Origin of the sequence: Micromonospora sp. DT68 (assembly GCF_049847245.1) — a bacterium.
Classification (GTDB): domain Bacteria; phylum Actinomycetota; class Actinomycetes; order Mycobacteriales; family Micromonosporaceae; genus Micromonospora; species Micromonospora profundi.
Map to the genome: position 1 here is coordinate 224,228 of NZ_JBNCNZ010000001.1, position 55,104 is coordinate 279,331.

The 55,104-nt window shown below is 71.8% G+C and carries 60 protein-coding genes, 1 tRNA gene and 1 pseudogene (2 of these 62 only partly in view); 36 read left to right on the forward strand and 26 right to left on the reverse strand.

Features of this window, described 5'->3' with window-relative positions; all coding sequences use genetic code 11:
• From ACPXB1_RS01115 to ACPXB1_RS01125, 3 genes are all read right to left on the reverse strand, one after another.
• Positions 1-509, reverse strand: the beginning of a protein-coding gene (locus ACPXB1_RS01115; protein WP_053659160.1) for an Mrp/NBP35 family ATP-binding protein. It extends 640 nt beyond the left edge of the window; 509 of the gene's 1,149 nt are visible here — the first part of the coding sequence; it begins with the start codon at positions 507-509; its stop codon lies beyond the left edge, outside the window.
• 75 nt (positions 510-584) lie between these two features.
• Entirely contained in the window at positions 585-1,235 is a 651-nt protein-coding gene (locus ACPXB1_RS01120; RefSeq protein ID WP_053659162.1) for a DUF1003 domain-containing protein, read from the reverse strand.
• Positions 1,228-2,514, reverse strand: a complete 1,287-nt coding sequence (locus tag ACPXB1_RS01125) for a magnesium transporter MgtE N-terminal domain-containing protein (RefSeq protein WP_053659456.1) — start codon at positions 2,512-2,514, stop codon at positions 1,228-1,230. Before ACPXB1_RS01125 ends, ACPXB1_RS01120 begins: the two co-directional genes overlap by 8 nt.
• A gap of 33 nt (positions 2,515-2,547) precedes the next feature.
• Between ACPXB1_RS01125 and ACPXB1_RS01130 the strand changes: the two genes are divergently transcribed.
• Together ACPXB1_RS01130 and ACPXB1_RS01135 are read left to right on the forward strand one after the other, a co-directional pair.
• Positions 2,548-3,423 carry a PhzF family phenazine biosynthesis protein gene (locus ACPXB1_RS01130; RefSeq protein ID WP_425734682.1) on the forward strand — a complete coding sequence of 292 codons (876 nt, stop codon included), beginning with the start codon at positions 2,548-2,550 and terminating at the stop codon, positions 3,421-3,423.
• Positions 3,424-3,552: 129 nt separating this feature from the next.
• A complete protein-coding gene (locus tag ACPXB1_RS01135; protein ID WP_157552910.1) occupies positions 3,553-4,017 on the forward strand; it encodes a hypothetical protein in 465 nt (154 codons plus the stop codon).
• Positions 4,018-4,094: 77 nt separating this feature from the next.
• Here the strand turns inward: ACPXB1_RS01135 and ACPXB1_RS01140 are convergent, their stop codons facing one another.
• The gene (locus ACPXB1_RS01140; RefSeq protein ID WP_387156395.1) at positions 4,095-4,859 is read right to left on the reverse strand and encodes an HAD family hydrolase; all 765 of its coding nucleotides are present in this window, start codon (positions 4,857-4,859) and stop codon (positions 4,095-4,097) included.
• A gap of 104 nt (positions 4,860-4,963) precedes the next feature.
• Here ACPXB1_RS01140 and ACPXB1_RS01145 point away from each other — a divergent pair, with 104 nt between their 5' ends.
• Complete coding sequence (locus ACPXB1_RS01145) at positions 4,964-5,920, forward strand: DMT family transporter (protein ID WP_053659168.1); 957 nt, start codon at positions 4,964-4,966, stop codon at positions 5,918-5,920.
• Positions 5,921-5,923: 3 nt separating this feature from the next.
• Here the strand turns inward: ACPXB1_RS01145 and ACPXB1_RS01150 are convergent, their stop codons facing one another.
• The gene (locus ACPXB1_RS01150) at positions 5,924-6,199 is read right to left on the reverse strand and encodes a hypothetical protein (RefSeq protein WP_425734683.1); all 276 of its coding nucleotides are present in this window, start codon (positions 6,197-6,199) and stop codon (positions 5,924-5,926) included.
• 10 nt (positions 6,200-6,209) lie between these two features.
• The gene (locus tag ACPXB1_RS01155; RefSeq protein WP_053659172.1) at positions 6,210-7,034 is read right to left on the reverse strand and encodes an SDR family NAD(P)-dependent oxidoreductase; all 825 of its coding nucleotides are present in this window, start codon (positions 7,032-7,034) and stop codon (positions 6,210-6,212) included.
• Positions 7,035-7,165: 131 nt separating this feature from the next.
• Here ACPXB1_RS01155 and ACPXB1_RS01160 point away from each other — a divergent pair, with 131 nt between their 5' ends.
• The gene (locus tag ACPXB1_RS01160; RefSeq protein ID WP_425734684.1) at positions 7,166-8,122 is read left to right on the forward strand and encodes an HpcH/HpaI aldolase/citrate lyase family protein; all 957 of its coding nucleotides are present in this window, start codon (positions 7,166-7,168) and stop codon (positions 8,120-8,122) included.
• A gap of 228 nt (positions 8,123-8,350) precedes the next feature.
• Here the strand turns inward: ACPXB1_RS01160 and ACPXB1_RS01165 are convergent, their stop codons facing one another.
• A complete protein-coding gene (locus ACPXB1_RS01165) occupies positions 8,351-8,860 on the reverse strand; it encodes a DUF4190 domain-containing protein (protein ID WP_425734685.1) in 510 nt (169 codons plus the stop codon).
• Between the two features lie 118 nt (positions 8,861-8,978).
• Here ACPXB1_RS01165 and ACPXB1_RS01170 point away from each other — a divergent pair, with 118 nt between their 5' ends.
• Positions 8,979-9,884 (forward strand): SDR family NAD(P)-dependent oxidoreductase, encoded by a 906-nt coding sequence (locus tag ACPXB1_RS01170; protein WP_053659177.1) that lies wholly within the window; start codon positions 8,979-8,981, stop codon positions 9,882-9,884.
• Positions 9,885-9,899: 15 nt separating this feature from the next.
• Here ACPXB1_RS01170 and ACPXB1_RS01175 read toward each other — a convergent pair whose 3' ends face one another.
• Positions 9,900-10,436, reverse strand: a complete 537-nt coding sequence (locus ACPXB1_RS01175; protein WP_425734686.1) for a DUF4190 domain-containing protein — start codon at positions 10,434-10,436, stop codon at positions 9,900-9,902.
• Positions 10,437-10,612: 176 nt separating this feature from the next.
• On the opposite strand from ACPXB1_RS01175, the gene ACPXB1_RS01180 reads away from it, so the two are divergent.
• Entirely contained in the window at positions 10,613-11,809 is a 1,197-nt protein-coding gene (locus ACPXB1_RS01180; protein ID WP_306272842.1) for an acyl-CoA dehydrogenase family protein, read from the forward strand.
• A gap of 122 nt (positions 11,810-11,931) precedes the next feature.
• Here the strand turns inward: ACPXB1_RS01180 and ACPXB1_RS01185 are convergent, their stop codons facing one another.
• Both ACPXB1_RS01185 and ACPXB1_RS01190 read right to left on the reverse strand, forming a co-directional pair.
• Complete coding sequence (locus ACPXB1_RS01185; RefSeq protein WP_355592711.1) at positions 11,932-12,339, reverse strand: CoA-binding protein; 408 nt, start codon at positions 12,337-12,339, stop codon at positions 11,932-11,934.
• Between the two features lie 26 nt (positions 12,340-12,365).
• Entirely contained in the window at positions 12,366-14,432 is a 2,067-nt protein-coding gene (locus ACPXB1_RS01190; RefSeq protein ID WP_425734687.1) for an intein-containing Rv2578c family radical SAM protein, read from the reverse strand.
• A 91-nt stretch (positions 14,433-14,523) separates the two neighbouring features.
• Here ACPXB1_RS01190 and ACPXB1_RS01195 point away from each other — a divergent pair, with 91 nt between their 5' ends.
• Positions 14,524-14,943 (forward strand): thiol-disulfide oxidoreductase DCC family protein, encoded by a 420-nt coding sequence (locus ACPXB1_RS01195; protein WP_355592707.1) that lies wholly within the window; start codon positions 14,524-14,526, stop codon positions 14,941-14,943.
• Here the strand turns inward: ACPXB1_RS01195 and ACPXB1_RS01200 are convergent.
• The 3 genes from ACPXB1_RS01200 to trxA form a co-directional block, all read right to left on the reverse strand.
• A complete protein-coding gene (locus ACPXB1_RS01200; protein ID WP_355592705.1) occupies positions 14,907-15,878 on the reverse strand; it encodes an HTTM domain-containing protein in 972 nt (323 codons plus the stop codon). The two genes, ACPXB1_RS01195 and ACPXB1_RS01200, sit on opposite strands and share 37 nt — an antisense overlap.
• Positions 15,875-16,315, reverse strand: coding sequence for a hypothetical protein (locus ACPXB1_RS01205; RefSeq protein ID WP_425734688.1), 441 nt, complete (start codon positions 16,313-16,315; stop codon positions 15,875-15,877). The genes ACPXB1_RS01200 and ACPXB1_RS01205 overlap by 4 nt, the downstream gene beginning before the upstream one ends.
• Positions 16,316-16,466: 151 nt before the next feature.
• Positions 16,467-16,829 (reverse strand): thioredoxin, encoded by a 363-nt coding sequence (gene trxA / locus ACPXB1_RS01210; protein ID WP_030329190.1) that lies wholly within the window; start codon positions 16,827-16,829, stop codon positions 16,467-16,469.
• Between the two features lie 549 nt (positions 16,830-17,378).
• Here trxA and ACPXB1_RS01215 point away from each other — a divergent pair.
• The 11 genes from ACPXB1_RS01215 to ACPXB1_RS01265 all read left to right on the forward strand — a co-directional run bounded on the left by ACPXB1_RS01215 (position 17,379) and on the right by ACPXB1_RS01265 (position 25,933).
• The gene (locus ACPXB1_RS01215) at positions 17,379-17,894 is read left to right on the forward strand and encodes a MaoC family dehydratase (RefSeq protein ID WP_053659194.1); all 516 of its coding nucleotides are present in this window, start codon (positions 17,379-17,381) and stop codon (positions 17,892-17,894) included.
• A gap of 91 nt (positions 17,895-17,985) precedes the next feature.
• On the forward strand, positions 17,986-18,510 hold the full coding sequence (locus ACPXB1_RS01220) for a hypothetical protein (RefSeq protein ID WP_355592701.1): 525 nt from the start codon (positions 17,986-17,988) through the stop codon (positions 18,508-18,510).
• A 95-nt stretch (positions 18,511-18,605) separates the two neighbouring features.
• Positions 18,606-19,229 carry a TrmH family RNA methyltransferase gene (locus tag ACPXB1_RS01225; RefSeq protein WP_355592699.1) on the forward strand — a complete coding sequence of 208 codons (624 nt, stop codon included), beginning with the start codon at positions 18,606-18,608 and terminating at the stop codon, positions 19,227-19,229.
• 82 nt (positions 19,230-19,311) lie between these two features.
• A complete protein-coding gene (locus ACPXB1_RS01230) occupies positions 19,312-19,989 on the forward strand; it encodes a DUF6758 family protein (protein WP_355632728.1) in 678 nt (225 codons plus the stop codon).
• A gap of 116 nt (positions 19,990-20,105) precedes the next feature.
• Entirely contained in the window at positions 20,106-20,264 is a 159-nt protein-coding gene (locus ACPXB1_RS01235; RefSeq protein ID WP_007455302.1) for a hypothetical protein, read from the forward strand.
• 6 nt (positions 20,265-20,270) lie between these two features.
• Complete coding sequence (locus tag ACPXB1_RS01240; RefSeq protein WP_355592695.1) at positions 20,271-21,146, forward strand: PH domain-containing protein; 876 nt, start codon at positions 20,271-20,273, stop codon at positions 21,144-21,146.
• A gap of 106 nt (positions 21,147-21,252) precedes the next feature.
• The gene (locus ACPXB1_RS01245; RefSeq protein WP_425734689.1) at positions 21,253-22,029 is read left to right on the forward strand and encodes a SigE family RNA polymerase sigma factor; all 777 of its coding nucleotides are present in this window, start codon (positions 21,253-21,255) and stop codon (positions 22,027-22,029) included.
• On the forward strand, positions 22,026-23,282 hold the full coding sequence (locus ACPXB1_RS01250) for a hypothetical protein (protein WP_355632299.1): 1,257 nt from the start codon (positions 22,026-22,028) through the stop codon (positions 23,280-23,282). Before ACPXB1_RS01245 ends, ACPXB1_RS01250 begins: the two co-directional genes overlap by 4 nt.
• A gap of 159 nt (positions 23,283-23,441) precedes the next feature.
• Positions 23,442-24,314, forward strand: a complete 873-nt coding sequence (locus tag ACPXB1_RS01255; protein WP_355592689.1) for a PHP domain-containing protein — start codon at positions 23,442-23,444, stop codon at positions 24,312-24,314.
• A 40-nt stretch (positions 24,315-24,354) separates the two neighbouring features.
• Complete coding sequence (locus tag ACPXB1_RS01260) at positions 24,355-24,969, forward strand: MarC family protein (protein WP_355592687.1); 615 nt, start codon at positions 24,355-24,357, stop codon at positions 24,967-24,969.
• Between the two features lie 13 nt (positions 24,970-24,982).
• Positions 24,983-25,933: a RecB family exonuclease gene (locus tag ACPXB1_RS01265; protein WP_425734690.1), complete on the forward strand. Its 951-nt coding sequence runs from the start codon at positions 24,983-24,985 to the stop codon at positions 25,931-25,933.
• 13 nt (positions 25,934-25,946) lie between these two features.
• Here the strand turns inward: ACPXB1_RS01265 and ACPXB1_RS01270 are convergent, their stop codons facing one another.
• A complete protein-coding gene (locus tag ACPXB1_RS01270) occupies positions 25,947-26,804 on the reverse strand; it encodes an oxygenase MpaB family protein (protein WP_355632302.1) in 858 nt (285 codons plus the stop codon).
• A 67-nt stretch (positions 26,805-26,871) separates the two neighbouring features.
• The gene (locus tag ACPXB1_RS01275; protein ID WP_053659205.1) at positions 26,872-27,300 is read right to left on the reverse strand and encodes a Fur family transcriptional regulator; all 429 of its coding nucleotides are present in this window, start codon (positions 27,298-27,300) and stop codon (positions 26,872-26,874) included.
• A gap of 205 nt (positions 27,301-27,505) precedes the next feature.
• On the opposite strand from ACPXB1_RS01275, the gene ACPXB1_RS01280 reads away from it, so the two are divergent.
• Positions 27,506-27,988 (forward strand): DUF2231 domain-containing protein, encoded by a 483-nt coding sequence (locus ACPXB1_RS01280; protein WP_355592857.1) that lies wholly within the window; start codon positions 27,506-27,508, stop codon positions 27,986-27,988.
• A 27-nt stretch (positions 27,989-28,015) separates the two neighbouring features.
• Here ACPXB1_RS01280 and ACPXB1_RS01285 read toward each other — a convergent pair whose 3' ends face one another.
• Positions 28,016-28,348 carry a hypothetical protein gene (locus ACPXB1_RS01285; RefSeq protein WP_355592682.1) on the reverse strand — a complete coding sequence of 111 codons (333 nt, stop codon included), beginning with the start codon at positions 28,346-28,348 and terminating at the stop codon, positions 28,016-28,018.
• Positions 28,349-28,543: 195 nt separating this feature from the next.
• On the opposite strand from ACPXB1_RS01285, the gene ACPXB1_RS01290 reads away from it, so the two are divergent.
• On the forward strand, positions 28,544-28,726 hold the full coding sequence (locus tag ACPXB1_RS01290) for a hypothetical protein (RefSeq protein WP_355592680.1): 183 nt from the start codon (positions 28,544-28,546) through the stop codon (positions 28,724-28,726).
• Between the two features lie 170 nt (positions 28,727-28,896).
• Here the strand turns inward: ACPXB1_RS01290 and ACPXB1_RS01295 are convergent, their stop codons facing one another.
• Entirely contained in the window at positions 28,897-29,544 is a 648-nt protein-coding gene (locus tag ACPXB1_RS01295; RefSeq protein WP_355592678.1) for a flagellar biosynthesis protein FlgA, read from the reverse strand.
• Between the two features lie 226 nt (positions 29,545-29,770).
• On the opposite strand from ACPXB1_RS01295, the gene ACPXB1_RS01300 reads away from it, so the two are divergent.
• The gene (locus ACPXB1_RS01300; RefSeq protein ID WP_355592869.1) at positions 29,771-30,121 is read left to right on the forward strand and encodes a hypothetical protein; all 351 of its coding nucleotides are present in this window, start codon (positions 29,771-29,773) and stop codon (positions 30,119-30,121) included.
• A gap of 62 nt (positions 30,122-30,183) precedes the next feature.
• Here ACPXB1_RS01300 and ACPXB1_RS01305 read toward each other — a convergent pair.
• A pseudogene (locus ACPXB1_RS01305) lies at positions 30,184-30,360 on the reverse strand (FmdB family zinc ribbon protein); the annotation flags it as partial.
• Positions 30,357-31,034 carry a 5-formyltetrahydrofolate cyclo-ligase gene (locus tag ACPXB1_RS01310; RefSeq protein ID WP_355592676.1) on the reverse strand — a complete coding sequence of 226 codons (678 nt, stop codon included), beginning with the start codon at positions 31,032-31,034 and terminating at the stop codon, positions 30,357-30,359. The gene ACPXB1_RS01310 and the pseudogene ACPXB1_RS01305, both read right to left, overlap by 4 nt.
• Positions 31,035-31,119: 85 nt before the next feature.
• Here ACPXB1_RS01310 and ACPXB1_RS01315 point away from each other — a divergent pair, with 85 nt between their 5' ends.
• From ACPXB1_RS01315 to ACPXB1_RS01350, 8 genes are all read left to right on the forward strand, one after another.
• Positions 31,120-33,462, forward strand: coding sequence for a GGDEF domain-containing protein (locus ACPXB1_RS01315; protein WP_355592674.1), 2,343 nt, complete (start codon positions 31,120-31,122; stop codon positions 33,460-33,462).
• A 9-nt stretch (positions 33,463-33,471) separates the two neighbouring features.
• Complete coding sequence (locus ACPXB1_RS01320; RefSeq protein ID WP_355592672.1) at positions 33,472-34,434, forward strand: UTP--glucose-1-phosphate uridylyltransferase; 963 nt, start codon at positions 33,472-33,474, stop codon at positions 34,432-34,434.
• The gene (glp, locus tag ACPXB1_RS01325; RefSeq protein WP_425734691.1) at positions 34,431-35,744 is read left to right on the forward strand and encodes a gephyrin-like molybdotransferase Glp; all 1,314 of its coding nucleotides are present in this window, start codon (positions 34,431-34,433) and stop codon (positions 35,742-35,744) included. Before ACPXB1_RS01320 ends, glp begins: the two co-directional genes overlap by 4 nt.
• A 106-nt stretch (positions 35,745-35,850) precedes the next feature.
• Positions 35,851-36,501 (forward strand): GNAT family N-acetyltransferase, encoded by a 651-nt coding sequence (locus ACPXB1_RS01330; protein WP_355592668.1) that lies wholly within the window; start codon positions 35,851-35,853, stop codon positions 36,499-36,501.
• A gap of 176 nt (positions 36,502-36,677) precedes the next feature.
• The gene (locus ACPXB1_RS01335) at positions 36,678-37,460 is read left to right on the forward strand and encodes a divisome protein SepX/GlpR (RefSeq protein ID WP_197281626.1); all 783 of its coding nucleotides are present in this window, start codon (positions 36,678-36,680) and stop codon (positions 37,458-37,460) included.
• Between the two features lie 256 nt (positions 37,461-37,716).
• Positions 37,717-37,793: transfer RNA gene (locus ACPXB1_RS01340), tRNA-Ala, on the forward strand.
• A gap of 259 nt (positions 37,794-38,052) precedes the next feature.
• Complete coding sequence (locus ACPXB1_RS01345) at positions 38,053-38,373, forward strand: ArsR/SmtB family transcription factor (protein WP_355592666.1); 321 nt, start codon at positions 38,053-38,055, stop codon at positions 38,371-38,373.
• Positions 38,370-38,852, forward strand: coding sequence for an SRPBCC family protein (locus tag ACPXB1_RS01350; protein WP_355592665.1), 483 nt, complete (start codon positions 38,370-38,372; stop codon positions 38,850-38,852). The genes ACPXB1_RS01345 and ACPXB1_RS01350 overlap by 4 nt, the downstream gene beginning before the upstream one ends.
• Before the next feature lie 101 nt (positions 38,853-38,953).
• On the opposite strand, the gene ACPXB1_RS01355 is transcribed toward ACPXB1_RS01350, so the two are convergent.
• From ACPXB1_RS01355 to ACPXB1_RS01380, 6 genes are all read right to left on the reverse strand, one after another.
• On the reverse strand, positions 38,954-40,063 hold the full coding sequence (locus ACPXB1_RS01355) for a DUF4352 domain-containing protein (protein WP_425734692.1): 1,110 nt from the start codon (positions 40,061-40,063) through the stop codon (positions 38,954-38,956).
• A gap of 122 nt (positions 40,064-40,185) precedes the next feature.
• Positions 40,186-40,842, reverse strand: coding sequence for a 4'-phosphopantetheinyl transferase family protein (locus tag ACPXB1_RS01360; RefSeq protein ID WP_355592663.1), 657 nt, complete (start codon positions 40,840-40,842; stop codon positions 40,186-40,188).
• A 559-nt stretch (positions 40,843-41,401) separates the two neighbouring features.
• Entirely contained in the window at positions 41,402-42,187 is a 786-nt protein-coding gene (locus tag ACPXB1_RS01365; RefSeq protein WP_425734693.1) for a peptidase, read from the reverse strand.
• The gene (locus ACPXB1_RS01370) at positions 42,187-43,470 is read right to left on the reverse strand and encodes a VWA domain-containing protein (RefSeq protein WP_355592661.1); all 1,284 of its coding nucleotides are present in this window, start codon (positions 43,468-43,470) and stop codon (positions 42,187-42,189) included. The genes ACPXB1_RS01365 and ACPXB1_RS01370 overlap by 1 nt, the downstream gene beginning before the upstream one ends.
• A gap of 76 nt (positions 43,471-43,546) precedes the next feature.
• Positions 43,547-43,912 carry an MmcQ/YjbR family DNA-binding protein gene (locus tag ACPXB1_RS01375; RefSeq protein ID WP_425734694.1) on the reverse strand — a complete coding sequence of 122 codons (366 nt, stop codon included), beginning with the start codon at positions 43,910-43,912 and terminating at the stop codon, positions 43,547-43,549.
• Between the two features lie 371 nt (positions 43,913-44,283).
• A complete protein-coding gene (locus ACPXB1_RS01380; RefSeq protein ID WP_425734695.1) occupies positions 44,284-45,999 on the reverse strand; it encodes a dolichyl-phosphate-mannose--protein mannosyltransferase in 1,716 nt (571 codons plus the stop codon).
• 93 nt (positions 46,000-46,092) lie between these two features.
• Between ACPXB1_RS01380 and rsmI the strand changes: the two genes are divergently transcribed.
• Positions 46,093-46,932: a 16S rRNA (cytidine(1402)-2'-O)-methyltransferase gene (rsmI, locus tag ACPXB1_RS01385; RefSeq protein ID WP_425734767.1), complete on the forward strand. Its 840-nt coding sequence runs from the start codon at positions 46,093-46,095 to the stop codon at positions 46,930-46,932.
• 57 nt (positions 46,933-46,989) lie between these two features.
• Here rsmI and ACPXB1_RS01390 read toward each other — a convergent pair whose 3' ends face one another.
• On the reverse strand, positions 46,990-47,976 hold the full coding sequence (locus tag ACPXB1_RS01390) for a hypothetical protein (protein ID WP_425734696.1): 987 nt from the start codon (positions 47,974-47,976) through the stop codon (positions 46,990-46,992).
• A gap of 159 nt (positions 47,977-48,135) precedes the next feature.
• Between ACPXB1_RS01390 and metG the strand changes: the two genes are divergently transcribed.
• The 6 genes from metG to ACPXB1_RS01420 all read left to right on the forward strand — a co-directional run.
• Positions 48,136-49,938, forward strand: coding sequence for a methionine--tRNA ligase (gene metG / locus ACPXB1_RS01395; protein WP_355592654.1), 1,803 nt, complete (start codon positions 48,136-48,138; stop codon positions 49,936-49,938).
• A 107-nt stretch (positions 49,939-50,045) separates the two neighbouring features.
• Positions 50,046-50,945 carry a TatD family hydrolase gene (locus ACPXB1_RS01400; protein WP_355592652.1) on the forward strand — a complete coding sequence of 300 codons (900 nt, stop codon included), beginning with the start codon at positions 50,046-50,048 and terminating at the stop codon, positions 50,943-50,945.
• A 46-nt stretch (positions 50,946-50,991) separates the two neighbouring features.
• Entirely contained in the window at positions 50,992-51,861 is an 870-nt protein-coding gene (rsmA, locus tag ACPXB1_RS01405) for a 16S rRNA (adenine(1518)-N(6)/adenine(1519)-N(6))-dimethyltransferase RsmA (RefSeq protein ID WP_355592650.1), read from the forward strand.
• A 95-nt stretch (positions 51,862-51,956) separates the two neighbouring features.
• Positions 51,957-52,907: a 4-(cytidine 5'-diphospho)-2-C-methyl-D-erythritol kinase gene (locus ACPXB1_RS01410; protein WP_355592648.1), complete on the forward strand. Its 951-nt coding sequence runs from the start codon at positions 51,957-51,959 to the stop codon at positions 52,905-52,907.
• Between the two features lie 196 nt (positions 52,908-53,103).
• Positions 53,104-54,909, forward strand: coding sequence for an ABC-F family ATP-binding cassette domain-containing protein (locus tag ACPXB1_RS01415; RefSeq protein ID WP_355592646.1), 1,806 nt, complete (start codon positions 53,104-53,106; stop codon positions 54,907-54,909).
• 100 nt (positions 54,910-55,009) lie between these two features.
• A protein-coding gene (locus ACPXB1_RS01420) for a DUF4383 domain-containing protein (RefSeq protein ID WP_355592644.1) crosses the window boundary here: on the forward strand, positions 55,010-55,104 show its 5' portion. 361 nt of this gene lie beyond the right edge of the window; only the first 95 of its 456 coding nucleotides appear in the window; its start codon is at positions 55,010-55,012; its stop codon lies beyond the right edge, outside the window.

A 55,104-nucleotide genomic window follows, 5' to 3' on the forward strand; every position in this document is an offset into this window, starting at 1 on the left:
CCGTCCGCGCCGAGCATCCGGGGCACCGAGTGACCGTAGATGTCGGCGTCGACCACGCCGACGGAGAGCCCACGGGCGGCGAGCGCCGCCGCCAGGTTGACAGTCACGCTGGACTTGCCGACACCGCCCTTGCCGCTGGCCACCGCGTACACACGGGTGCGGGAGCCCGGCTGGGCGAACGGGATGACCGGCTCCTCGCTGGCGCCGCCGCCGCGCAGCTGCGCCTGCAACGACTGCCGCTGCTCGGGGCTCATCACACCGAAGTCGATCTCCACGCCGGTGACACCGGGCACCGCGGCCACGGCGGCGGTGATGTCCGTACGCAGCTTGTCCTTGAGCGGGCAGCCGGCGACGGTGAGCAGCAGCTCGACCCGTACGACGCCGTCGGCGCCGATCGTGGCGGAGCGGACCATGCCCAGATCGGTGATGGGCCGGCGGATCTCCGGGTCGTTGACGGTGGCCAGGGCGGCCTGGATCGCGTCCTCGACGGTGCTGACGGGTGCTGACATGCCCGCAATGCTACGTCGCGGGGCATCCGCTCCGACCGTTGACCGGGACCGGTGTGAGCCAATCGATCCGGCTCATCAGCCGTCCTGGCCGCGGGGGCCGGTGCCGTCCGACCGGGCGCTCCGGGAGAAGTCGCCGTCCAGGTCGTCGCGCGGCTCGTCAAGCGCTCCGCCGTCGGTCGCCCGCTGGGTGCGCTTCTCCTGCCGGCTGTCCCGCTCCTGCTGGCGGCGCTCCAGCCGCTGCCGCCGCTGCCCCGCCTCGTCCAGCTCCTCGGCCAGTCGGGTCAGTTCGGAGCGGAGGAAGTCGCGGGTGGCCACCTCGCCCAACGCGATCCGCAGGGCGGCGATCTCCCGTGCCAGGTACTCGGTGTCCGCCTTCTGCGCCGTGGCGCGCCGCCGGTCCTCCTCCAACGCCACCCGGTCGCGATCCGCCTGCCGGTTCTGCGCCAGCAGGATCAGCGGCGCCGCGTAGCTGGCCTGCAACGACAGCACCAGCGTGAGGAACGTGAAGGTGTACGGGTCGAAGCGCATCTCGGCCGGGGCGAGAGTGTTCCAGCCGAACCAGATGGCGATCACCACAGTCATGACGACCAGGAAGTTCGCGGTGCCCATGCCCCGGGCGATGCCCTCCGACCAGCGGCCGAACGCCTCCGCGTCGAATCGGGGCAGCTTGATTCCCCGGGGCTCGCGCGGCTGGTCGAGACGCTCCGTACGCCGCTGCTCAGCCATCAGCGCCGTCCAGCACCGCGTCGGTGGTGCCCGCGGCACCGAGGACACCCCGGTCCCGCCAGTCCCGGGGCAACGAGTGGTCCAGTACGTCGTCGACCGTCACGGCACCGACCAGCCGGTTGTTCCTGTCGATCACGGGCATGGCGACCAGATCGTAGGTGGCCATTCGGCGGGTGATCTCCGGCAACGGCGTGGTGGGGCGCAGCGGGTCGATGTCGTTGACCACCACCTTGCCCAGCAGGTCGGCAGGCGATTCACGCAGTAACGCCTGGAAGTGCACCATGCCCAGGTACCGCCCGGTCGGGGTGTTCTGCGGCGCCCGGGTCACGAAGACCTGCGCGGCGACGGCGGGGGAGAGCTGCGGTTCCCGGATCCGGGCCAACGCCTCGGCGACTGTCGCGTCCGGCGGCAGGATGACAGGCTCGGACGTCATCACGCTGCCCGCCGTGCCGGGGGTGTAGTTGAGCAACTGCCGCACCGGGTCGGCCTCGTCCGGCTCCATGAGGTCCAGCAGCACGTCCTGTTCCGGCGGCGGCAGTTCGTTGAGCAGGTCCGCAGCGTCGTCCGGGTCCATCTCCTCCAACACGTCAGCGGCCCGCTCCCGGTCCAGCGCGGCGAGGATCTCCACCTGGTCGTGTTCGGGCAGCTCACTGAGCACGTCGGCCAGCCGCTCGTCGTTCAGCGCCGCAGCGACCTCGTTGCGCCGCGTGTCGGGCAGGTCCTGAAGTGCGTTGGCAAGGTCCGCCGGGCGCATGTCCTCCAGGACGGCGAGCAGATTCGCCGTACCCCGGTTGTCGGCGATGCCGCTGAGCCCGCGCACGCGGTCCCACTCGACCTGGTGCAGGTGGCCCCGCCGGGTGATCCGGCCGGTCTGCTCGCGGACCGCGACGCGGGTGAGTGACCACTCGCCGCCGCGAGCGCACTCCATGGCGACGTCCACCACGGTGCCGGGCTGGCCGCCGGGTTCGAGCTGCACCCGCCGGTCCAGGAGTTCCTGGAGCACAAGCAGCTCGTTCAGGCGCTTCTCGAAGCGCCGCAGGTTGAGGGTGCCGGAGCCGAGCACGACAGCGTCCGCGTCGATCGAGGTGATCCGGTTGATGGACAGGAAGATCCTCCGGCGCATCGGCATCTCGGCGACCAGACCCACGACCTCCGGCGGACGGCCGGTCGCCCGCAGCCGGGCCACCGCGTCACGGACACGGCCCACCTGGTCACCGTTTGGATCGAAAACGGCCACTCCGGCGAGGCGGGCGATGTAGATCCGGGTCGGCGTGCTCACGGGCACCAGCCTAAGCGCCTAGTGTTTAGCAACATGTCGACCTTGGCCTACGAGATCGTGGACGTCTTCACCGACCGCCCGTTCAGTGGCAACCCGCTGGCCGTGGTGTTCGGCGCGGAGGCGCTGGCCACCGAGCAGATGCAGGCGCTCGCACTGGAGTTCAACCTGTCCGAGACGGTGTTCGTGCTGCCACCTACCCAGGTCGGCGCGACGTACCGGGCCCGTATCTTCACCCCTGCCGACGAGTTGCCGTTCGCCGGGCACCCGAGCGTCGGCGCGGCGGTCACCGCCAGTCGGCGCGGGATGTTCGACGTGGGGCAGGTCACCCAGGAGTGCGGTGCCGGGGTGCTGCCGATCGACGTGACCGCAACCGGCGCGACGCTCACCGGCAGCAGCCCCACGCTCGGCCCCGAGTTGGACCCGGAGCCGCTGCTGGAGATCGCCGGGCTGGTCGAGGCCGACTACGACAGCAGTGGGCCGGCGCCTCGGGTGGCCGGCTGCGGGCTGGAGTTCCCGTACCTGCCGGTGTTCCCGGATTCGGTGGCCCGGGCCCGGCTGAACCCGGTGGCGGCGGAGCGGTACGGCGTGGATCACGTGAGCGTCTTCTCCTGGGACCCCGCCACGCAAACCGCGCACGCTCGGGTTTTCGTGCCGGGGCTCGGTGTCCCGGAGGATCCGGCGACCGGCTCGGCGGCGCTCGGGCTGGGCGTCTGGCTGGTGGCCACGGGCCTGCTGCCGGGGGACGGACTGTCCCGGTACGCGGTGCGCCAGGGTGTGGAGATGGGCCGTCCCTCCGCGTTGACCTGCACTGTGACGGCGGAGAGCGGCACGGCCGTCGGCGCTACCGTCGCCGGCCAGGTGATGCCGGTGGCCCGGGGCGAGATCGCCGTGCCGCCCTTCGTGGGCTGAGCCGCGCAGGCCCTGGGTGGACGGGCGGCAGGCGATCGACCGGCGGTCCACGCGTCGCCGGTCGACGTACGGGAGGATACGAGGGTGACTGACGACGCGCACACCTCGACGCCGCTTGTCGACGAGGCGATGAAGAAGGCCGCCGTGGCCTGGGTCAGCGTGTCCGGCGGGCCGGCGCTCGCGCTCTGGTGCGCCCCGCTGGAAGGCGCGCTCTACGTGGTGAGCGGGCCGGGCGAGCAGGCCGCTCCCGGGTTGGCCGACGCCACCGAGGCGCAGGTCACGCTGCGCGGTGATCACGGCGGCCGCATCGTCACCTGGCCGGCCCGGGTGACCAGGCTGTCGCCGGGCAGCGAGGCGTGGGAGACCACGGCGCCGCTTGTGGCGGGCAAGCGCCTGAACGCGCCCGGCCCGACGGCGGACCTGGTGGCGCGGTGGGCCGCCGACGGCTGTGCGGTGAATCGGCTCGCCCCCGCGGGCGAGCCGCTCTCCGGCGCCGACCTGCCGTCCGACGCGCAGACGGAGGAGCCCCGGGAGACCCCGGCGGTCCGCGCCACCCGCAAGCCGTTCCGCCTGCACCGGGTCCGCCGCCGCTGATCCGTCGGCCGCCCGTGCGCCGCCGCTGATCCGTCGGCCGCCCGTGCGCCGCCGCTGACCCGCCGACCGCCCGTTGGTCAGCCCGCCGGACCGCCCGCCCTGCCGGCCGCGCACATCCCGCCGACCCCGGTGCGCGCCAGATCGGCGTCCGCGAGGTTCGTTGCGCTCACGAGGTCGAGCACCTCGCGCAGGCTGCCCACGGTCCGGCCGCGCCATTCCCGGTCGGCGTTGAACACCATGTGCTCGGCCAGATCGGGTGCGGCCAGCCGGACCGCTGTCATCCCGGCCCGCTCGGCGCCGGTCAGCTCCTGGCTGCCACCGTCGCCGACGTACAGGCAGTCGGCCGGTGCGAGCCCGAGCCGCTGACAGGCGGTCAGGTAGAGCTCCGGTTCGGGCTTGCATCGTCCGACCTGGACGGAGAAGACCCGCACGTCGAGCAGTGGGGCGATCGGGAGCTGCGGCAGGAAGGCCGGCAGTTCGTGCGTACAGTCGCTGATCACGCCGGTGCGCAGGCCGCAGTGGCGCAGCGCCGCGAGCACCGGCACCGCGTCGGCCCGCAGCCGGGTGTCCGCGCGGACCGCCCGGTGCCGGGATGCCACGGCCGCCCGCAGCGCATGGTCGCTGGGGTGTACGCCCGCCAGGGCGCAGACCCAGCGCAGTGTCGCCTCCGCGCTGCCGAGCCGACCGGTGGCACGCGCGTAGTAGGTGCGATTGAGCACCTCGTTGAGCGTGTCGATGGGGCAGCCGAGCAGTTCGGCGGTGCGGAGGTGCGCGGCGCCGCGTTGGACCGAGTGGGTGAGCGTGCCGAAGAAGTCGAACAGCACAGCCTGGTAGCTGGGCATCTGGCGCGCCTCCGGGCAATCGACGGCCGCTGGCGCGACGCTGCCCGATCGTAACGGAGTGATGACGTTCTGTGTCCATGGTGATCGTGTGAAGATTGCTTCCCGTGCCCCCTGATTCGCGCCGCCCGACGTTGGATCCGCTGACCACCGGCGCGGTGGGCCTCGCCGTGGTCGCGGTGTCGTCGTCAGCGCCGCTGATCGCGTACGCGGCCGCACCGGCGCTGGCCATCGCGTTCTGGCGCAACGTGCTGGCGGTGGCCGTGCTGAGCCCGTTCTCGCTGGCCCGACGTCGCGCCGAGTTCCGCGCCCTGGTCGGGCTGGCAGGTCGGCGGGAGGGGCTGTTCTGCGTCCTCTCCGGTGTGGCGCTGGCCGCGCACTTCGCCGCCTGGATGCCGAGCGTCCAGCTCACATCGGTGGCTGCGGCAACAGCTCTGGTCGCCACCCAGCCGGTCTGGCAGGGGCTGATCGCCCGAGCGCAGGGTCGCAGGCTCCCACCGGTGGTCTGGGTCGGCATCGCGGTGACGGTCGGCGGCGCGGTGATCGCCACGGGCGCGGACGTGGGCATCTCCGCGAGGGCGGTAGTCGGTGACCTGCTGGCGGTGGCCGGTGGCGTGTTCGGCGCCGTGTACACCGCGTTCGGTGAGCGTGCGCGGGCCAGCATCAGCACCACCACCTACACGACCATCTGCTACGGGATCTGCGCGCTGATCCTGCTGGTGATCTGCCTGCTCGGCGGGGTGCGGCTTACCGGCTTCGACGGGCGTACCTGGCTGGCCATCCTGGCGTTGGTGGCTGGCGCGCAACTGCTCGGGCACTCGATGTTCAACTACGTCCTGCACCGGATCCCGGCGACGACGGTAAGCGTGTTGATCCTGCTGGAGGTGCCCGGTGCCGCCCTGCTGGCCTGGGTCTGGCTGGGCCAGGTGCCTCGCGCGTACGCGCTGCTGGGCATGTCGTTGCTGCTGGTCGGGGTGGCAGTGGTGGTGCTCGGCGGCGCCCGCGCCGGCCGTCGCGCCACGACCACGGCGTTGCCGGCCGACCCGGCGCCGCTGACCGACTGACGCTCAGACCTCGTGCACCTCGATGACGCGGGTGGTCGGTGCGGCTTCGCCGAGGGCGGTACGCAGTGCCGCCCGCTGCGGGTCGACGAGGAACGACTCGTAGCCGGCCCGATCCGCGAACCGGATCACGTGCACCTCGCTTCGCCCAGCGGTGCTGCGCAGCCGTCGTTCCAGTTCGCCGCCGTGCCTGCCGAGCAGGGCAAGGACGTCGTCCTCGTAGTGCTGGCCATCGGACTCGGCCCCGGTGGGAAACTCGACGATCGCCACGAGAGTGAGCACGGTGGCAACGCTACCCGTCGATGCCCACGGCGGCGGCGCTTGCCGACCAGAGCCGGGCGGCGAGCCGTGGGTCGGCCGCCTTGCGGTACGGCCGGCGCAACCGCCTGTTGTAGTAGTACCCGCCGCCGACCAACCGGGCCGGGTCCTGGTTGGCGAGCCAGACCAGCGTCTCGGCGGCCTTCTCCGGGCTGCGGAACGGCAGCACCCGCATGCCGAACGCGACAACCCTGCTGTCGTTGCCGAACCGGGTGCGCACCACTCCCGGGTGGAAGCTGTGTGCGGGGATTCCCGGCCAGCGGCGGGCCGCCTCGGCGGTGAACAGGATGTTCGCCTGCTTGCTGGTGCCGTACGCGCCCAGCGGCCGGTAACGGCGCAGTGCCGCGTTCAGGTCGTCCGGATCGAGCGTGCCGAAGCGGTGCGCACCGGAGCCGGTGACCACGATCCGGCCGACCCGGTCGGCGAGCAGGTTGGTCAGCAGGAACGGGGCCAGGTGGTTGGCCTGGATCGACAGCTCGAAACCGTCGACGGTGGTGAGAGGCTGGAGCGCGATCGCTCCTGCGTTGTTGACGAGCACGTCGATCCGGTCGTACGCGGCGCGCAGCCCTTCGGCGAGCCGTCGGACGTCGTCGAGCACCGCGAAGTCGGCGCGGAACAGCTCTGGGCGCTCACCCGAGGTCTCCCGTACCCGTTCGGCGGCGGCCTGGAGGCGGGCCGGGTCCCGCCCGACGAGCACCACCTGGTCGCCGCGGCAGGCGAGGTGCACGGCGGCGGCCAGCCCGATCCCGGAGCTGGCCCCGGTCACCACCACGAGTCGACGCCCAGTGAGATCTTCCACAGGTCCATTCACCCCGGTCACGGCACGAGGTTACCGTGGCGTCAACACGCCCCTTTGGGATCGTTAAGTTTTCTCGGATCTGTCGTCAGGTGGCGTCGGCGTGCCCGCCGAACGCTGGAAGGAGTGCATCCATGGCCGCAGTCGGTCGTCCTCGCCGATCCTGTCTCGCCGTACCGGGTTCCAGCGTCAAGATGCTCGGCAAGGCGCAGGGCCTCCCGGCCGACCAGGTCTTCCTCGACCTGGAGGACGCCGTCGCCCCGCTGGCCAAGCCGGACGCGCGCAAGAACATCGTGGCCGCGCTCAACGACGGTGACTGGGCCGGCAAGACCCGCGTGGTACGGGTCAACGACCTGACCACCCCGTGGACCTACCGGGATGTCATCGAGGTCGTCGAGGGCGCCGGCGCGAACCTGGACTGCATCATGCTGCCCAAGGTGCAGGACGCCGCCCAGGTGCAGTGGCTGGACCTGCTGCTCACCCAGATCGAGAAGACGCTGGGCCTGGAGGTCGGACGGATCGGCATCGAGGCGCAGATCGAGAACGCCGCGGGCCTGGTCAACGTCGACGCCATCGCGGGCGCCTCGCCCCGGGTGGAGACGATCATTTTCGGCCCGGCCGACTTCATGGCCTCGATCAACATGAAGTCGCTCGTTGTCGGTGCGCTGATCCCGGACTACCCGGGCGACCCGTACCACTACATCCTGATGCGCATCCTGATGGCCGCCCGAATGCACGACAAGCAGGCAATCGACGGGCCGTTCCTGCAGATCCGGGACGTGGACGGCTTCCGTGAGGTGGCCAAGCGGTCGGCGGCGCTGGGGTTCGACGGCAAGTGGGTGCTGCACCCGGGCCAGATCGACGCCGCGAACGAGGTCTACCAGCCGGCGCAGGCCGACTACGACCACGCCGAGCTGATCCTCGACGCGTACGACTACTACACCTCGGAGGCCGGCGGGAAGCTCGGCGCGGTGATGCTCGGCGACGAGATGATCGACGAGGCGTCCCGCAAGATGGCGCTCGTGGTCGCCGCCAAGGGCCGGGCCGCCGGGATGAGCCGTACCTCGTCGTTCACCCCACCGGCGGAGTGAGTGATCGGGCCGGGGGGGGCCCCCCCCGCGGGGGGCCCCGCCCCCCCAACAGGGCGCGCCCCCGCGGCAACCCGGGCGAGGACCAGGGGGGCGGGGCGGGGGGCGCGCGGGGCCCCGTCCCGTGGGCTCCCCCCCCGGGGGGGGGGGGGGGCGGGGGGCGGGCCCCCCCCCCGCGGGCGCCCCCCCCGGCCCGACAAAGCCGTTTGTACGTCGCCCCGGCCAGCCCTCTCAGTAGCTGCTGGTGCTGCTGTCGGCGTTCGTGACCGCGAAGATGATGATGGCGGCGTAGGCGGCGACCCCGAGCAGCATCAGCGCGGTGACGATCCAGCCGACGATGATTCCGGCCTTCGCCATACCTTCACCGGCCTCGCCGCTGGTGCGGATCTGACTCTGCGCCACGTGGCCGAGGATCGCCCCGATCGGCGCCGTGATCCCACAGGACGTGAGGCCGACAAGGCTCAGCACCAGCGACGCGATGGCAAGCGCGTTGTTCTTCGGGGGCGGCGGGTAGCCGTAACCGGGGTACGGCGGCGGATAGCCGGGCGGGGCGTACGCCACCGGCTGTCCCGGGGCCGCCTGCCCACCGGCGTACGGGTCGGCCGGCGAGTACGGGTCGGAGGGGCCGGGCTGGGTTGGCACCGGCGGGCTGGACACCATTGTCGGATCCAGCGGTGAACTCGCCGGCTGAGCCGACCTCGTGGGGTCGTTCCAGTCGCCGGGGGGCGGGGGATTGGTCATGCGTACTCTCCGTCGGCTTGGTTGGCGCCGTCAGGGTAGCCAGGGGTGACCAAACCCGACGCCCCCGCTCCCGGGTGCCGCGTTGCCCAGGTCGGTCGTAACGGGCAGGATCCCTGGCATGGCAATCGAATCGCGTGCCGCGGACCGTTCCGGAAGCCGACCGAGACGGGACGTCAGCCGGCCGGGTGCGGCTCGGCGCGGCCGTGCGACCACGCCGGGCAGCGGGGTCGGCGCCGACGAGCCGGTCGCGCTCCCCGACCCGGTGACGATGCGGCTCGACGGGCGGGTCGCCCTGGTGACGGGGGCGGGCAGCCCGGACGGCATCGGGTACGCGACCGCCCGGCGGCTCGCCGACCTGGGGGCGCGGGTCGCGATCGTCTCCACGACCCGCCGCATCCACGAGCGGGCCGGCGAACTGGGAGTGACCGGCTTCGTCGCCGACCTGACCGACGAGTCGGAGGTCGGCGCGCTCGCCGACGCGGTCGCTGAGCAGTTGGGCGACGTCGAGGTGCTTGTCAACAACGCGGGCCTGGCGAGTCGTGCCAGCCAGGGGGTGCTGCGGCCGGTCGCGCAGTTGACCTACGACGAGTGGCGTGGCGAGATCGACCGCAACCTGTCCACAGCGTTCCTGTGCAGTCGGGCGTTCATCGGCGGGATGGCCGAGCGGGGCTGGGGGCGGATCGTCAACCTGGCGGCCACCGCCGGGCCGGTGAACGCCCTGCCCACCGAGGCCGCGTACGCGGCGGCGAAGGCCGGCGTGGTGGGGCTGACGCGGGCGCTTGCCATGGAGATGATCGCCGACGGGGTGACGGTGAACGCGGTGGCGCCCGGCACCATCTACACGGCGGCGTCCACGATGGCCGAGATCAAGCAGGGGCTGGGCACTCCTGTCGGTCGACCGGGCACCCCGGACGAGGTCGCGGCGGCCATCAGTTTCCTCTGCTCACCGGCTGCGTCGTACATCACTGGGCAGATGCTCGTGGTCGACGGCGGCAACAGTGTCCGGGAGGCCCGGTTCCGCTGACCGGTCCACTGTCGCTCAGTAGCTGCCGTTGTTGCTGTTGCTGCCGATGATGACGAGGGCCAGCCAGCCGCAGCAGGCCAGCAGGGTCAGCCCTGTGAAGACGTACCCGAGGATCATTCCCCAGGTGGCGAGCTGGCCGCCCTCCTCGCCGCTGGTGCGGATCTGGCGCTTGGCCACGTGGCCGAGGACAGCGCCGGCCGGTGGGAACACGAATGCGAACACCAGCGACAGGATCGCCAGCAGGTTCGTGGGCCGGCTCGGTCCGGGCGTCGGCGGGCCGCACTGGCCGTAGGGGCCCTGCGGAGGGTACGGCGGCTGCTGCCCCCAGTGCGCCGACTGGTGCTGTCCCTGCTGCTCGTACGGTGACGGCTCGTCGGCGGGTGGCCCGTACGGTGAGCGTTCCGGCGACCCGAAGGAAGACTGGTCGGGCGGTGGCGGGTACGGCGTCTGACCGGCCGGCGGCGGCGCGTACGGCGACTGGTCCGGAGGCGGCTCGTAGGGTGACGGTGGCGGCTCGTCGCCGGATGGTCCCGACGGTGGCGGGTAGGTCACAGCCGTGCTCCTCCTGCCGGTGCCGGAAAAGTCCCTCTTGCCGGACGCTACCCGCAGCGGTGAACCTTTTCACAGCGGTTGTGTGGACTGGTCACCTTGGCCTTGCCGGCCCGGAGGTCGATACTGACCGAGCGTTCAGTTACCCATGAGTAGTGCGCTGATCCCCGGAGGCTGAGATGGCCCGACTCGCCCAGACGCCCGGCCTGACCGATGTGCAGCAATCGATCCTGGAGACCGTCCGCGAGTTCGCCGACAAGGAGATCATTCCGCACGCGCAGCGGCTTGAGCACGCCGACGAGTACCCCACCGACATCCTCGACGGGATGCGCGAGATGGGGCTGTTCGGCCTCACCATCGACGAGGAGTACGGCGGGCTCGGCGAGTCGCTGCTCACCTACGCGCTCGTGGTGGAGCAGCTGTCCCGCGGTTGGATGTCGATCTCAGGCATCGTCAACACGCACTTCATCGTGGCGTACCTGATCTCCCAGCACGGCTCCGCCGAGCAGAAGGCCCGGCTGCTGCCGAAGATGGCCACCGGCGAGGTGCGCGGCGCGTTCTCGATGTCGGAGCCGGAGACGGGCTCCGACGTGTCGGCGATCAAGTCCCGCGCGGTCCGCGACGGCGACAGCTACGTGCTCAACGGGCAGAAGATGTGGCTGACGAACGGGGCGTACTCCTCCGTGGTGGCCACCCTTGTCAAGACCGACACCGGCGCCGAGTCTGTGTACGGCAACATGAGCACCTTCCTGCTGGAGAAGGAGCCGGGCTTCGGCGAGACGGCCCCCGGCCTCACCATCCCCGGCAAGATCGACAAGATGGGCTACAAGGGCGTCGAGACCACCGAGATGGTGCTCGACGGCGTGACGGTGCCCGACTCGGCAATCCTCGGCGGCGCCGACAAGGTGGGCCGCGGCTTCTACCAGATGATGGACGGCATCGAGGTGGGCCGCGTCAACGTGGCCGCCCGCGCCTGCGGCATCTCCATCCGCGCCTTCGAGTTGGCAGTCGGCTACGCGCAGCAGCGCAAGACCTTCGGCCAGCCGCTCGCCAAGCACCAGGCCATCGCCTTCAAGCTCGCCGAGATGGGTACGAAAATCGAGGCCGCGCACGCCCTGATGGTCAACGCCGCCCGACTCAAGGACGCCGGCCAGCGCAACGACGTCGAGGCCGGGATGGCCAAGCTGCTCGCCTCGGAATACTGCGCCGAGGTCGTCCAGGAGGCGTTCCGCATCCACGGCGGCTACGGCTACTCCAAGGAGTACGAGATCGAGCGCCTGATGCGGGAAGCCCCGTTCCTGCTGATCGGCGAAGGCACCTCAGAGATCCAGAAGACCATCATCAGCCGAGGCCTCCTAAAGGAGTACAAGCTCTAACCCGTCCCCCTTTTTGCCCGTCGATCATGGAGTTGTGGTGGGGGATTCGGGCGACAAATCCTACTAACCTCGGCACCACAACTCCATGATCGACGGGATCAGGGAGCGGGATCGGGGGGCGGTTAGGGCAGGCGGGTTAGGGCGGCTTTGGCTCGTTCGACGGCTAGGCAGCGGTCTTCTACGTAGTCCATGCCGGCTTCTTCGGCTATCTTCCGTGCTTCTGCCGAGACGATGCCGAGCTGTAGCCAGACCGCCGGGGCGCCGATCGCCGCCGCGTCGCGAACCACCTGCACGGCGTCGGCAGCCGGCCGGAACACGTCCACCATGTCGACGGGGTGCGGGATGTCGGCGAGCGTCTTGTACGCCCGTTCCCCGAAGAGTTCGTCCACTGTCGGGTTGACCGGGATGATCCGCCAGCCGTACTGCTGCATCTGCAACGGCACGCGATGCGCGGCCTTCGACGGGTCGCGGGACGCGCCCACGACGGCGATTACGGCGGAGTCGGCGAGGATCTGCTGAGCGGTACGCACCCGCCGACTGTAGCTCCGACCTCGGGCTACAGCAGGGTCAGCTGCTCGGCGGCCGGTGGTGGAGGCGGCTCGGGCGCGCGGCGGTTGTCGCCCGGCTCACCACGGTGCAGCCCGTGCCGGCGGGCCGCGATGCGCACCCGGGCGGTCAGCTCCCGCTGGTACGCCTGCGGCGCGTAGGAGCCCGCCCGGTAGAGCTCGCGGTAGCGGGGCACGAGGTGCGGGTACTCCCGGGCCAGCCACTGCGCGTACCACTCCCGGGCGCCGGGACGCAGGTGCAGGGCAAGCGGGGTCACACTTGTCGCCCCGGCAGCGGCAATCGCCGACACTGTGGCGTCGATCGACTCGTCGCTGTCGCTCAACCCGGGCAGGATCGGGGCCATCAGCACCCCGACGGAGAAGCCGGCGTCGGCGAGCGCGCGGACCGCGTCCAGGCGACGACGCGGGTGCGGTGTGCCCGGCTCGACGGCGCGCCAGAGCTGCTCGTCGACGAAGCCCACGGAGTAGGAGATGCCGACAGTTGTCGCCTCGGCAGCCTCACGCAGCAGTGGCAGGTCCCGCAGGATCAGCGTGCCCTTTGTGAGGATCGAGAATGGATTGGCGAAGTCACGCAGAGCCGCGATGATCTGCGGCATCAGCCGGTAACGCCCCTCGGCCCGCTGGTAACAGTCCACGTTGGTGCCCATCGCGACGTGCGCACCCCGCCACGTACGCGCGGCAAGCTCCCGCCGGACCAGCTCGCCGGCGTTGACCTTGACGATCACCTTGCGATCGAAGTCCGCTCCGGAGCCGAGGTCCAGGTAGGTGTGCGTGTTACGGGCAAAGCAGTTGTGGCTGACCACTCCGTTGGCGATGAAGTCCCCGGTGCCAGTGGTGATGTCCCACAGTGGCAGCTCCAGGCCGAGCGGTTGGATGCCGACCACCCCGAGTGCGGTCTGATGCTTGAGCGCCGCACCTTCGATTGACCGCTTTCGAGTGATGGTCGGGTCGGTCAGGTGGAAGAACCGGAGCCGGGCGGCCAGGCCGCCGGTCAGCCTGATCTGTCGCACGCGGTTGGGTAGGCCGCGATCTTCTCGCACACAGGAGAACCCGAACCGGCGTAGTGCCTCCGTCGTCTGGTCGAGGATGGCGTCGTTGCTGTTGCTGATACGCAGGACACCTCTGCTGCAACTGCCCTCGGCGTCGAAGATGCCGGCCAGGAAGCCGAGCCGCCAATCGTCGCTGGGAGCCGCCGGCCAACTGATCAGCTTCGTGATCGTTTCGATGTCCCGTTGCTTGGAGGTGCGGATGGCAGCCATGGCCCGACGAGTGGCGCTGGCCTCAGTGAACGAGAAGCGCTGCGTTGCGACCCCTTCGGCGTCGAGATAGCGCTCACTACGATTTAGCGCCTCGTCGTCGACCAGCGCCAGCTGGAACCGGTGCACCACCCCGTACGAGTATGTGAAGGCACCGACGTGCGCAGCCCCGCGGATCATGCCGCAGAGGTAACCCCGTCGGTAGTCGGGCGACTCCTTGGGGCCGGTGGCGAAACGGCCGGTGCCGATCAGGCGGTTGTTGGTGGTCAGGTAGGGGCGTCGGCTGCCGCCGTGCATGGCTCCGGTGACGTGCTTCCAGCCACGCTCGGAGAGGAACCGGTGGTCCCCGCTGGCGATGAGCGTTGTGCCGTCCTCCAATGTGACCCGGTAGGCCGCCTTCACAGTCGACCACTTGTCCAGCACGGTGGTGACGACATATCGCCGGTAGGCGCCGCGTCGCTCCGTCCCGTAGATGCGGTCACCCTGCTCCACCTCGCTGATCGGTTTGGTGCGCCCGTCCGCCATCAGGATCGGGGTGTCACCGCCCAGGCAGTAGACGCATGCATGGGAGCAGCCTCGGTACGGGTTGATGGTCCACTCGAACGGGACGCGGGACTGCCCGGGCACCCGGTTGAGGATGGATTTGGCCTGCACCTCGTAGAACGTCATCCCCGCGAACTCGGGGGTGTCGAAGGTGCGGGCGATGGCGCCGGGCAGCGCCAGCGGCAGGGGTGGCGTCGCTGGCGCTGCCCGCTCGGGGTCTCCCTCAACCGGGGGAGCGGTGAGGTTGTCCCAGCGCATGGGCACTATTCGAACACGTGTACGAGCACGACGCAAGTGACCCGCCGGACACCAGCGCCCAATCCGCAGGCCGGAGGGGGAGGATGGACGCATGGAGACGTCGACATTCGTGTACGACGGGGACTGCGCGTTCTGCACTACCTGTGCGGAGTTCATCGAACGCCGGATCCCCACCGCCGCGCGGGTGGTGCCCTGGCAGTTCGCCGACCTGGACGCGCTCGGCCTCACGATCGCCGAGTGCGAGGAGGCCGTGCAGTGGGTGGGCGCGGACGACTCCCGCGCAGCCGGCCCGGACGCCATCGCGAAGCTGCTCGCCGCCAGCGGTCCCCTCTGGCGGGCGGCCGGCGCCGTGCTGCGGTTGCCTCCCGTGCGCGCTGTCGCCTGGCCCACGTACCGCTGGGTGGCGCGCAACCGGCACCGCCTCCCGGGCGGTACGGCGGCCTGCTCGCTGCCGCAGGAGGCCAGGGAGCGGCTCTACGGCCCGGCGGGTCGCCCGACCACCGGGGCCTGACCTCCGGGCGGCACCGGCTCCGCACCGGCTCCCACCGAAGCAGGGTCGGGCGGCGTCGGTTCGGCGTCGACGCGCGCCTGCTCCGGGGCGTCCGCCGCTGGCCCGCGAGGCTCGCGGCCGACGAGCCGGCGCGCCCAGACCAGTGGGCGGACCCGCTCCAGTGGCAGGAAGCTTGCCATCGCGGCCAGGTGGGGCGCGAACGAGATGGTGATGGTCGCGATGGTCACCGCGTGGAACGAGTAGAAGAAGCCGACCATGGCCAGCCGCCAGCGCTCCCGCAGCAGGAAGACCACGGGGCTGAGCAGTTCGAAGGCCACGATGCCGAACTGGGCGACGATCAGCAGGTACGGCACCTGGGCGATCAGGTCCGCCAGGTCGGTGCCGCGTCGGATGATGGCCCTCGCCAGCACCGAGCCGGTCAGCCAGTCCAACCCGCCGAAGCGCAGCTTGGCGAAGGCTGCCAGGAAGTACGTGCAGATCACCGCGATCTGGGTGACCCGCAGCGCCCAGCCGCCGGCCTCCGTGCGGGTGGTGTCGCCGTGCCGGGCGCGGCCGGCGGTGGGCAGCACCGCGAGCGCGACGAGCAGGGCGAACCGGTCGTGGTCCACCTTCCCGTAGCTCATCGCGATGATCATCCACTCCAGGTAGAGCGCGCAGACCGCCCAGCCGAGCAGCCGGGGCGCCCGGCCGGTCGCGGCGAGCAGAGCGACGAGCAGCAGCACCCAGAAGATCACCGCCACCAGCGTCGGCGTCGGCGTGGGTAGTGGAAGGACCCGGCCGATCAGCAACGGCTGGTACAGCTCGCCGGGCACGCTGGCCCGGGTGCGGACCCAGGGAGTGAAGATCACCAGGTCGGCGGCGACAAAGAGGTAGATCAGGGTCCGGAAGGCGGCGATCCGGCCGCGCGGCACCGCCTCGGTCAGCCAGCGGCTCATCGGAGGGCCTGCCAGCGGACCACTGTCTGGTCGATATGCTGCCCGGTGGGGCGACCGGCGCGAATGCCGTGCCAGCGGATGACGATGCGAACCTCGACCAGTTCGGCGGCGTCCGGGTGGCGTTCGGCGTACGCGTCGGCGATCTGCGTGAGCAGCGTCGGGTCGTCGACGTACCGGGACTGCTGGCCCTCGATCTCGGCGCGGCGGATGCCCGTCGCGTTCTGGTCGAGGTCGATCACGTCGCCGTCGCTGTTAACACCTTCGACGCGGGTGTCGGGCGCTGGCGCGTTCGGCGGGTTGGATGTGGAGTACATCCGGAACGGGCCGAACGGAAAGTCATCGTCGCTGCCCCAGAACGTGCCGACGAGGAGCAGGACGAGGCCGAGCGCGGTAGCGCCCAGCCGGGTCACGCGCCCGCGGGTGGTCAGATTCTCCATCGGGTCGTGACGATACGGGATGTACCGGCCGTGTCGGCTCCGACTGATGGCCAGTTCCGGCTGCCCAGGCGGTGATCATGGGGTGGCGGGAAACGACGAAGGCCGGGCCCGAACCGGACCCGGCCTTTCGTGCCGTCGCAGGACGGACTGGTCAGTGGTTGTGCTCGGCCAACTGCTTGCGGACGTCGTCCATGTCCAGCGCCTCGACCTGCTCGATCAGGTTCTCCAGCGCGGACTCGGGCAGGGCGCCCGGCTGGGCGAAGACGATGACGCCGTCACGGATCGCCATGATCGTCGGGATCGATCGGATGTCGAACTTCGCGCCCAGCTCCTGCTGAGCCTCGGTGTCGACCTTTCCGAAGACGATGTTCTGGTGCTTCTCCGAGGAGCGCTCGTAGACCGGGGCGAACCGCTTGCACGGACCACACCAGTCGGCCCAGAAGTCGACCAGGACGATGCCGTCGTTGCCGGTCACCTCGTCGAAGTTCGCCGAGGTCAGCTCAACGGTTGCCATTGCACTCTCCGATCACCGCGGTTTACCTACGTCCCGTAGAACCAGGGCTGACCGTATCGAATTCCCGGGCGGTGGGGCACGAAACGTGCTCCGGGCTACCCGGGGATCACGAAGGGTCATCGACATACATCTGTTCATCTCTGTCCTGCGGAACGCAAGTGCACGACGCACTTGCGTGACCTGCCGTGATGGGAGCGTTTCCAAAGAGATCGACTCGATTGAGCTCTACGAATCGGTAACTTGAGCTCTGACGAGGACGTATCCAGCCTGCGGAGATCGCTGATCAACCCACATTTCGTCACGTACAGTAATGTTACGAAAAGATAAATGTGACCTCGATCTCTGTCGGACCTACGTCACCGTAGGGCAGAATTCACCGCATCAGAGCGTGGGCGGCGGGTGCCGGGGAGGGCCCCGCCGCTCATTGCGTCTCCCCCCGTGCGAGTGACCGGTGTGACATTTCCGCCGGGTTCGCGCCCCGCCGGTCGCCTTAACCATCGGTAAGGCATGCTGTCCCGAACTCCATCGCCGCCCGTCGGAGGGGACCACATGCAGTTCGGCCGCTACTACGAGGAGTTCGAGGTCGGCGCGGTCTACCGGCACTGGCCGGGCAAGACCGTCACCGAGTACGACGACCACCTCTTCTGCCTGCTCACCATGAACCACCACCCGCTGCACATGGACGCGCACTACGCCGAGACGGCCAGCCAGTTCAAGCGCAACGTCGTGGTCGGCAACTACATCTACTCGCTGCTGCTCGGCATGTCGGTGCCGGACGTCAGCGGCAAGGCCATCGCCAACCTGGAGGTCGAGTCGCTGCGGCACGTGGCGCCCACCTTCCACGGCGACACCATCTACGGCGAGACCACAGTCCTGGACAAGCGGGAGTCCGGCTCCAAGCCCGACCGGGGCGTGGTGTCGGTGGAGACCCGCGGCTACAACCAGGACGGCACGATGGTCTGCGTCTTCCGCCGCAAGGTCATGGTCCCCAAGCGGGAGTACGCGGCGAGCGCCGTCGCCGAGGGAGTGGACCCGGAGCGGCCCAGCTTCCCCGACCCGCGCTGAGCACCGAAGCGGAGCCACTCCGCCGGTCAGGGCCTCTTTCCCGGCAACAGCATCTGTTGGGGAAAGAGGCCCTGCTCCCGTTTCGCGGCTTATGCTGACGCCGGAGGTGCCGATGAGCCACTCCGTCGCCGGAGAGCCGCCATCAACCGGGCGTCGCGCCGCGCCGTTGACCACCGCTGTCTACTCCGCCGCCGAATGGGACCTGCTCACCAGCCTGCCCGGTCGCGTCCTCGTGGCCGCCACGGCGACAGGTCCCGGCCGCCCCGAACGCGGGGTGCCGGCGGGCCTGGCCGGCCTTGACGCGGTGGCCGCCGGCCGTGGGTTCGACAGCGACCTGGTCCGGGCGGTCGTCGCCGCCATCTACGCCCGCCACGACGGCGTACCGGCACCAACCGAACGCCTCACCGACATGGTGGACCTGCTGGCCGCCTGCCGGGCCGCGGTGCGGGTCCTCCAGCGGCGCGCCGACCCGGCCGACTCGGCCGCGTACCGCCAGTGGGTGCAGTCCGTCGCGGGCCGTGTCTGTCGGGCCGCACCCGGCCCCGGCGGCCTTGCGACCAGCCCGGCGGACCGGCGCTTCCTGGACCGGCTCGGTGGCGCGCTCGGACTGGGCTGACCGCCCGGCTCTCCCGTCGAGCCGCCGGACCCTCGCCCCGGGCCGGGCAGGCCGTCGCGGTGGTCGCTGCGCGGAGGCCGTACCCTCTGATGACCGTGACCGACGACCAGCTTGAGGTGGGTGTGGGGCCCTGGCCGGGGGACCCGCCACAGGACCCGCGCTACGACCCGCAGTTGCTGGCCGAGGGCGACCGGCGCAACGTGGTCGACCGCTACCGCTACTGGCGGCACGAGGCGATCGTCGCGGACCTGGACCAGCACCGGCACGGCTTCCACGTCGCCATCGAGAACTGGCAGCACGACTTCAACATCGGCACCGTGGTCCGTAACGCCAACGCGTTCAACGCCGCCGAGGTGCACATCGTCGGACGGCGACGGTGGAACCGGCGCGGCGCGATGGTGACCGACCGCTACCAGCACGTGCGGCACCACGAGACGATCGAGGAGTTCGTCGAGTGGGCCGCCGGACGGCGGCTGCCGGTGGTCGGCATCGACAACCTGCCCGGCTCCCGGCCGCTGGAGACGGGCACCCTGCCGCGGGACTGCGTACTGCTGTTCGGTCAGGAGGGCCCCGGTCTCTCCGAACCCGCGCGCCACGCGTGCGACCAGCTCTACTCGATCGCCCAGTACGGCTCGACGAGGTCGATCAACGCGGGGGTGGCGAGCGGCATCGCCATGCACGCGTGGATCCGTACCCACGCTGGGCCGCCGCCGGACTGAAACCGCGCCGCGCCGACGCAATCGGACGCTCCGGCTTGACGTGCCGGCGGTCCGGGGTGACGGTGGGGATGTGAGTGTCGCGGTGAGTTGTCCGAGATGCGGGGGCCCGGTACGGGCGCCGGATCTGATGCACACCGAGTCGAGGTGCCTGCGCTGTGGCCCGGTGCCGCCGCTGCACGTACCCGAACACATCGGAGCGGAGATCGTCGCGAGCGTGGTGGAGCAGATCACCGCGACAGCCGGTCCACCCGGGACGCCGCTGTGGTGCCCGTGGCCTCTGCTGCCCGGGTGGACTCTCACCGGAGTGGCGTACGCCGGGGACGACCGCACCGGAGTGCGGGCGACGGCGGTGGCCTGCGCCGGCCCGGCGCCGCTCGGTGGTGGTCCGGCGGACCTGGTCTTCGTGGCCGAGGAGCCCGGCGTCGGCCTGGGCACCAGACTTGCCGGTCTGTCCGGGCCGGACCCGGGGCCGGAGTTGGCCGACGCGTTGAGCGACCCTGGGCCGGGGCATCCGGAGCATGTTGGGCAGGCCAGGATCCGTGTGGGCGGTCATCCGACTCCACTGTGGTTGGTCAATTCGCCGACGGATCGAAGTGCGTACGCCGGCGAAGCTCGGGGAATGTGGCTGCATGCGATAGCCTGGCCGGCGAGTGCGGGTCACCTGCTCGCGGAAGAAGTCGTGCTTCACGACCTGACCGAGTGGACTCCCCCCGAGCTCGTGTACGGCGCACCGTCCCCGTACCTACCCGGCAGGGCTTGACAACCCCTACGGATTGACGGAGAACGGACGCAGATATTCACTGTACGACACCACACTGATACTCTGGGTGCCGCTGCGGTAATGGGACCCGGCGCCGCGCGAGAGGATGGCCCGCCATGGTCAAGAAGGTCCTCACCTGGGCCGGAATCGCATTCTTGATCTTCTTCGTCGCCTATAGGCCAAACTCTGCGGCTGATGTGTTCAAGTCGCTGGGCGGCGGGATCATGGACATCGCCCAGGGGTTTGGCGACTTCTTCACCAGCCTCGTCGCCTAGCCGTCGATGGGCAGCCCCTCCGGACCACCCTTCGACCCGGACGACCCTGACCGGGAACGCCGCGAGCGCGACACCGAGCCGATCCCGCGGATCGGCCCCGATGACGGCCCGGGCTACGGAGCTGGCCCTGGCCTGTCAGACGGCCCGTCCCTTTCGGACGACGTCGGCTATGGCGATGGGCCCGGCTATGCCGGCGAAGGTCGGTCCGGTCGGGCCTGGATCCGCGATCCGGAGGCTGCCTATCAGCCACCCCAGATTTCCGAGGACGAGCTCGCGGGGCTGCGTGCCGACGCGACCGGCTCGACCCCCCGGCGGGTGCTCCCGCTGGAGGACGAGCCCAGCTCGCTTGTCGCCCGTTACCTCTTCCCCACCGAGCGCTACCGGGGTGAGTGGAAGCGGCACTGGATCCATCTCACCACCCCGCTGTTGATCGGCATCGCGGCGACCTTCGTGCTCGGCTACCTGTCCGGTTTCCTGGCCGGGCAGAACGTGGGCGCGTTGACCACCATCGCCGTGCTGCTCTGGTTCGCGGTGATGGGGTGGGTGGCCTGGAAGGTGGCTGACTGGTGGTATGACCGTTTCATCCTGACCAACAAGCGGGTCATGGTGGTAAACGGCATCATCACCCGCCGGGTCGCGATGATGCCGCTGGTCCGGGTCACCGACATGAAGTACGAGCAGAGCCCGACCGGTCGCGCGCTCAACTACGGCACCTTCGTGCTGGAGTCCGCAGGCCAGGAGCAGGCGCTGCGCGAGATCAAGAATCTGCCCAACCCGAACGAGCTCTACCTGCGCGTCGTCGAAGAGATGTACGAGCCGCAGGCAGTCGAGGCGCGGCTCGGCAAGGAGGCCGACGAGGCCAAGGCCGACGACGGGGCGTGAAAGTTTTCGTCCGAACATCGGAGCGAGTGCGCACCTTTCGTCATGGACCGGAACGCCTCTGACGTGGCACTCTCTGCCAGGACAGCTTTGGGCGCGGAGGTGCGTGGTGGCGAGCAGGGACCCGTTGGAGGAGGAGTTTCGCGACTTCGTCGCGGCTCGCTCCGCCGCCCTGCTCCGCACCGCCTATCTGCTCACCGGCGACTGGGCCACTGCCGAAGATCTGCTCCAGACCGCACTGACAAAGACCTACCTCGCGTGGAAGCGGCTCGGCGGAATCGAGGCCGTCGAGCCGTACGCCAGGCGTGTGATGGTCAACACGTCCACGAGTTGGTGGCGGCGTCGCTGGCACGGTGAGCGCCCCACCGAGGTGCTTCCGGAGCGGGCCGGCGTGGACGAGATCGAGCAGCAACTCGACCGCGATCTGCTCTGGCGACACCTCAAGGAGCTGCCCAACCGGCAGCGGGCGGTGCTCGTGCTGCGCTACTACGAGGACATGTCGGAGGCCCAGACCGCCGCGATGCTGGACATCTCGCCCGGCACCGTGAAGAGCCAGGCATCCCGGGCGCTTGCCACGCTGCGTCGGCGGATGGGTTCCGCCACCCCGGATCTGGTCGACGACGCTGCCAGGCCAGCTCAGGGCGAGGCCGCCGGCACCGGCCGTACGACCCTCACCGGCACCGGCCGGCCGGGGAGCGCAGGCGTCCCGGGCCGGCGGACTCCCGCAGCGACGCCCAGGGCCGACGCGGCGGCCCGACCCCGGCCCGACGCGATCGACCGGGCTGCGCCCCGTCCGGCCGTACCCCGTCCGGCCGTCCTGGCCGCCGACCTGCCCACCGCCCCGGCGGCCGTGCCCGTCGGCACCGGCCCCGGAGACCGGCAGTGAACGCAATTCCCCGCTCGTCGGACAACCGGAACGGCGGGCCGGAGCGTCCTAACCAGGTGCGACGTGACGAGCTGGAAGGTGCGGTGCGGGAGACCCTCTCGCACCAGGTCGCTGTCGCCCACCCACTCAGCGCCGACCCGGCCGGGCAGGCCATCCGCCGGGCGAACCGGATCCGGCGGCGGCGTGCCGGTGTCGGTCTCGCCCTCGGGGTCGCCACCACAGTGCTGATCAGCAGTGGCATGGCGCAGCTCGCCGAGGACACCAACCGGCAGGGTCCTCCCATCGTCGTGATCGGCGACCCCGACCCCTCGGACCGGTCGATACCTTCGGCTACCCCCGTTGCCCCCACCACCGCACCGTCCGCTGGTCGGCTCCTCGCCGAGGTCCTGATCAGCGCGGACGGGAGGCGGCTCGCCCAGCCCACCGTCGGCCCGGCGGAACGGGCCCACCCACTGCCGAATGGTGGGGGTCTGCTGGTGGTCGGCGCGGAAACCACAGCGGGCCGCTCCCTCTGGGTCACCCAGAACGACGGGCTGGTGCAGGTGCTGCTGGCCGGTGCGAAGCAGATCGTCCTGGCACCCGACGGCAGCCAGGTCGCCTGGCGCGACGGCGCAGACCTGCTGGTGGCGGGCGTGGTGGGCACCCAGCTCATCGGGACGGTGCGCACTCCCGCGCCGGACGGCGCGGAACCCGTCCGGTTCGTCGGCGACCACGTCCTGGTCCGGCTCGACCCGAGCCGCCCCGGCCACGTCCTGTGGCGCCCCGGCGCGGGGGACCTGGCTCCGGACTCCGAGCGGAGCACCCTGAACGTCTACGGCGCGCTGCCGGACGGACGACTGATCGGTCAGGTCACCACGAGCGACCCGCCCGGCGCCTGCCTGGCGGTGCTCGACCCGGCCCGGGGCCTGAAGCCGGTACGAACCGCCTGTGGCCCGCAGCTGAGCCGGGACGGCGTCGGCGAAATTTCCGCCGATGCACGGTGGCTGCTGGTGAACGGGTCGGTCGGCAAAACCGACAGGGCGCTCCTTGTCGACCTGCACCGGCTCGACACGCCACTGACCGTCGTGCCGGCCGGCCCGCCGGCAACCGGTGCTGTCGCCTGGCGCAGCGAATCGGAAGCCTCGTACGTCGACAGCTCCGGGAACCTCGTCCTGGTGGACGTGAAACGGGCGCTGACCGGCAGGGCGGCCGAGGCGAGCCCCGTGCCCGGCCTGCAACCCGGCGACCGGCCCGTCCTGGTCACCGGCTCCTGACCGTACGCCGGGTCACGCTTCATCGCCTGTTCCCGACGTAGCGGTGCTGGTGAACCTTGGCGGCGACCGGGAGGGCGGCAGCCTCCCGCGAGTAGCGCGGTGCTGGCCGATCGGCGGGCCCGGCGAACGCGGCCGCCGGTCCTCGGTAGCGTCGGGGTGGTGACCTCGCGTACCGGCCCCGCGCCGCGAATCGACCTGCACACCCACTCCACTGCCAGCGACGGCACGATGAGCCCGGCGGAACTGGTCCGCGCTGCCGCCGACGCGAGGCTGGACGTGGTGGCCATCACCGACCACGACACCACCGCCGGCTGGGCACCGGCCCTGCGGGCACTGCCCCCGAGGCTGCGCCTGGTCCGGGGCGCGGAACTCTCCTGCCGTTGGACAGGCACGCATCGGGAGGTGTCCCTGCACCTGCTGGCCTACCTGTTCGACCCGGACCACCCGGAGTTGGTCGCCGAGCTGACCCTGCTGCGGGCGGCCCGGGAGGAGCGCGGCGAGCGGATTGTGACATTGCTGCGCGCCGACGGCGTCGATGTGAGCTGGTCTGAGATCCTCTCCGCCGCGGGCGGCGGCACTGTGGGGCGTCCACACATCGCGCAGGCGCTGATCCGGGCCGGTCTGGTCGGCAGCACCCGGGAGGCGTTCGGTCCGGACTGGCTCGGCGAGCGATACCGGCTGCCGAAGGAGGACATCGACATCTTCCGGGCGATCCGGCTGGTCCGGGCAGCCGGCGGCGTACCGGTCTTCGCCCATCCCCGCGCCAGCCGACGCGGGCCGATCGTGCCCGACGAGCTGATCGCCGAGCTGGCCGCCGCCGGGCTGGCCGGGCTGGAGGCCGACCACGAGGACCACAGCCCGGCCGAGCGATCACACGTCCGGGCGCTCGCCGGCGAACTGGGACTGCTGGTCACCGGTTCCTCGGACTTCCACGGCACCCACAAGACCGTCGGGCTCGGCGCGTTCACCACAAACATCGAGGCGTACGAGCGCATCGTGGCCGAGGGGGTGACGGAGGTCGCTTCGATCTGATCCGCGGTTCGCCCCCCAGCGGCAGCGCTAGGTTGATCACGTGGATCTGAAGCTGTTCGGCGAGGTTTTCGTGACCCTGCTGGTGATCACCGACCCGCCGGGCATGATGCCGATCTTCCTGGCGCTGACCGGCCCGCTGCCCGCCCGGGACCGCAACCGGGCGGCCTGGCAAGCCGTCGCGCTGGCGCTCGGCGTCATCGTGATCTTCGCGGTGGCCGGGCAGACCCTGCTCGACTACCTGCACGTCGACCTGCCAGCCCTCCAGGCCGCAGGCGGCCTGCTGCTCGTGCTTGTCGCCCTGGAACTGCTCACCGGCAAGGCCGACGACCCCAGCCAACAGGTCACCTCGAACATCGCGCTCGTGCCACTGGGCACCCCACTGCTGGCCGGCCCGGGCGCCATCGTGGCCACGATGCTCTTCGTCCAGCAGGCCGACGGGCTTGGCGACTTCAGCGCCATCGCCGCCGCGATCCTCGCCGTGATGGTCACTGTCTGGATCGTGCTGCGCTTCTCCGGCGGCATCGTGAAGGTCCTGCGCCCCGGCGGCATCGAGGTGCTGACCCGGATCGCCGGCCTGCTGCTCGCCGCGATCGCCGTGCAGCTCATCGCCGACGCGGTGGCCGCCTTCGTCAGGCAGTACGTCAACATGGCCTGACCGGTACCCCCGGATGTCGGAGGTGGATGGCAGGATCGCAGGCGTGCGACGAGCCTCTTCAGCCGGACGACCCGCCGCGGGCGGCAGGACTCCCCGACAGCGCCCCGGCGACGCCGAGCAACTCGGCTTCGAGGGCATGCCGGAGCGGCTGTTCGTCTGCACCCCGAGCAAACTCGGCACGTACGCCGACTGCCCGCGCCGCTACCGCTACTCCTACGTCGACCGGCCCGCCCCGCCGAAGGGCCCGCCGTGGGCGCACAACTCACTCGGCGCCAGCGTGCACACCGCCCTGAAGAACTGGTACGCGCTGCCCGCCGACCGGCGCCGCCCCGAGGCGCTGGCCGCCCTGCTCAAGGGCACGTGGGTCCGCGAGGGCTACCGCGACGACGAGCAGGAGCGGGCCGCCTACCGGCGGGCGTTGGGCTGGCTGGAGTCGTACGTCGAGACGCTGGAGCCGGACGCCGACCCGCTCGGTGTCGAGCGGGTGGTGGCGGTCAAGACCGCCGTTCTCGCTTTCAACGGCCGGGCCGACCGCATCGACTCCCGCCCCGGGCCCGACGGTCCGGAGCTGGTAATCGTCGACTACAAGACCGGCCGCACCGGGCTCGACACCGACGACGCCCGAGGCTCGCAGGCGCTGGCGCTCTACGCGTACGCCGCCGAGCGGGTGTTCCGCAGGCCGTGCCGACGGGTGGAGCTGCACCACCTGCCCACCGGCACGGTCGCCGGCCACGACCACACAGTCGAGTCGCTGGCCCGGCAGTTGACCCGCGCGGAGGAGACAGCACGCGACATCATGGCCGCCGAGCGGGTGGTCGCCGACGGCGGCGACGCCGACGAGGCGTTCCCGGTGGCGCCCGGCCCGCGCTGCGGCTGGTGCGACTACCGGCGGCACTGCCCGACCGGGGCGCAGACGCCGGGCAAGGAGCCGTGGGCGGCCGTGGACCGGCCCGTCGACGGCTGAACCCCGGCCGTGGTCAGCTGGCCTGCGCCGTGAGCCGACCCGCCCGTTCCTTGGCGGCCTGCAACATGGGCCCCTCCAGATAGCGGCGGGGCACCGCGCCGAGCGCCAGCCGCAGGGCGCGCACCGTCAGGTCCGCCGACAGCGCTGTGGTGGGCAGCCCCAGCCCTCCGTACAACCGGCGGGCCCACGCCGGCAGCAGGGCCAGCGCGGTGCTGGCGATCCCCAGGTACGCCCAGCGCGGCGGACCCAGTGTCAGCCCCAGACGGGCGGGCAGGCTGAGCTTCCACGGCAGCGGCGGGGCGGTGAGGAACAGCGCCGTCTCGGCGGCCTCCCGGGTCATCCGCAGCTCCGGCCGTACCTCGCGGTAGTACGCCTCCACCTCGGCGGCCGTTCCCGGCACCGTCGCCGGGTCCAGGCCGACGAGAGCGGCCGAGCGGCGCTGCTCGGTGTAGTAGCCGTCCACCTCGTCGTCGGTGAGCGGCAGGCCCGCCCGCCGCGCTGTGGTCAGGAACGACTCGACCTCAGTGACGTGCACCCAGCGCAGCAGGTCCGGCTCGTCGATCCGGAACTCCTCGCCGGTGAGCCGGTCGGTGGCCCGCATCCGGGCATGCAGCCGGCGCAGCCGCGCCCCGGCCGCCTCCGCCTCGGCAGTGGTCCCGTAGACGGTGGTCGCCACGTAGGTGGCCGTGCGGACCAGACGTCCCCAGGCATCGGTGCGGTAGTTGCTGTTCTGCGCGACCCCGGCCATGGCTCGGGGGTGCAACGCCTGGAGGTAGAGCGAGCGCAGGCCGGCGACGATCAGGATCGGCTCCTCGTGCACCTTCCACGTGACCGAACCCGGACCGAAGAGGCCGAGGTCATCGGAGTCCACCGACCAAGAGTGCCACGGCCAGCCCGACCGTGCCGCTCGCGCGGAGGTGGAGGCGGGCGGTTGCCTGTCAGCTGTCGGCGGAGCGGCGGGACTGGCAGGCCGGGCAGAGACCCCAGAAGGTCACCTCCGCCTCGTCCACCTCGAAGGCGTGCGCGACGCCCGGCTCCAGGCAGGGTGCGCTGCCCACCGCGCAATCGACGTCGGCGATCTCGCCACAGCCCCGGCAGACCACGTGGTGGTGGTTGTCGCCGGCACGTGCCTCGTACCGGGCGGGACTGCCAGCCGGCTCGATCCGGCGGGACAGGCCCGCCCTCGACAGGGCACCCAGCACGTCGTACACCGCCTGGGTGGAGACGGAGTCGAGGCGTTCGCGGACCCGCCGCGTGATCTCGTCGACGTCCAGGTGACCACCACCGGCGAGCACGTCGAGCACCGCGAGGCGCGGTCGGGTGACCCGCAGACCCTTCGAGCGCAGCTGCTCCTCGGCACCGGACATGAGCCCAATGACAGCACGCGCGGTCGGCATCGACAACCGTCCGTCCGTCGCCGTGGTCACGAACACAACCTGGGCTTCCCGGCCCAGGACCGTCCCGTGCTGAACCCGACGGCGGCGCCGCACGTGTCTTCGGGAGAGAACCCGGGAAACGACCCGCGGTCCGTACGCTTGCGGTCCTGTGACCGTGATCCACCAGGAGGAGTCGATGTTCGAGGAGATCCTGGGTCTACCGGCTCACGTCCTCGTGGTACACGCGGTGGTGGTCTTCGTGCCGCTGCTTGCGGTGCTGGCCATCGGGTACGTGGGACTGCCGCGTTGGCGGCACCGGTTGGACTGGGCGCTGGGCATCCTCGCCGTGACCGCGCCGGTGACCGCCTTCGTGGCCGTCAAGTCCGGCGAAGCGTTCACCGATGCGCTGGTGGCCCGGGGTTACCAGGGCCAGATTCTCAACCAGATCTTCGAGCACTCCCGGTACGGCGACATCCTGTTCCGCATCGTGCTGCCGCTCGGGATCGTCGCCATCCTGCTGCTCGTGGTGACCAGCGGACATCCCCGGGTGCCGAGGCTGCCGAACCTGGTGACGCCGGTGCTCGCGGTGGCGGTCGTCGCGCTGTCCATCGCCGCCCTGGTGTACGTCTACCTGACCGGTCACTCGGGTGCCGAGGCGGTCTGGGGCACGACCCTCTGACCGGGGCGCGGCGGCGCGATCAGGGGATCAGAAGATGACCCGCGAGCAGAGCAGGCAGACGAGTACCACTAGCACCACGCCGGCCGCCGCGCCGAAGCCGTAGGTGACCCGCTGCGAGCGCTGCTCGGCGGCATCCAGGTCGGCCATGTCCTGCGGAGGTAGCCGTCGGGGCGGTGCCGGCTGAAGGTGCACGGGAGGTCGCCAGCCGGCCGGGGGCGGCACGCTCGGCGGTGGCCCCGGGTAGGCGCTCGGGGAGGCACCGGCAGGCGCGGCGGGTGGGCGGCCCGCCTGTTCGCCGTCACCGGTTACGGGCCGGCGCCAGTAGTCGTCCGGGGTGCTGCCACCGCTGGGTGTCGTCACGCCGTCCGACGCTACCAACGTGGCGGTCGGTCCGGTCACTTCTGGCCGGTGTGGACCGCTTGGTCCGGTTGCTGGTGGCCCGAACCCGCTGACCGAAGGCCCTGTGATCTCCGTGCCCGTCGTCCGGTTGCTCCTGGCCGGCGCGGCCCGTCTGCGGACGGGCTGCTGCCGCAAGCTGCGCTAGTCTTGCCGCTCGTGAGCACCGAGGACCCCGGTACGCAGGGCACGCGCGGCGACGACGACCGCACTGTCGACCTGAGCGACGATTTCGTGGTGCTGCCCGAGCAGACCTCGGACGACACCGATCAGGGCTGGGGCGAGCGGGCCAGCGGCAACGACGACTGGCTCCTCGCGCAGCGTCCCCCACACTGGGACTGACTCCCGCCTCTCGGTCAGCCGCCGAGGCGCTGCCCGGTCGACAGCGGCAGCTCAGCTCCAGGCTCGACGCCCGCAGGCCTCCGGTCAGCTCCAGGCTCGGCGCCCGCCTGCCCCAGGGTCAGCACCAGGTTCGGCGTCGGTCTACCTCGGGCATCGTTCGAGCTGGGCGGTCAGCCGCGTACGACGATCGCGAAGCGGCTGCCCTCGGGCAACCCGACCGCGCGTTGTGCCTGGTCGGGGCTGAGCGCCAGGTACAGCGCGGCGGAGCCGTCGGTCGCACCGGCACCCAATACGTCCAGTACCAGGGCCCGAGGTGCCAGCACTGTCGCCTCGGCGGCATCCGCCCCGCCCGGCGGCGCGGCCAGCAGGTCGACCCGGGCGCCCGGCCGGACGACCGCCAGCGCTGCCGGCTCGGCCAACCGGATCGGCACCCCTACCGCGCCGCTGGGCAGTGGTAGCGGACCCGAGGACGGGTGCGTGCCGCCTTCAGCAGTGCCGCTCCGCCCTTGCTCAGTGTCGGTCTGACCGGTGCCGGACTGGCCGGTGCCGGACTGGCCGTCACCCGTACCGGTCTGGCCCTGGCCTGTGCCGGCCGGCCCGCTCGACGAGAGTGGCCCGCCGTTGGCCTCGCCCGAGCGCCCCGGGGGCCGGCCGACGGCATCGGTCGGCGGGCAGGTGGGCGGGGTGTGCAGGACGGCGGCGGCCAAGCCCAGCAGTGCGGCGACGAGCGCGCTCCGGAGCAGGGTGCGCCCGCCGGGCAGGGCCAGCCGACGCAGCGGGCGCAGCGCCCGCGCCGAACCCGGATCGCCTGTCGCCATCGGGAACCTCCCGTCCCGGGCGCCGTTGTGGCACCCGTGGACGGCAGGCTAGGCCGTTCGTGACCATCGCTCCGCCCTCGCGAGGGCGTCTGTGGATAACCCGCTGGCCTGTGGACAACGCCCATCCGGCGGCCAGACCTGCTATGGCGCGAGGCGGCCTACGGCGAGTCCGCCTATGGCGCGAGACGGCACCAGCGCTGATCCACTCGGGTTCCTGGAAATCGGGGTGTCCGAGTGGCTGGGACAGGCCGATTTCCAGGAACCCGAGTCGATCAAGAAGTCGCGGACCCAGGCTGGCCGCGTGGGTCAGGAGGTGGAGCTGCCCGCCGGGGCCTTGCCACCACTCGACCCACCGGACGAGGACGACGCCCCCGACGAGGAGGACCCCGACGAAGACGACCCGGACGACCCGCCAGACGAAGACGACCCGGACGACGACCCGCCGGACGACGACCCGCCCGAGGACGAACTCGACGAGCCGGAATCCCCACCCGAGGTCGACGAGGACGACTCGGTCTTGCTCGCCGTGCCGGCGGTCGAACCCTCAGAGCCTGCCGCGCGGGAGTCGGTGCGGTAGAAGCCTGAGCCCTTGAAGACGATGCCGACGGAGTTGAAGACCTTGCGCAGCCGCCCCTGGCACGTCGGGCACTCGGTCAGCGGCTCGTCGGAGAAGGACTGCACCGCCTCGAGCTGGTGACCGCACGCGGTGCAGGCGTACTGGTACGTAGGCACGTTCTCCTCCGGTATCGGGCTCGGGCCAGTTGGCACTCGGCGCCAGTTGGCACTCGACGTATTCGAGTGCCAATGGTGCGTCATTCGCCCCGGGTTCGTCCAGCGGACGTGTGGGGCGCGACACCATGCGCTCTACCCGGGCCGTTATCAAGCGTACGCACCCCGTCGGCCGGGGTGACGACCGCTCGGACCGGAAGGTCGTGCACCTCGACGGGAAGCGCCTCGACCAGCTCTCCGTCGTGCAGCGGCACAACGGTCAGCGCGGCGGTCGGCACCCGTGCCAGCGCCCTGTCGTACGAGCCGCCGCCCCGGCCCAGCCGCCGGCCACCCAGGTCGACGGCCAGCGCCGGTACGACCACCAGCTCCGCGCGGGCCACCGCGTCCACCCCGAGCCGTGGCCCGACCGGCTCACGGATGCCCCGGCCGGCCGCCACCAGAGCGTCCGGTCCGGCGTACGCAGCCCAGTCCAGATCCAGGTCGTCGCGGAGCACCGGCAGCAGCAGCTCGGCACCTGTCGGCAGCGCAGCCCGCAGCACCTCCGGCAGGTCGGCGCCACCCGGCTCGGAGCCGACCGGCACGTACGCCGTCATCCGGCGAGGACGCAGCCGGCGTACCAGTGTGACCAGCTCGGCTTGGACGCGCCCGGCGGCGGCGGCCCGCGTCGGACCAGGCAGGGCCCGGCGGCGGGCGAGCAGCTCGGCGCGGGTCTGTCGCTTGGCCTCTCGGGCCGCTTCCGCTTCATCCGAAAATTCCGGCACGCAACACTCCTGACGCAACACCACTACCACGGTCGCTCTGTGTCAGCATCGCAAGCAACGGAGGCGGAACTTCCGGGGGGACCGAGTGACGCTACGCGGACGGCTGACAGGAGCCTTCCTCGTTGTGGTGCTCGGGCCAGTCCTGCTCGGGGCCTTCTTCGTCGCCTCCACCGTCGCGGCCGTCGACCACAGTCGATCAATTGAGCGCCTCGCGGTCGCCGCGTCCACAGTGCGTACCTCGGTCGACGCACTCTGCCAGCAGCTACGTGCCACGGCCGACGCGGTCGCCCTCACCGGCGAACCCGCCGTCGCCGCCGGCCAGCTCATCGGCCGAGGGCTGGCCGCCGCCGTCCTGATCACCGACGTGACCGGCCAGGTCACGTACGCGTCACCGGGCGCGCCGCCGACCCCCTGGCGGGACTGCTCCGGCCCGGCAACCTCGGCGCCCGGCCCGGTCCGCGCGCTGGCCGCCCGGGTCGACCTGCACGACCGGGCCGGGGCCCTGGTGGGTACGGTGGCCGCCGCGCAGCTGGTCGACCCCGACTTCGTGGCCCGGCTGGCGGCGGTCACCGGCGTGGCAGTCACGCTGCTCGACGGAGGTGCGAGCGCCGCCAGGTTCACCCACACCACCGAGTCCCGCGAGGTACGCGACGCGGTGCTGGCCGCCGCCAAGACCACCGACGGCGAACGGGTCACGGAGACCACCGACGGCCGGTACGTGCGGCGGATCGGGCCGTCAAGCGGGCAGCCGCTGCCGCTGGTGCTCTCGGTGCCCAGCGAGCGGCCACCCGGTCTGCCCGTCACGCTGGCCGGCGCGGTCGTGCTGGCCGGGCTGCTCGCCGTGCTGGCCGCCTGGCGGCTGGCCCGGGTGACCACCCGACCGCTTGTGGAGTTGGCCGGTGCCGTGGACCGGGTGGCGCACGGCGACCTGACCGCCCGGGTGCCGGTGCGCAGCAGGGACGAGCTGGGCCGCCTGGCCGTCGCGTTCAACCGGATGACCCGGGAGACCGGGTCGTACGTCGCTGCGCTCACCAGCAGCCGCGACCAGTTGCGCGGGCACCTGGCGGTGCTGGGCGACACCCTGGCCAGCACCCATGACCTGCAACGCATCCTGCGGGTGATCCTGCACAGCGCCATCGCGGCCACCGGTGCGCGGGCCGGCGCGGTGCTGCTCGTGGAATCCGGCGGGGTGCTCGTTGCCCAGTGCAGCGAAGGGCTGGACGGGCGCTGGCCGGCGGAGGACCAGGAGGGCCCGGAGCCGCTGCGGGTGCCGGTGGGCGTCGGCGTGGTGGGCGCGGTTGCCGCAACCGGTGTGCCGCAGCGGGGGCGCGTGGAGGCGACCGAGGCCCCGACGGGGGAGCCACGCTGCCGAACGTACGTGGCGGTGCCGTTCGCCACCCCGGGCGGCGGACCGGCGACCGGCTCGCGTGGAACGGTGGTGGAGGCCGACGAGACCGACGAGGCAGGCGCGCCGGCGGCGGCGCTCGGTGTGCTTGCCCTCTACGACCGGCTGGGCGCCGACGAGTTCGACGACGACGACCTCGTCACCCTGCGCACCTTCGCCGGGCACGCGGCAGTGGCGGTGGACAACGTCCGGGTGCACGAGGAGGCGCAGCGGCTCTCCCTCACCGATCCGCTCACCGGGCTGTGGAACTACCGCTACCTGAGCGAGTCGATCCGGCGGGAGGTGGAGAGGGCCAGCCGGTTCGGCCGGATGCTCAGCGTGCTCGCCCTCGACCTGGACCGCTTCAAGGACGTCAACGACACGTACGGGCACGCGGCGGGGGACACGGTGCTTGCCGAGTTCGCCCAGCGGGTGCGCGGCGAGATCCGCGAGGTGGACCTCGCCTTCCGGCAGGGCGGCGAGGAGTTCGTGCTGCTCCTGCCTGAGACCGACGCCCGGGGTGCGGCGATCGTCGCGGAACGGCTGGGCGCGGCGGTACGGGAGACGCCGGTGGCCGTCGAGGCGTACGCCGGGCCGGTCGTGGTGACCGTGTCGGTGGGCATCGCCGTCTACCCGCACCACGGCACCACCGGACGGGAGGTGCTGGAAGCCGCCGACGACGCCCTGTACGCGGCCAAGGCGGCCGGTCGGGACACCTATCGGGTCGCCGAGATCCGCCCCGACGTGCCGATGTGCGAGATCCCGGTGTCCTCGGGCGCCGTCAGCCCACCCGACGGGCTGCCGCGCGCCGGCCAGCCCGTGCACGCCCAACGGGAGCCGGGCGGGCCCGCCCGGTCGGAGTCGGCTGCGGGCGTACCCGAATCGAACCCGCCGGGGCCGGCGCACGCCCGGCCGGAGCCGACCGACGACGCGGCCGCCACCACCGGGGAAGGCTCGCGGGCCGGCCCGGACGCCGGGCGGCCGGGGCCGGGCGGCGGCGCGTCTTCTGGGCCACACCCGCCGCGGCAGAGCCGTGGCCGATAGTCTCGCGGCATGTCGGAGCACTCAGCGAACCCCTCATCGACGGTCGCCGCAACCGGCCGTCCCCTGGCGGTCAAGGCCGTCATCCCGGCCGCCGGACTGGCCACCCGCTTCCTGCCGGCCACCAAGGCGGTGCCCAAGGAACTGCTACCGGTGGTTGACCGGCCCGTGTTGCAGTACATCGTCGAGGAGGCAACCCAGGCCGGCATCGGCGACGTGTTGCTGATCACCGGGCGGGGTAAGACGTCGATGGTGGACCACTTCGACCGTCGCCCCGACCTGGAGGCCAGGCTCGAGGAGAAGGGCGACGCGGAACGGCTGGCCGCCGTGCGTGGGCCCAGTGAGCTGGCCGAGATCTACACCGTCCGGCAGCCGGAGCAGCTCGGGCTCGGTCACGCAGTCGGGTACGCCGAGTCGCACGTCGGCGACCAGCCGTTCGCTGTGCTGCTCGGCGACGAGTTCGTCAAGCCGTCCGAGCCGCTGCTGCCGGCCATGCTCGAGTTGCAGGCCCGCACCGGCGGCGTGGTGCTCGCCTTCTTCGAGGTCGACCCGGCCGACACCAAGCGGTACGGCATCGCCTCCGTCGAGCCCGCCGAGTCGGAGCTGACCGACATCGGCGAGGTCGTCAAGGTGACAGGCATGGTGGAGAAGCCGCAGCCGGAGGACGCGCCGAGCAACCTCGCAGTGCTCGGCCGGTACGTCCTGCCGGGGAAGATCTTCGACGCGATCCGGCGGACCAAGCCGGGCAGCGGCGGCGAGATCCAGCTGACCGACGCCATGGAGTTGCTGCGCACCGAGGGCACCCCGGTGCACGCGATCGTCTACCGGGGCACCCGCTACGACACCGGCATGCCGCTGGGTTACCTCCAGACGGTCGTGCAGATCGCCGCCGAGCGCGAGGATCTCGGCACCGAGTTCCGCTCCTGGCTGGCCGACTTCGTGCGGACCGACGCGGCAGGCGGATCTGGTACATGACAGCTACGGCCGACGCCGAGGCGGCCGCGAACGAGTTGACGCCGCTCGCCGACTACCTGGGCAGCGTGCTGCGCAGGTTACGAGCGCTGCCGCCACTCGACCTCGACCTCACCCAGGCGCACGGCAACGTCCTCGCCGAGGACGTCGTCGCGCCGCACGCCTTCCCGGCCTTCGACCAGGCGGCCGTGGACGGGTACGCGGCCCGCTGGGAGGACATCTCCGGAGGGGGCCGGGGTCCGAGCTACATCCCGGCCCCCTCCGGTACGCCCGGTGGGCGGACCATCCGGCTCAACGTGGTCGGCGACCTGGGCGCGGCGAGCTGGCGACCGGTGCGGCTCACCCCGGGCTCGTGCTTCTCGGTGGCCGCCGGGGCGCCGCTGCCGGTCGCCGCCGACGTCGTGGTCCCTGTCGAATGGACCGACCAGGGCATGGCCGCCGTCGAGATCTTCCGCGCCCCCAAGCGGGGGTACGGGGTGCGCCGCGCCGGTGAGGAGTTGGCCGCCGGCACCCTGCTCGCCCGTGCCGGCACGTACGTCTCCCCGGCGCTGGTAGCGGTCTTCGCCGCCACCGGCATCGGGCACGTGGTGGTCCGGCCCAGCCCACGGGTCGTCATCGTGGCCACCGGCGACGAGCTTGTCGACGTCGGCCGGGGCAGCCAGCCCGGGCAGGTGGTGGACGCCAACTCGCACGCGCTGACCGCAGCCGCTGCCGAGGTGGGCGCCCTGGCGTACCGGGTGGGCATCTGCGACGACGACCCGGAAGGGCTGCGCGGGCTTCTGGAGGACCAGACCCTGCGCGCCGACCTGATCATCACGACGGGCGGTACCGGCACCGGTCCCGGCGACATGGTGCGCCGGATCCTGTCCCGCCGTGAGGGTGGCCGGGCCGGCCCTGTCACCTTCACCGATGTGGCGCTCTATCCGGGCACCGCGCTCGGCTTCGGCACTGTCAGCGCGGAGGAGGTGCCGGTGGTCTGCCTGCCCGGCGATCCCGGCGCGGCGCTTATCGGCTTCGAGGTGCTGGCGCGTCCCGCCATCCAACTGCTCGCCGGCGCCGAGCCGGTGTTCCGTCCCAGCGTCCGCGCGCACCTGCTGGAGACCGTGTCGTCCCCGGGTGGGCTACGGGAGTTCCGGCCCGCGCACGTCGCCGAGCGGCGTGGCGGCGGGTACACGGTGCAGCCGCTCAGCGGCGGGCCGTTCACACTGTCCGGGCTGGCCGAGGCGAACGGCCTGCTGGTGCTCGGCGAGCGGGTCACCACCGCCGCCGCCGGCTCCACCGTGGACGTACTGCTGCTCGATCGCCGTCGGTGACGGTTGCCCGATCTGCCCGCTCGCGGTCCGCTCCCGCGATGCGTGGTCGGCGGTTCATCGCGGGTCCACTTGCGCGCGACAGGGTCCCGCGCGGGAGACTGTGCGTGTGAGTCTCTTCGGACCCGCGCGGGCACCCGGCTGGCCGGCGGTGCTGGCCGACGGCCCGGTGCTGCTGCGCCCCTACCGGCGCTCCGACGCGGCGGCCTGGTCGGAGGTACGCCGGGCCAACCGGGCCTGGCTGGCGCCCTGGGAGTCGTCGCTGCCCGGCAGTTGGGACGAACTGAACTCGCCTGCCGCGTTCCGCTGGGTGCACCGCGACCAACGCCGGTCGGCCCGCGAGGGCGAGGGCATGCCGTTCGCCGTCTGCCTGCGCGAGGGCGATCGGGAACGACTGGTCGGGCACCTCAACGTGGGCAGCATCGTCCGGCGCGCCTTCTGCTCCGGGTACGTCGGCTACTGGGTGGACGCCCGGGTCGCCGGGCAGGGCGTGATCCCGACCGCGCTCGCGCTCGCCGTGGACCACGCGTTCGGGCCGGGTGGGCTGCACCGGGTGGAGGTCAACATCCGGCCGGAGAACCGGCCGTCCCGGCGGGTGGTGGAGAAACTCGGCTTCCGCGAGGAGGCGTACCACGTGCGCTACATGCACATCGACGGCGCCTGGCGGGACCACATCGGATACGCGATGACAAGCGAGGAGATCGCCGCCGAGGGCGGTCTTCTGGCCCGGTGGCACCGGGTACGCGCCAACGCCCGGTGAGCCGTCCCACGCACGGGATCGGCGCGGCGCGGTGGCATCCCGGTCGGTGAGCCGTAACCTCAAGTAACTGCAAGCTGTGGCAAGCGTTCCCCGTCCGGACGATCTACGCACCCAGGCACGATCGGTGGAAGATCCTGCGGTCGGGTGGCGGTTGCTCCGAATTGGTGACGGGAGGGGTGAGGGTGCCGACCTCGGTGCTCCTCGCCGTCCTCGCCGCCGCCGGCCTGCTCGCCCTGGCCCCGGCGTTGGTTCGCCGGTACGACGCCACCGAGCGGCTGGTGGCGGAGCGGGCGCAGTCGACGGCGCGGGTGCTCCAGCGCCGCCGACGGCGCCGCACTGTGCCCGGACGGCGACCCGTCCACCCTCCGCGCTCCCTGACCATCACTCTCAGTGAAGATGCGACTACGGGCAGGTTGGCCGCGCCGGTCTCCGCGCCCCCGGCAGCCCGCCGCTCCGGCCGGCTGCGCGCCGTGCCACCGGCCCCCAAGCGGTCCCGTCGCCGCCCGCCGCCGCGCCGACAGCACACCCCCGCCGTGTATCGCCGCCGCCGCGTGCTCGCCGCCCTGCTGCTGCTCAACTTCGTCGAGTTGATCGGCGTGCTGTTCGTCAGCCCCGGCTTCTGGATCAGCTTCTCGGTCACCTTCCTGCTGCTGGCCATGTACGTCGTCCACCTGCGGGGGCAGGCCCTCGCCGGTCGCCGTCGCCGCCGCGCCCGCGCCCGCGAAGCGGCCTGGCTGGCCGCCCGCCAGGCCGAGGTCCGCCGCGAACAGGCCCGCCGTGCCGCTGCCCGCCGGGAGGCGCAACGTCGCCTGGCCGCACAGCGCGAAGGGGTACGCCGCGCTGCCATGGGCCTCGACCGCCCCGGGGACCTGCCGGCAGCCGTCAACGGTGGCTCGGTGTCGTACCGGCGGTCCGGCGGGCTACGTGGCCGCCCCTACGAGGCCGGCCGAGGCGCCTGAGGCCCGTGGTTGGGCCGTGATCGGGCGGTGCTGGCTCTTGATCGACTCGGTTTCCTTGAAGTCGGGGTGTCGTGGCGTCCCGGATGCCCCGATTTCAAGGAAACCGAGTCGATCTTCGCTGCGGCGGCGGCGCGGTGTCGGCTTGGTGCCGGCGCGGCGGTGGGGGCGGATTCGCGGTGGAGGCCGGCGACCTGTTAGCCTTGCTGCCGGCCCGCCCGGTGTAAGCCGGGTGGGACCGAAGCCGGTTCGCCGGTGGGGGGCTGTGGCGCAGACTGGTAGCGCACCTCGTTCGCATCGAGGGGGTCAGGGGTTCAAATCCCCTCAGCTCCACCAGCAACACGTACGACAGGGAAGATCCCGCCAGCACGATCAGCGGGCACAGATCAGCGAGAATCCAGGGCCTTCGGGCCCTGTTTCCGTTTGGGCGCTCGTCGCGCGCGCCGCCGACCGGCCGCCGCTGATGGTGTTGCGGCCGCGCCCCTTCTCTGGCCAGCAGTGGTCGTCATTTCAGGGGTGATCCGCAGGCTGTCGGCCCGTCAAGGTGTTCGATGCCAGCCTTGACGCTAGCATCGGTAAGTCGTAGCTTACGTTCGTGGCGACTTACGGAGTGCACCCGGGATGGGAGGCGCTGGGAGATCCCAGCAGGCTCGCCATCGTTCAGCGCCTGGCCGACAGACCCCGCGCCGTGGGGGAGTTGGCAGATGAGCTGCCCATCAGCCGACCAGCCGTGTCGCAGCACCTCAAGGTGCTCAAGGGCGCAGGCCTGGTCGTCGACCAAGCGGTAGGAACCCGTCGCGTCTACCGGCTGAGTCCGGACGGGTTGGCCGCGCTACGGGATCAGCTCGACACGTTCTGGCGACGGGCGCTGGACGGCTACCAGGACATCGTTGAAGAGACCGAGGAGAGTCCATGACGCAAGCAGCTACGGCGGTGGTGCGCCGGCGAATCGTCGTCGATGCGCCCATCGAGCAGGCTTTCACCGTGTTCGTCGAGCGGTTCGGCGACTTCAAGCCACGCGAGCACAACCTGCTCGCGGTCCCGATCGCCGCGACCGTGTTCGAGCCGCGGGTGGGCGGGCACATCTACGACCGTGGTGTCGACGGCAGCGAATGCCGGTGGGCGCGCGTCCTCGCGTACGAGCCGCCGACCCGCGTCGTCTTCAGCTGGGACATCGGGCCGACCTGGCAACCCGAACCCGACCCGGACCTCGCCAGCGAGGTCGAAGTCGCCTTCATCGTCGAGGCGCCAGGCCGGACCCGGATCGAGCTGGAACACCGGCATCTTGACCGGCACGGCCCTGGCTGGGAGTCGGTTCGAGACGGAGTCGACAGCGACACCGGGTGGTCCCTCTACCTCGGCCGCTATCTCTCCCTCTTCGGTGGCGACAGCTAGCGAAGTTGGCGCGGTGAGGTACGGCAGTCGGGCCGCCGGGACGAGACAGCCGACCTGTTCAAGCCGGGGCCGGCCCGACGGGCCGGCCCCGCGTCACAACGTCACGGCTTCCAACTGGCGGCGAATTTGAACCTGTGCTGGTACTCCAGCGTGCCGTTGGTGTCGGGCACGTTGAACACGATGGTGCCGGTGTGGGTGGTGCCGGCGGTCAGGTTGGTGCCGGACCGCAGCGATGTGCCGCAGCCGGACAGGACCCCGGCGATCGTGCTGGTCTTTGTGCCGTCGGCGGCGATCCACCAGAAGTACAGCTGGTTGATCGAGCCGGTGCCCTCGATGACCGAAACGGTCACGTCGGCGATCACGTACATGCCCTTGTCGGGCTTGAGGCCGCTCGTCCTGCACGGTTCGGTGGAGGTGCTGAACTTGGTCACGGTGACCTTGATGACGCCCCGGTCGTCGTCGATCTGCGCGGAGTTCCCAGCCGGCATGTTCGTCGACGGGCCGCCGGTGGACGACGGGGCGGGCGCCGGCGCCCCGGGTTCGGGTATGGACTCGATCGTCCCGTTTGTGGCGCGGTTCGCACCGACGACCATCGTCACGATGCCGCCCACGCAGCACAGCAGGGCGAGCACGGCTGCGATGACCACGATGATCAGCACGGTCTTCGTTGAGTTCGCCCCCGTCGCGGGCGGTGGCATGCCGGGCGGATAGCCCGGCCCGGCCTGCGGCGGATAACCCGGCCCGGCCTGCGGTGGGTACCCACCGCCACCGGCGGGCGGATATCCACCGGCTGCGAACGGCGCCTGCTGCTGCCAGTGCGGACCCGGCGGTGACGAGTACGGCGGTGACGAGTACGGCGGAGTCGGCTGCGGCGGGGCGGCGAACGGCGGCTGTGGCGGGCCCGCGAACGGCGGCGGCTGCTGGTCGCCAGCGAATGGCGGCTGTGGCGGGCCCGCGAACGGCTGCTGCTGCTCGCTGGCGAACGACGGCTGCTGCGGCTCGTCGCTGTAGGAGGGCTGCGGCGCGGCAGGCTGCTGCGCACCGAACACCAGCGGTGGAGGTGGCGACCACGGGCTGGGCGATTCGGGCGCCGTCGGGGCCGTCGGGTCGGCGGCGGTCTGCGGCGGTGTCGCCGGGAACGGCTGGGCCGGTGGCTCCGGGTTCGGCTGTAGGGGGTCCTGCGGCCCGCTGGGGGGCTGGGGGTGGGTCAACGTACTCCTTGGCACCTCGTCAGTTGCGGTTTCGGGAACCCGCAGACGTTACCGTGCCCTGTCGAGGGTCCTGTCGATGCGCCGGATCGGCGCCTCCGCCCGGCCAGTGTGGACGATGCGACTCAGTTGAGCGGCAGGACGGCGGCGGTACGGACCAGGCCGTCGGCGACCGCGAACCGCCCGGTGATCGTGGCGGGCGGGTCGACGACGTCGGCGGCGTCCACTCGGGAGGGTGCGATTCGGGCGGTGAACGTGCCGGCGTCCGGGTCGATGCTCAGGTGGGCGTCGTGGAAGTCCAGCCAGCTACCGACGACCGGGTACCAGACCTTGTAGACGGTCTCCTTGGCGCTGAAGTAGACGACCGGCCAGGAGGTACCGGCGGGCAGCCGGGCACAGTTCTCCTCCTCCTCGGGCAGCAGCACGAGTCGGCGTACCCCGGCATTGATCTCGCGGTGTCGCTCGGCGTCCATGCCGACGGACCTGAGGTCGGTGGCGCGTGCGGCGGCGGCGGCGCAGTAGCCGCTGGTGTGGGTGATGCTGCCGACGACGCCGGCGGGCCAGACCGGCGCGCGGTCGGCGGCGGCCGGCACCGCCGCCGCCGGCAGGCCGAGGCCGGTCAGTGCCCGGCGGGCGCAGACCCGGCCGGCGGTGAAGTCCCGGCGACGGGCCTGTACCGCCCGTTCGCCGAGGCATTCCTGCTCGGCGGCGAGTAGCTCTCCGGCCCAGTCGTCGGGGCCGGCGACGGCCACGGCCACGGTTGGGGGCAGCAGGTCACGCATCGTCGTCGCCTACCAATCGGTAGAAACGGACGTCGAGCGCCGATAACCGGCCGACCGTCAACTTTCTGACTCTCACGAGGGGAGAAGCTACCGCAAAGATGTATCACCGGAGGGACGCGTCGCTCCCTCCCTGATGGCTCCGGGGGGACCACCATCAATGTTGGCCGTGCGCGGCCGCCAGTCCCGTGGACATCTGGAGAGGACATGCGATGACCGATGGTGCGGAACGGCCGGGAAGACGGGCTGACGAGCACGCCCCGACGACCCCTGGCTGGAATTGCGGTTCCTGCGGTGAGGAGTGGCCGTGCGCGACGAAACGCGGCCGGCTGCTGGCGGAATACGGGGGTGACCGGGCGATGCTGAGCGTCTACCTGGGTTCGTGTCTCGCCGCCGCCACGGAGGATCTGCGTACCGCCCCGGTCATGTCTCTCCAGGATCGCTTCATCGGCTGGATCCCGCGCCGCAGGTAAACGGCCCCGCCGCCGAACGACCCGCCGCCGAACGGCCCCGCCGCCGGTGGCTCCGCCCGAAGGCGGGGCCACCGGCTTGCGCGTGGGTCTCAGGCGCGTCGGGGACGCCGAGTCAGGGCGAAGCCGACCACGCCGGCCACCGCGGCGAGCACGCCGCCAACGCCGGTCCAGATCCAGCGCGAACCGAGATCCGGCAGCCAGGCCGCCAGCGAATCACCGTCGTCGTCGGCCTCCGGGTCTTCAGTGGGTACGGCGGTGAGCACTGTCCCCGCCTTGGTGTTCGCCACAAGTGGCGCGGCCAGCTCACCGTCCTCGGCCGAGGAGCCCCGGTCGGCGGCGACTCCGACAAGCAGGTCCACGTCGATGGGCGCGCCGAGGTCCGGCTCGGGCAGTTCCACCACGGAGAGCCGGACGACGTACGTGCCGGGCAGCGGGTCGGCCGACCACGGCTCCGCCCAGGGCCGCACCTCGCGCAGCGTGCAGCCCAGCGCCACGCTCGACGCCTTCGCGTCCACCGTCGGGGTCTGCGCCCCGGCGGTGCAGGCCTGCCGCCGCCGCAGCCCGTCGAAGACGTCGACGGTCCAGGTGGACGCGCCGGAGCGTGCCTTCGGGAAGGTGACGGTGGCGCTGATCTCGTGGACCTGCCCGGCGGTGGCAGGGAACGACCAGTACAGGTGGTCGCCGACCGAGGCGTCCACCCGTACCGGCTGTCCGGCGGTGATCGGGGTGGCGGTGAGGAACGAGGTGCCGGCGCGGGTCACCGGCGTGGCGCCCGGCGACGGCGTGGGGGCGGCGGCCGCCGCCGCAGCGGGCAGCAGCGTGGCCCCGCCGGCGGCGAGCAGCGCGACGAGCGGGCGGAACAGCGGGGTACGCATCAGTTCTCCCTCCAGGTGGCGACCCACCAGCGGGTGAGCAGACCGGCGATGAGGCCGGTGAGCAGGCCGGCGACAGTGAGCAGGGCGAGCAGCACCCAGCCCCTGCCGAGGTCGGGTCCGTCCGGGGCGGGAGCGGCGGCGACCACGTCGATGGTCAGCTCCACAGGCATGCCGGGCGTCGCGGCCGTTCCGGGGCGGGGAGCGAACGAATTGCTCACCACAAGGCAGACGGTGGTGGGCTCGACGACGGGTGCCGCACTCTGCTCGGCCGCTGTGTCGTCCTCGTCGTCGGCGGTGGCCGACCAGCGCAGCCCGGCGGAGAGCACGTCGGCGCGTCCGCTGCCGGCGTCCGCGCCTCGGACGAGTTCCCGGCCGTCGGCGGCGGTGGCCCGCAGCAGCACCCCGTAGTCCCGGTTCACCGGCCGGTCCAGAGCCATGCTCACCGAGGCGCGCAGCTCCTGCCCGGGGCGTACCGGAACGCGGTAGTAGCGGTGCTCGGAGAACGCCTCCCGGTCCGCGTAGACCCCGGGGGCGAGCAGCGGTGCGGAGTCACAGGCGCTGGTGCCGCCGACGACTGTCGGTGCCCGGGTGTGGGTGTCGGCGGCCCGCTCGACGAGCTGCTTGATTCGTCCGGTCAGCTCTTCGGCGCTCTGCGCCGCGGTGTACGTGCCGCCGGTCGCGTTGGCGATGCACAGTAATTGCCGGCGGACCTTCTCGTCGGGCGCGAGTCCGAGCGTGTCGACGACGAGGCTGGTGCCCTGCGCGGCCAGTTCCCGGGCCACCTCGCAGGGGTCCGGCGGGGCACAGGTGTCCTCCCCGTCGGTGATCAGCACGATGCGTCGGGTGGTGGAACCGGTGCCCAGATCCTGCGCGGCGGAGCGCAGCGCGAGCCCGACCGGTGTGAACCCGGTCGGCCGGAGTGTCGCCACCGCTTCCTTGGCCCGCGCCCGGTCGACCGGCCCGACAGGCACGATCTGCTGGGTGTCCTGGCAGCCGACCTTCTTGTCCTTGCCCTTGTAGGTCGCGCCGAGCACCCGGATGCCGAGCTGCGTCTCCTCCGGCAGCGCGTCCACCACCTCGTTGAACGCCTGCTGGGCGACCGAGATCCGGCTGCGTCCGTCGATGTCGGCGGCGCGCATCGAGCCGCTGACGTCGAGCACGAGTTCGACCCGGGGAGGTTCGGTCACCGGCTCCTCGCCGGCTCTCGCCGGGACCGGCCCGGTCAGCGCGGTGGTCGCCAGCAGTCCGAGGAGGACGGCCGTCGATCGTCTGAAGTTGATCACGGCCCGCAGTGTAGTGAGATCCACTTTGGACGATCATCCGGGTGGCCGTCCGGATGATCACTGCGGCGGGGCGGGGTCAGGCGGACGCGTCGAGCAGGGCGATCAGCCGCTTCGGCGCGATCTCCCGGTACGCGTCCCGGCACAGTTCGTCGATCTCGACCCAGTCGACCGCGCCGTCGAGCCGTACGCCGAGCCAACCCCGGCCACCCACGTAGGGCGGGCGGAAGAAGCGTTCCGGGTCGGCGGCGGTCAGCTCCGCCTGCGCACCAGGCGGAGCCGCGCACCAGAGGTGGGGAAAGTCGTTCTGGTGATGCCCGTCGACGTGCAGGGTGACGAAGACGCTCTTGTCCCGGACGAACCAGGTCGGTGACCCGTGACTGAGTCGCTCGGTCACCTCGGGCAGGGCCAGGCAGATCTCCCGGACCCGGGCCAGTAACTCCACAGCGCCCCGCCTCCTGTCACGATCGCCGCACCGGTCCCGGCAGGCGGTGCGGCACGGAACTGGACCCTCGCGTCAGCCCGCGGCGTCGCATGGCATCGAAGCAGATCACCGAGGCGCAGGGTCCACGACGGGTCACCCTCGGTCAACTATCGAAGGAATGTGCTGGACGCGGTGAGTATGGTCGGAAATCTGACCCAAGTCGACCCGTTGTGCCGGTGGTGCGGGGTGGTTAAGCTCTTCATGCGCGCCCCAATCGCCCGCTTCCCCCGTGGCAGGCGATCGGGGCGCGCGTCTTTGTCCAGACGGGCCCGCACGCTTCAAGCGTGCGGGCCCGTCTGCGTCGCGCTGTGCGGCGCGTCGCCTGCCGGTGCCTATATCCACCGGCCGTCGAGCCACATCCGCGACAACCAGTCCGAGTACGGGATCACCTTGCCCACGAAAATCGGATAGAAGTACGCGAAGCACAGCCCCACCAGCAGCACGTAGGCGCCGGCCGCGACGCTGCCCACCAGCCGCCGCTCGTACGCCGGGTCGCCGGGCGTCAGCCGGGCCATCTCGCCCACCTCGCCCCCGGCCGGGGCGATGAGCGCACCCAGCACGTAGACCACGGCAAGCACCAGGAACGGCAGCACCGGCGCGGCGTAGAACGAGAACATCGTCCGGCCGTCGAGGGCGAGCACGAACCAGGGCAGCAGCCCCGCCGCCACACTGAGCAGGATCGCGCCGGCCCGCCAGTCGCGCCGCGCCACGCCCAGCCACACCAGCGCCACAAGGGCGGGCAGGAACGACCACCACAGCAGCGGGGTGCCCAGCAGCAGGATCTCCGAGGCGCAACTCGGTGCGCCGCACGGTCCGTCGGTCGTGTAGTGGAACGCCACCGGACGGCCGAGCAGCAGCCACTGCCACGGCCACGACTGGTACTTGTGGGGATCGTCGAGTTGGGCGTGGAAGCCGTACGCCGCGCGGTGGTATTCGAAGAGGTTGATCAGCGGGCCGATCACCGGCGCGTCACTGAGCTTGTCGGTCGGGTACGCCGTCGACGACGCGAGCCGGTAGTAGCCGTCGTCGGAGAGCAGCCACCCCGACCAGGTGGCGATGTAGGTGACCACGATCAGCACGCCGGCCAGCACCAGCCACGGCAGTTCGTCGAGCACTGTGTCCCGCCAGGGTCGGCGGACGCCCGCGGACCGGCGGACCCCGACCTCCCAGAGGATCACCAACAGGGCGAACGCGGGCACGAAGTAGACGGCGCTCCACTTCACCGCGCAGGCGCAGCCGATCAGCACCCCGGCGGCCAGACGCCACCACGGCCACGTACGCCATCCCGTCGGCGGTCGGCCGGCCCGACCCGGCCGGCTCGTGTCGAGTCCGTCGTCGAGAGCGCGCGCCCAGCGTCGGCGGCTGGCGTCCCGGTCGAGCACCAACGCGCCGAACGCGGCAAGCACGAAGAACAGCAGGAAGATGTCGAGCAGCGCCGTGCGGGACAGCACCAGGTGGAAGCCGTCCAGGGCGAGCAGCAGACCGGCCGCGCAGCCCAGGACCGTCGAGCGGAACATCCGCCGGCCGATCCGGACCAGCAGGAGCACTGACAGGGTGCCGATGACGGCCGCCGAGAACCGCCAGCCGAACTCCGGCGAGGTGGTGATCAGGTGGCCCGGAACGGAGACGTTCGAATCGGCGTCCTGATAGCCGAAGGCCCACTCGCCGAGGCCGATCAACCACTTGCCCAGCGGTGGGTGCACCACGTACGAGGCGACGTTGTCCTTGTAGTTCCACTCGACGCCGCGGCTGATCAGCCCGTAGCCGTCCTTGGCGTAGTACGTCTCGTCGAAGATCTTGCCCTTGATGCTGGACAGGTCGACGAAGCGGAGGATCGCCGCGATGGCCACCACCACGGCGGTGGCGAGCCACGAGAACCGGTCCGCTCGGGCGTCGACTGTGGCGAACCGGCGGCGGATCACAGCGGCAGCGCCGCCGCCTTCCACCGGAGGTGCCGGTGGATCCGCCGTGGGGCCGGGCTCGCCGGTCACCTCGACCGTGTCTGCCGGGTCGGCGCTCGGGCTCTGCGCTGTCGACGCACTCGTCACCCGGCGATCGTAGGCTGCCAGGGTGCCCGGTGGCGCCCGTCGTCCCCAATAGCGGTATGGATTGTCGATGAAGGAGACGATGTTGTGGGTGAAATGTCCGAGGCTGGGCGCCTCATTCTGCTCGGTGCCCCGCTCGGAAACCCCGCCGACGCGTCGGCCCGGCTCCGGGAGGTGCTGGCCAGCGCCGATGTGGTGGCCGCCGAGGACACGCGCCGCCTGACCCGGCTGGCCCGTGACCTCGACATCACCGTCGGTGGTCGGATCGTCTCGTATTTCGAGGGCAACGAGGAGCGACGGACCCCGGAACTGGTCGAGGTGATCCTCGGCGGCTACACGGTGGCACTGGTCACCGACGGCGGCATGCCGAGCGTCTCCGACCCGGGCTACCGGCTGGTCAGGGCCGCGCTGGACGTCGGGGCGCCGGTCACCGTCGCCCCCGGGCCCAGCGCGGTCACCACAGCCCTCGCCGTCTCCGGGCTGCCCTGCGACCGGTTCTGCTTCGAGGGCTTCCTACCCCGGACGCCAGGCGCCCGCCGGTCCCGGCTGCGGGCGCTCGCCGCCGAGGAACGCACCCTCGTCTTCTTCGAGGCCCCGCACCGGATCGGCGCGGCGCTCACCGACCTCGCCGAGACGTTCGGAGCGGACCGGCCGGCGGCGCTCTGCCGGGAACTCACGAAGACCTACGAGGAGGTGCTCCGCCGCCCTCTCGGTGAGCTGGCTCGCTGGGCCGCCGACGGCGACCCGCGCGGGGAGATCACCCTGGTGGTCGCCGGGGCGTCGGTGACCGCACCGGAACGCCCCGACGACGACACACTGCGCGCGGCGGTCGCCGAGCGGGAGGCGGCCGGCCTGTCCCGCCGGGACGCCATCACCGAGGTTGCCATCGAGTACGCCCTGCGCCGCCGCGACGTCTACACGATCGTGCACAGCTGAACCGGCCCCCGACTCCGCCGCGCGGCGCGCTGGGCTCCCCGCGCGGCGGCGGTGAATTCACCACGCGGCGGCGAGGAAACCGAGGGTGATAAGCGCCGGGCCGGCAAGTGCGGCGGTGACCGCCCAGCGGCGGTGTCGCCGGCCCGGCAGACGGGTCGCGCCGGTCCAGCGGGCGATGCCGGCCGCGCAGCCGGCCACCACCAGCAGGCCCGGCAGCCAGCGCAGGTGTCGGCCGGCACCGGTGTCGGCGTACGCGGTGCCGCTGTCCGGGCCGGTCATCCGAGCGGGCAGCGTCGCCCCCCGCGTGTCCCGTCCGGCCGGTACGCCGCTGACCCGTACGCCATGAGCCAGGAACTGCCCGTCGTCTGAGCTGAAGACGCCCCGGCACCGCTGGGTGAGCCCGTCGCCGGTGCACTCGTCGATCACCACTGTGCCGGCCCGGGCGTGCCCGACCGCGAGCCAGAACGGCCCCGCGCTGACCCAGGCGAAGAAGGCAGTGACCAGGCTCAGCAGCACCAGCGCGGCCAGCCCGGGCAACGGGTCCGGCAGCGCCGTCGTCCGGGGCGGGGTGCGGCGTACGACCCGCCGGTCCCGCTGGGGCTCGGTGTCCTGCCGGACCGGGGTGCCGTCCCAGTGCACCTGCTCGATTGGTGCCCAGAAGGCACCGCCCTCGTCGTCAGGCGCGTCGGCGTCGAGCCGCCGGGCACCCCGGTGCCAGCGGCTCTGCTGGCGGACCGGCACCCGCCGTGGCACCGCGTCCACAGGCGCCCCGGTGGTCGGCTCCACCTCGACTGGCGCTGCGCCGGCCGGCTCCTGGTCGTCCGCCGGCTCGTGAGCCGGCTCCACGTCGAGCGCCGCGCCGTTGGTCGTCCCCCTGCCGACGCCCGGCACCGGCCGGGGCTGTGGCGCGACCCCAGCGGCTCGGGGCGCGCCTGGTGCCACCCGGGCGCTTCGGGTCGGGTCAGGCGCTTGGACGGGCTCGTCGCCGGCCGCCGGCCCGGTGGGACGGTCGTCGTGGTCCCGCGCCGTTCGTCTGCCAGTCACGACGACCATTGCACACCGGTCACGAGGGCGGAACGGGCAGGTCGACAGCGTGTCGGGAACAAATCGGACCAACGGTCGGGCTGGTCGGCCCGCTCCGCCGGGCCCGGCACCCCCTATTGGTTCGCGGGGCTCCCGGACAGGTCACTAGGCTTGCTGCTCATGAGTCACGTTCTCGCGGCAGTGGCCTGGCCGTACGCCAACGGCCCCCGCCACATCGGCCACGTCTCCGGTTTCGGCGTTCCCTCCGACGTCTTCGCCCGGTACATGCGGATGGCCGGCCACGACGTGCTCATGGTCTCCGGCACCGACGAGCACGGCACCCCCATCCAGGTGCAGGCCGACGCCGACGGGGTCACCCCGCGCGAGCTGGCCGACAGGTACAACAGGGTGATCGTCGAGGACCTGCACGGCCTCGGACTCTCCTACGACCTGTTCACCCGCACCACCACCCGCAACCACTACGCGGTGGTGCAGGAGCTGTTCGAGGGGATGTACCGCAACGGCTACATCGTGCCGAAGACCACCATGGGCGCCATCTCGCCGTCCACCGGGCGCACCCTTCCCGACCGCTACATCGAGGGCACCTGCCCGATCTGCGGGTACGACAGCGCGCGCGGCGACCAGTGCGACAACTGCGGCAACCAGCTCGACCCGATCGACCTGATCGACCCGAAGTCGCGGATCAACGGGGAGACCCCGAAGTTCGTCGAGACCGAGCACTTCTTCCTGGACCTGCCAGCGCTGGCCGAGGTGCTGCGGCAGTGGCTGGACACCCGCGACGGGTGGCGGCCCAACGTGCTGCGGTTCTCCCGCAACCTGCTCGACGACCTCCAGCCGCGGGCGATCACCCGGGACCTGGAGTGGGGCGTACCCATTCCGCTTGACGACTGGCGGGACCGGCCCGACAAGCGGATCTACGTCTGGTTCGACGCGGTGATCGGTTACCTGTCCGCCTCGATCGAGTGGGCGCGCCGCTCCGGCGACCCGGAGGCGTGGCGCAGGTGGTGGTCGACCGACGGCGAGGGCAAGGACGCGCGGTCGTACTACTTCATGGGCAAGGACAACATCGTCTTCCACTCGGTGATCTGGCCGGCGCTGCTCTCCGGCTACTCCGGCGAGGGCTCCCGTGACGGTGAGCCCGGCGAGTTGGGCCGCCTCAACCTGCCCACCGAGGTGGTCTCCAGCGAGTACCTGACCATGGAGGGACGCAAGTTCTCCTCGTCCCGCAAGGTGGTCATCTACGTCCGCGACTTCCTGGAGCGCTACGACGCGGACGCGCTGCGGTACTTCATCGCCGCCGCCGGCCCGGAGAGCAACGACACGGACTTCACCTGGGCCGAGTTCCTCCGCCGCAACAACGACGAGCTGGTCGCCGGCTGGGGCAACCTGGTCAACCGGTCCGTCTCGATGGCGGCGAAGAACTTCGGCGCGATCCCGCCGGTCGACCCGGCCGGTCTCACCGAGGCCGACGAGGCACTGCTCGCGGTGGCCCGGGCCGGCTTCGCCACGGTCGGCGACCTGATCGGCAGGCACCGGCAGAAGCAGGCCATCGGCGAGGCCATGAAGGTGGTCGCCGAGGCCAACAGGTACCTGTCCGAGCAGGCGCCGTGGAAGCTCAAGGCCGAGGCCGACAAGCCCCGACAGGGCACCATCCTGCACGTCGCCCTCCAGGTGGTCAGCGACGCCAACACGCTGCTCACCCCGTTCCTGCCGCACTCCGCGCAGCAGGTGCACGAGCTGCTCGGCGGCACCGGCGTACACGCGCCCATGCCGGTGATCGAGCAGGTCGACGACCTGGACGGCGGTCCGTCGTACCCGGTGCTGACCGGTGACTACTCCGTCGGCGCCCGTTGGGAGTCGGTGCCGCTGGAGGCCGGTCGGCCGCTGGCCCCGCCGAAGCCGGTGTTCCGCAAGCTCGACCCGTCGATCGTCGACGAGGAGCTGGCCCGCCTGGCCGAGTGACCGTCCGGGCCCGGCTTCGAACGCCGCGCGGTGACGGTGAGCCGCCGCCGCGCGGCGTAGTCGGGGTGAACGCCGGGTGGCGGGCAGCTGGACAGCCCCGGTGTGTGATGCTGTCGCTGATGAGCGAGCCCACTGAAACCCGCCGCGGGCGTGCCGCCCGGCGGGCCGGAGAGTTCCCACCCGCCCCCGAACCGCTGCCTCGGCCGGTGCTGGACAGCCACACCCACCTGGACATCACCGTGAGCGAGGCCGGCGTACCAGGCGGAGGGTCGACCGACGACCCGGTCGGCTCGGCGGTCGCCGTGGCAGCGACGGTCGGCGTGGACAGGCTGGTCCAGGTAGGCGTGGACGTGGCGTCCTCACGGTGGGGCGCGGACGTCGCCGAGAGTCACCCAGCCGTGCTGGCCACCGTGGCACTGCACCCCAACGAGGCGCCCCGGCTGGCCGATCTCGACGAGGCGCTGCGGGAGATCGAGTCGTTGGCCGCCCGGGAACGGGTCCGGGGGATCGGCGAGACCGGGATGGACTTCTTCCGTACCGGCGACGAGGGGCGCGCCGCGCAGGAGGAGAGCTTCCGGGCGCACATCGCCATTGCCAAACGGCATCGCAAGGCGCTCGTCGTCCACGACCGGGACGCCCACGCCGACGTGCTGCGGATCCTCGACGACGAGGGCGCACCGGACACGGTGGTGCTGCACTGCTTCTCCGGAGACGCCGACTTCGCCCGCGAGTGCGTCCGCCGTGGCTTCGTGCTCAGCTTCGCCGGCACCGTCACGTTCGGCAGCGCGGGAGCATTGCGTGAGGCGGCCGCGTTGACTCCGCTGGACCAGATCCTCGTGGAAACCGATGCGCCCTACCTCACCCCGATGCCGCACCGGGGCCGGCCGAACGCCTCGTACCTGATCCCGCTCACCGTCCGGTCGCTCGCCGCGACCACAGGCGCCGACCTGGACGAGCTGTGCACGGCCATCTCCGCCACCGGCGACCGGGTCTTCGGCCCGTGGTGAGCCCGGCCGCGCCGTCGGCCCCCACGTCGCCGTTACGCTGCCAGCCATGACCGGTCTCCTCGGCCCGGCGGAGATCCGGGAACTCGCCGCCCGGCTGGGCGTCGCGCCCACCAAGAAGCTGGGCCAGAACTTCGTGCACGACCCGAACACGGTGCGCCGGATCGTCACGGCCGCCGGTCTGACCCCCGACGACGTGGCCCTGGAGGTCGGCCCCGGGCTCGGTTCGCTCACAGTGGGGCTGCTGCCCGTCGCCGGGCACGTGCACGCCGTCGAGATCGATCCGGTGCTCGCCGGGGCGCTGCCGGACACCGCCGCGCGGCACGCCGGCCCGGACGCCGAACGGCTCACCGTGCACCGGGCCGACGCGCTGCGCATCCGCGCCGCCGAGTTGGGCGATCCCGCGCCGACCGCGCTGGTGGCGAACCTGCCCTACAACGTGGCGGTGCCCGTGGTGCTGCACCTGCTCGCCGAGCTGCCCAGCCTGCGCCACGGTCTCGTGATGGTGCAGAAGGAGGTCGCCGACCGGCTGGTCGCCGGCCCCGGCTCCAAGGTGTACGGCATCCCTTCGGTGAAGCTCGCCTGGTACGCCCAGGCCCGGGGCGCCGGTCGGGTGCCGCCGAACGTGTTCTGGCCGGTCCCCAACGTCGACTCCGGCCTGGTCGCCTTCACCTGCCGCCAACCACCGCGTGCCGACGTACCCCGGGAACGGGTTTTCGCAGTTGTGGACGCGGCCTTCGCGCAGCGTCGCAAGACCCTGCGCGCGGCGCTGGCCGGTTGGGCCGGCGGCGCGGACCGGGCCGCCGCCGCGCTCACCGCCGCCGGCGTGGATCCCGGCGCCCGGGGAGAGTCGCTGACCGTGGAGCAGTTCGCCGCGATCGCCGCGTCGGCCCCGGTCGGTACGCCGGCCGCGAAGTAGGCTGACGCCGTGCCCGCCCACTCCGCCCACTCCGTCGAGGTGCTGATCGTGGCCAAGCCATTCGACATCCGCCTGCGTACACGGATCGTCACCCCGTGACCGAGGCCTGGCGACCGGACGACGAGGACGAGCGGCGTGGTGCCCTCGGGCCGGTAAAGGTGCGAGTCCCCGCGAAGATCAACCTGCACCTCGGGGTGGGTCCGCTGCGCCGTGACGGCTACCACGAGTTGAACACCGTCTACCACGCGATCTCGATCTACGACGAGCTGACCGCGCGTCGGGGCGACACCCTCGCGCTCACCATGGAGGGCGAAGGCACCGGCGAGCTGGCGCTTGACGACACCAACCTCGTGATCCGCGCCGCGCACGCCCTCGCCGGGTACGCGGGAGTGTTGCCGCACGCCCGGCTGCACCTGCGCAAGCAGATCCCGCTCGCCGGTGGGCTGGCCGGTGGCAGCGCCGACGCGGCCGCCGCGCTCGTGGCCTGCGACGCGCTGTGGGGCACCGGGCTGTCCCGTGACGAGTTGGCAGGTATCGCCGCCGACCTCGGCTCGGACGTGCCGTTTCTGATCTACGGCGGCACGGCGCTGGGCACCGGCCGGGGCGAGGCCGTCAGCCCCGTCCTGGTCCGGCCGACGTCCTGGCACTGGGTCGTGGCGATCGCCGACGTTGGCCTTTCCACGCCGGCTGCCTACCGCGAGCTGGACCGGCTCCGCGACACCGGCGCGGCCGGCACCCCGCTGGGCAGCACCGATGCCCTGCTCGGCGCGCTGCGTCAACGCGACCCCCGGGTCCTCGCCCGTACGCTCGGCAACGACCTTCAGGACGCCGCGCTGGCCATGCGCCCGGCACTGGCGGACACGCTGAAGGCCGGGGAGGCGGCCGGCGCGCTCGCCGGTATCGTCTCCGGCTCCGGCCCGACCTGCGTCTTCCTCGCCTCCGATGCGGCAAACGCGGAACGGATCGCCGCCGATCTGGCCGCCGCCGGCGTGTGCCGACTGGCGCGGGTCGCGCACGGCCCGGTCGCCGGCGCCCGCGTCGGCTGACGTCTCCCGCCCGGCGGACGGCCGCCCCGCGGCGGTCAGCCACCGCAGTTCGCCGGTCGCCTGCGGCGGGTCGACCCGGCGGTCCATCGGTCGGTCGCGGGCGCGCGGCAAGGCTCTCGCGGACGTCCGCGTACCCTTGGGACAGGCGTCCAGGTGCCCGCCGGCACCGGGGCGCCTTGATCATGAAGGGTGGAACGTGGCGAACATCGTCAATCTGGACCGGGTGTCCAAGGGGTACGGCGCCGCCGGGCGGCTGCTCACGGACGTCTCACTCGGCCTGGACGACGCCGACCGGATCGGCGTGGTCGGCCTCAACGGCGCCGGCAAGTCCACCCTGCTGCGGCTGCTCACCAAGCAGGAGGACCCCGACGACGGCCGGGTGACCCACCGTCGCGACCTGCGCGTGCTCTGGCTGCCGCAGCAACTCACCCTCGCCCCCGACTCCACGGTGCGGGACGTCGTGCTCGGCACCGCCTGGCTCGACGAGGGCATGGGCGCCGAGCACGAGTGGGCCGGCGACGCCGGGGTGCGCGCCATCCTCGACGGCCTCGGCATGCCACACCTCGGCCTCGACCAGCCCGTCGGCCCGATGTCCGGTGGCGAACGTCGCCGGGTGGCGCTCGCCGCGCTGCTCGTCCGCGACTCCGACCTGCTGATCCTCGACGAGCCCACCAACCACCTCGACGTCGCAGGTGTCGACTGGCTGGCCCGGCACCTGGTCGGCCGCAAGGGCTCCCTCGTGGTGGTCACCCACGACCGGTGGTTCCTGGACGCGGTCTGCACCAACACCTGGGAGGTCGCCGACCAGACCGTCCGGGCGTACGAGGGTGGGTTCGCCGCCTGGATCCTGGCCCGCGCCGAGCGTGAACGCGTCGCCGCCGCCACCGAGGCCCGCCGACAGAACCTGCTCCGCAAGGAGATCGCCTGGCTGCGCCGTGGCCCGCCCGCCCGCACCTCGAAGCCGCAGTTCCGCATCGACGCCGCAAACGCGCTGATCGCCGACGTGCCGCCGGCCCGCGACACCATGTCGTTGCAGCGCATGGCCACCTCCCGGCTCGGCAAGCAGGTGTACGACCTGGAGAACGTCGAGCTGCGCGCCGGCCCCAAGGAGATCCTGCGCGACGTCACGTGGCAGGTCGGCCCCGGCGACCGGATCGCCATCCTCGGTGCCAACGGCGCCGGCAAGACCACGCTGCTGCGGCTGCTCGCCGGCATCACCAGACCCGACGGTGGCCGCCTCAACACCGGCTCCACTGTCAAGCCCGCCTTCCTGTCCCAGGAGCTCGCCGAACTGCCCGGGCACCTGCGCGTCCTCGAAGCCGTCGAGGAGGTCGCCCGCCGGGTCCAGCTCGGCGACCGGGAGGTCTCCGCAGCCCAGCTCGCCGAGGTCTTCGGCTTCGACGACCGCCGCCTCTGGACGCCCGTCAGCGACCTGTCCGGCGGTGAGCGCCGCCGGTTGCAGATGCTGCGGCTGCTCGCGGGTGAGCCCAACGTGCTGCTCTTCGACGAGCCCACGAACGACCTGGACACCGACACGCTTGCCGCGCTTGAGGACCTGCTCGACTCGTGGCCCGGCACGATCGTCGTGGCCAGCCACGACCGCTACCTCATCGAACGCGTCACCGAGACCGCGTTCGGGATGTTCGGCGACGGCCGGCTCGTGCACCTGCCGGGCGGCATCGACGAGTACCTTGCCCGGACCGCCGAGCGGGCCGGCGCACCCCGGGCGGCTGCCACCTCGACGACCGCGCCCGCCGGCCCTTCCGCCGGTGGCATGTCCGCAGCCGAGGTACGCCAGGCGCGTAAGGAGCTGACCCGGCTGGAACGGCAGCTCGGCAAGCTCGACCAGCGCGAGTCCACCCTGCTCGACCAACTCGCCGCCGACGCCACCGACTACGCCAAGGTCGCCGAACTGGACACCCAGCTCAAGGACCTGCGCGCCGAACGGGAGCGGATCGAGGAGACCTGGATGACCCTCGCCGAGGATCTGCCCGAGAGCTGACCGGGGTGGAGACGCCGGCCCGGGGGCCGTGTGCGGCGTCACACCACCACATGCGGGACAATCGTCGGCGACACCTCACCCACGGCGTTGGAGATCAGACATGGCCCACACCCCCGTCAACCACCCCGCGCGGCCGATCTACCGGGCGATCGGCGGGCTGACCGGTCTGTACCTGGTGGTCTTCGGTGTGCTCGG

Excerpts from the sequence above, each read along its gene's own strand:
- ACPXB1_RS01120 (WP_053659162.1), bottom strand. The coding sequence starts at position 1,235 with ATGGCTGAGCAGCGGCGTACGGAGCGTCTCGACCAGCCGCGCGAGCCC.
- ACPXB1_RS01130 (WP_425734682.1), top strand. The coding sequence starts at position 2,548 with ATGTCGACCTTGGCCTACGAGATCGTGGACGTCTTCACCGACCGCCCG.
- ACPXB1_RS01135 (WP_157552910.1), top strand. The coding sequence starts at position 3,553 with ATGAAGAAGGCCGCCGTGGCCTGGGTCAGCGTGTCCGGCGGGCCGGCG.
- ACPXB1_RS01140 (WP_387156395.1), bottom strand. The coding sequence starts at position 4,859 with ATGCCCAGCTACCAGGCTGTGCTGTTCGACTTCTTCGGCACGCTCACC.
- ACPXB1_RS01160 (WP_425734684.1), top strand. The coding sequence starts at position 7,166 with ATGGCCGCAGTCGGTCGTCCTCGCCGATCCTGTCTCGCCGTACCGGGT.
- ACPXB1_RS01165 (WP_425734685.1), bottom strand. The coding sequence starts at position 8,860 with ATGACCAATCCCCCGCCCCCCGGCGACTGGAACGACCCCACGAGGTCG.
- ACPXB1_RS01170 (WP_053659177.1), top strand. The coding sequence starts at position 8,979 with ATGGCAATCGAATCGCGTGCCGCGGACCGTTCCGGAAGCCGACCGAGA.
- ACPXB1_RS01180 (WP_306272842.1), top strand. The coding sequence starts at position 10,613 with ATGGCCCGACTCGCCCAGACGCCCGGCCTGACCGATGTGCAGCAATCG.
- ACPXB1_RS01190 (WP_425734687.1), bottom strand. The coding sequence starts at position 14,432 with ATGCGCTGGGACAACCTCACCGCTCCCCCGGTTGAGGGAGACCCCGAG.
- ACPXB1_RS01195 (WP_355592707.1), top strand. The coding sequence starts at position 14,524 with ATGGAGACGTCGACATTCGTGTACGACGGGGACTGCGCGTTCTGCACT.
- ACPXB1_RS01200 (WP_355592705.1), bottom strand. The coding sequence starts at position 15,878 with ATGAGCCGCTGGCTGACCGAGGCGGTGCCGCGCGGCCGGATCGCCGCC.
- ACPXB1_RS01205 (WP_425734688.1), bottom strand. The coding sequence starts at position 16,315 with ATGGAGAATCTGACCACCCGCGGGCGCGTGACCCGGCTGGGCGCTACC.
- trxA (WP_030329190.1), bottom strand. The coding sequence starts at position 16,829 with ATGGCAACCGTTGAGCTGACCTCGGCGAACTTCGACGAGGTGACCGGC.
- ACPXB1_RS01215 (WP_053659194.1), top strand. The coding sequence starts at position 17,379 with ATGCAGTTCGGCCGCTACTACGAGGAGTTCGAGGTCGGCGCGGTCTAC.
- ACPXB1_RS01220 (WP_355592701.1), top strand. The coding sequence starts at position 17,986 with ATGCTGACGCCGGAGGTGCCGATGAGCCACTCCGTCGCCGGAGAGCCG.
- ACPXB1_RS01235 (WP_007455302.1), top strand. The coding sequence starts at position 20,106 with ATGGTCAAGAAGGTCCTCACCTGGGCCGGAATCGCATTCTTGATCTTC.
- ACPXB1_RS01240 (WP_355592695.1), top strand. The coding sequence starts at position 20,271 with ATGGGCAGCCCCTCCGGACCACCCTTCGACCCGGACGACCCTGACCGG.
- ACPXB1_RS01265 (WP_425734690.1), top strand. The coding sequence starts at position 24,983 with ATGTCGGAGGTGGATGGCAGGATCGCAGGCGTGCGACGAGCCTCTTCA.
- ACPXB1_RS01275 (WP_053659205.1), bottom strand. The coding sequence starts at position 27,300 with ATGTCCGGTGCCGAGGAGCAGCTGCGCTCGAAGGGTCTGCGGGTCACC.
- ACPXB1_RS01280 (WP_355592857.1), top strand. The coding sequence starts at position 27,506 with ATGTTCGAGGAGATCCTGGGTCTACCGGCTCACGTCCTCGTGGTACAC.
- ACPXB1_RS01295 (WP_355592678.1), bottom strand. The coding sequence starts at position 29,544 with ATGGCGACAGGCGATCCGGGTTCGGCGCGGGCGCTGCGCCCGCTGCGT.
- ACPXB1_RS01320 (WP_355592672.1), top strand. The coding sequence starts at position 33,472 with ATGTCGGAGCACTCAGCGAACCCCTCATCGACGGTCGCCGCAACCGGC.
- glp (WP_425734691.1), top strand. The coding sequence starts at position 34,431 with ATGACAGCTACGGCCGACGCCGAGGCGGCCGCGAACGAGTTGACGCCG.
- ACPXB1_RS01350 (WP_355592665.1), top strand. The coding sequence starts at position 38,370 with ATGACGCAAGCAGCTACGGCGGTGGTGCGCCGGCGAATCGTCGTCGAT.
- ACPXB1_RS01360 (WP_355592663.1), bottom strand. The coding sequence starts at position 40,842 with ATGCGTGACCTGCTGCCCCCAACCGTGGCCGTGGCCGTCGCCGGCCCC.
- ACPXB1_RS01365 (WP_425734693.1), bottom strand. The coding sequence starts at position 42,187 with ATGCGTACCCCGCTGTTCCGCCCGCTCGTCGCGCTGCTCGCCGCCGGC.
- rsmI (WP_425734767.1), top strand. The coding sequence starts at position 46,093 with ATGTCCGAGGCTGGGCGCCTCATTCTGCTCGGTGCCCCGCTCGGAAAC.
- metG (WP_355592654.1), top strand. The coding sequence starts at position 48,136 with ATGAGTCACGTTCTCGCGGCAGTGGCCTGGCCGTACGCCAACGGCCCC.
- ACPXB1_RS01400 (WP_355592652.1), top strand. The coding sequence starts at position 50,046 with ATGCTGTCGCTGATGAGCGAGCCCACTGAAACCCGCCGCGGGCGTGCC.
- rsmA (WP_355592650.1), top strand. The coding sequence starts at position 50,992 with ATGACCGGTCTCCTCGGCCCGGCGGAGATCCGGGAACTCGCCGCCCGG.